At 63.0% G+C, this 57,166-nt stretch carries 54 protein-coding genes (1 of these 54 cut by a window edge); 31 read left to right on the forward strand and 23 right to left on the reverse strand.

Annotated features, from left to right (window positions below):
• Positions 1–34: 34 nt before the first annotated feature.
• Complete coding sequence (locus M0D65_RS06290) at positions 35–1,273, reverse strand: MFS transporter (RefSeq protein ID WP_266251906.1); 1,239 nt, start codon at positions 1,271–1,273, stop codon at positions 35–37.
• Between the two features lie 114 nt (positions 1,274–1,387).
• Positions 1,388–2,818: a PLP-dependent aminotransferase family protein gene (locus M0D65_RS06295; protein WP_266251907.1), complete on the reverse strand. Its 1,431-nt coding sequence runs from the start codon at positions 2,816–2,818 to the stop codon at positions 1,388–1,390.
• A 208-nt stretch (positions 2,819–3,026) separates the two neighbouring features.
• Here M0D65_RS06295 and M0D65_RS06300 point away from each other — a divergent pair, with 208 nt between their 5' ends.
• The 6 genes from M0D65_RS06300 (at position 3,027) to M0D65_RS06325 (ending at position 8,447) form a co-directional block, all read left to right on the forward strand.
• Positions 3,027–4,175: a mandelate racemase/muconate lactonizing enzyme family protein gene (locus M0D65_RS06300; protein ID WP_266251908.1), complete on the forward strand. Its 1,149-nt coding sequence runs from the start codon at positions 3,027–3,029 to the stop codon at positions 4,173–4,175.
• 57 nt (positions 4,176–4,232) lie between these two features.
• A complete protein-coding gene (locus M0D65_RS06305; protein ID WP_091011275.1) occupies positions 4,233–5,273 on the forward strand; it encodes an ABC transporter substrate-binding protein in 1,041 nt (346 codons plus the stop codon).
• Between the two features lie 34 nt (positions 5,274–5,307).
• A complete protein-coding gene (locus tag M0D65_RS06310; protein ID WP_266251909.1) occupies positions 5,308–6,315 on the forward strand; it encodes a proline/glycine betaine ABC transporter permease in 1,008 nt (335 codons plus the stop codon).
• 13 nt (positions 6,316–6,328) lie between these two features.
• The gene (locus M0D65_RS06315; protein ID WP_266251910.1) at positions 6,329–7,150 is read left to right on the forward strand and encodes a glycine betaine/L-proline ABC transporter ATP-binding protein; all 822 of its coding nucleotides are present in this window, start codon (positions 6,329–6,331) and stop codon (positions 7,148–7,150) included.
• A gap of 177 nt (positions 7,151–7,327) precedes the next feature.
• Positions 7,328–8,032, forward strand: a complete 705-nt coding sequence (locus M0D65_RS06320) for a pseudouridine synthase (RefSeq protein WP_266251911.1) — start codon at positions 7,328–7,330, stop codon at positions 8,030–8,032.
• A gap of 226 nt (positions 8,033–8,258) precedes the next feature.
• On the forward strand, positions 8,259–8,447 hold the full coding sequence (locus M0D65_RS06325) for a hypothetical protein (protein ID WP_091011272.1): 189 nt from the start codon (positions 8,259–8,261) through the stop codon (positions 8,445–8,447).
• A gap of 73 nt (positions 8,448–8,520) precedes the next feature.
• Here M0D65_RS06325 and M0D65_RS06330 read toward each other — a convergent pair whose 3' ends face one another.
• Positions 8,521–9,543, reverse strand: coding sequence for an NAD-dependent epimerase/dehydratase family protein (locus tag M0D65_RS06330; protein WP_266251912.1), 1,023 nt, complete (start codon positions 9,541–9,543; stop codon positions 8,521–8,523).
• Positions 9,544–9,621: 78 nt separating this feature from the next.
• Here M0D65_RS06330 and M0D65_RS06335 point away from each other — a divergent pair, with 78 nt between their 5' ends.
• From M0D65_RS06335 to M0D65_RS06345, 3 genes are all read left to right on the forward strand, one after another.
• A complete protein-coding gene (locus M0D65_RS06335) occupies positions 9,622–10,653 on the forward strand; it encodes a CDP-6-deoxy-delta-3,4-glucoseen reductase (RefSeq protein WP_266251913.1) in 1,032 nt (343 codons plus the stop codon).
• Positions 10,654–10,917: 264 nt separating this feature from the next.
• Complete coding sequence (locus tag M0D65_RS06340) at positions 10,918–12,102, forward strand: acetylornithine transaminase (RefSeq protein WP_266251914.1); 1,185 nt, start codon at positions 10,918–10,920, stop codon at positions 12,100–12,102.
• Positions 12,103–12,121: 19 nt separating this feature from the next.
• Complete coding sequence (locus M0D65_RS06345) at positions 12,122–12,583, forward strand: GNAT family acetyltransferase (RefSeq protein WP_266251915.1); 462 nt, start codon at positions 12,122–12,124, stop codon at positions 12,581–12,583.
• 94 nt (positions 12,584–12,677) lie between these two features.
• On the opposite strand, the gene M0D65_RS06350 is transcribed toward M0D65_RS06345, so the two are convergent.
• From M0D65_RS06350 to M0D65_RS06380, 7 genes are all read right to left on the reverse strand, one after another.
• A complete protein-coding gene (locus M0D65_RS06350) occupies positions 12,678–13,394 on the reverse strand; it encodes an ABC transporter ATP-binding protein (protein WP_096717790.1) in 717 nt (238 codons plus the stop codon).
• On the reverse strand, positions 13,394–14,167 hold the full coding sequence (locus tag M0D65_RS06355; protein ID WP_091011266.1) for an ABC transporter ATP-binding protein: 774 nt from the start codon (positions 14,165–14,167) through the stop codon (positions 13,394–13,396). Before M0D65_RS06355 ends, M0D65_RS06350 begins: the two co-directional genes overlap by 1 nt.
• A 16-nt stretch (positions 14,168–14,183) precedes the next feature.
• Positions 14,184–15,353 carry an ABC transporter ATP-binding protein gene (locus tag M0D65_RS06360; RefSeq protein WP_266251916.1) on the reverse strand — a complete coding sequence of 390 codons (1,170 nt, stop codon included), beginning with the start codon at positions 15,351–15,353 and terminating at the stop codon, positions 14,184–14,186.
• A 26-nt stretch (positions 15,354–15,379) separates the two neighbouring features.
• Positions 15,380–16,330: a branched-chain amino acid ABC transporter permease gene (locus M0D65_RS06365; protein WP_266251917.1), complete on the reverse strand. Its 951-nt coding sequence runs from the start codon at positions 16,328–16,330 to the stop codon at positions 15,380–15,382.
• A gap of 227 nt (positions 16,331–16,557) precedes the next feature.
• Complete coding sequence (locus M0D65_RS06370; protein WP_091011263.1) at positions 16,558–17,127, reverse strand: hypothetical protein; 570 nt, start codon at positions 17,125–17,127, stop codon at positions 16,558–16,560.
• A gap of 555 nt (positions 17,128–17,682) precedes the next feature.
• A complete protein-coding gene (gene ispH / locus M0D65_RS06375; protein WP_091011262.1) occupies positions 17,683–18,642 on the reverse strand; it encodes a 4-hydroxy-3-methylbut-2-enyl diphosphate reductase in 960 nt (319 codons plus the stop codon).
• Positions 18,643–18,644: 2 nt separating this feature from the next.
• Positions 18,645–19,100, reverse strand: coding sequence for a peptidylprolyl isomerase (locus tag M0D65_RS06380; RefSeq protein ID WP_091011261.1), 456 nt, complete (start codon positions 19,098–19,100; stop codon positions 18,645–18,647).
• A gap of 161 nt (positions 19,101–19,261) precedes the next feature.
• Between M0D65_RS06380 and radC the strand changes: the two genes are divergently transcribed.
• From radC to nadB, 4 genes are all read left to right on the forward strand, one after another.
• The gene (radC, locus tag M0D65_RS06385) at positions 19,262–19,996 is read left to right on the forward strand and encodes a DNA repair protein RadC (RefSeq protein ID WP_266251918.1); all 735 of its coding nucleotides are present in this window, start codon (positions 19,262–19,264) and stop codon (positions 19,994–19,996) included.
• Positions 19,997–20,210: 214 nt separating this feature from the next.
• A complete protein-coding gene (rpmB, locus tag M0D65_RS06390; protein WP_091011259.1) occupies positions 20,211–20,444 on the forward strand; it encodes a 50S ribosomal protein L28 in 234 nt (77 codons plus the stop codon).
• A 10-nt stretch (positions 20,445–20,454) separates the two neighbouring features.
• On the forward strand, positions 20,455–20,622 hold the full coding sequence (gene rpmG, locus M0D65_RS06395; protein WP_091011258.1) for a 50S ribosomal protein L33: 168 nt from the start codon (positions 20,455–20,457) through the stop codon (positions 20,620–20,622).
• A 220-nt stretch (positions 20,623–20,842) separates the two neighbouring features.
• Positions 20,843–22,441 (forward strand): L-aspartate oxidase, encoded by a 1,599-nt coding sequence (gene nadB / locus M0D65_RS06400; RefSeq protein WP_091011257.1) that lies wholly within the window; start codon positions 20,843–20,845, stop codon positions 22,439–22,441.
• Positions 22,442–22,460: 19 nt separating this feature from the next.
• On the opposite strand, the gene nadA is transcribed toward nadB, so the two are convergent.
• From nadA to purN, 5 genes are all read right to left on the reverse strand, one after another.
• Positions 22,461–23,597: a quinolinate synthase NadA gene (nadA, locus tag M0D65_RS06405; RefSeq protein WP_091011256.1), complete on the reverse strand. Its 1,137-nt coding sequence runs from the start codon at positions 23,595–23,597 to the stop codon at positions 22,461–22,463.
• A 119-nt stretch (positions 23,598–23,716) separates the two neighbouring features.
• Positions 23,717–24,913 carry an acyl-CoA desaturase gene (locus M0D65_RS06410; RefSeq protein WP_266251919.1) on the reverse strand — a complete coding sequence of 399 codons (1,197 nt, stop codon included), beginning with the start codon at positions 24,911–24,913 and terminating at the stop codon, positions 23,717–23,719.
• Between the two features lie 179 nt (positions 24,914–25,092).
• Positions 25,093–26,451 (reverse strand): mechanosensitive ion channel family protein, encoded by a 1,359-nt coding sequence (locus M0D65_RS06415; RefSeq protein ID WP_266252039.1) that lies wholly within the window; start codon positions 26,449–26,451, stop codon positions 25,093–25,095.
• Between the two features lie 75 nt (positions 26,452–26,526).
• Entirely contained in the window at positions 26,527–27,786 is a 1,260-nt protein-coding gene (locus M0D65_RS06420) for an RsmB/NOP family class I SAM-dependent RNA methyltransferase (protein ID WP_266251920.1), read from the reverse strand.
• Positions 27,783–28,442, reverse strand: coding sequence for a phosphoribosylglycinamide formyltransferase (gene purN / locus M0D65_RS06425; protein WP_266251921.1), 660 nt, complete (start codon positions 28,440–28,442; stop codon positions 27,783–27,785). Before purN ends, M0D65_RS06420 begins: the two co-directional genes overlap by 4 nt.
• Positions 28,443–28,561: 119 nt before the next feature.
• Here purN and M0D65_RS06430 point away from each other — a divergent pair, with 119 nt between their 5' ends.
• The 6 genes from M0D65_RS06430 (at position 28,562) to dut (ending at position 35,860) form a co-directional block, all read left to right on the forward strand.
• A complete protein-coding gene (locus tag M0D65_RS06430; RefSeq protein ID WP_091011251.1) occupies positions 28,562–29,557 on the forward strand; it encodes a bifunctional riboflavin kinase/FAD synthetase in 996 nt (331 codons plus the stop codon).
• 165 nt (positions 29,558–29,722) lie between these two features.
• A complete protein-coding gene (gene ileS, locus M0D65_RS06435; protein WP_266251922.1) occupies positions 29,723–32,560 on the forward strand; it encodes an isoleucine--tRNA ligase in 2,838 nt (945 codons plus the stop codon).
• A complete protein-coding gene (lspA, locus tag M0D65_RS06440; protein ID WP_091011249.1) occupies positions 32,560–33,060 on the forward strand; it encodes a signal peptidase II in 501 nt (166 codons plus the stop codon). The genes ileS and lspA overlap by 1 nt, the downstream gene beginning before the upstream one ends.
• 65 nt (positions 33,061–33,125) lie before the next feature.
• A complete protein-coding gene (gene coaBC / locus M0D65_RS06445; protein ID WP_266251923.1) occupies positions 33,126–34,349 on the forward strand; it encodes a bifunctional phosphopantothenoylcysteine decarboxylase/phosphopantothenate--cysteine ligase CoaBC in 1,224 nt (407 codons plus the stop codon).
• 26 nt (positions 34,350–34,375) lie between these two features.
• Complete coding sequence (locus M0D65_RS06450) at positions 34,376–35,377, forward strand: LLM class flavin-dependent oxidoreductase (RefSeq protein WP_266251924.1); 1,002 nt, start codon at positions 34,376–34,378, stop codon at positions 35,375–35,377.
• Positions 35,378–35,413: 36 nt separating this feature from the next.
• Positions 35,414–35,860 carry a dUTP diphosphatase gene (gene dut, locus M0D65_RS06455; protein WP_266251925.1) on the forward strand — a complete coding sequence of 149 codons (447 nt, stop codon included), beginning with the start codon at positions 35,414–35,416 and terminating at the stop codon, positions 35,858–35,860.
• Between the two features lie 98 nt (positions 35,861–35,958).
• On the opposite strand, the gene clpA is transcribed toward dut, so the two are convergent.
• Positions 35,959–38,256, reverse strand: coding sequence for an ATP-dependent Clp protease ATP-binding subunit ClpA (gene clpA, locus M0D65_RS06460; protein ID WP_091011245.1), 2,298 nt, complete (start codon positions 38,254–38,256; stop codon positions 35,959–35,961).
• Positions 38,253–38,567, reverse strand: a complete 315-nt coding sequence (gene clpS / locus M0D65_RS06465) for an ATP-dependent Clp protease adapter ClpS (RefSeq protein WP_091011244.1) — start codon at positions 38,565–38,567, stop codon at positions 38,253–38,255. Before clpS ends, clpA begins: the two co-directional genes overlap by 4 nt.
• Positions 38,568–39,107: 540 nt before the next feature.
• On the opposite strand from clpS, the gene cspD reads away from it, so the two are divergent.
• Complete coding sequence (cspD, locus tag M0D65_RS06470) at positions 39,108–39,314, forward strand: cold shock domain-containing protein CspD (protein WP_091011243.1); 207 nt, start codon at positions 39,108–39,110, stop codon at positions 39,312–39,314.
• A gap of 87 nt (positions 39,315–39,401) precedes the next feature.
• Here the strand turns inward: cspD and M0D65_RS06475 are convergent, their stop codons facing one another.
• A complete protein-coding gene (locus M0D65_RS06475) occupies positions 39,402–41,054 on the reverse strand; it encodes a multicopper oxidase family protein (protein ID WP_266251926.1) in 1,653 nt (550 codons plus the stop codon).
• Between the two features lie 160 nt (positions 41,055–41,214).
• Entirely contained in the window at positions 41,215–41,565 is a 351-nt protein-coding gene (locus M0D65_RS06480) for a hypothetical protein (protein ID WP_266251927.1), read from the reverse strand.
• 297 nt (positions 41,566–41,862) lie between these two features.
• Between M0D65_RS06480 and M0D65_RS06485 the strand changes: the two genes are divergently transcribed.
• A complete protein-coding gene (locus M0D65_RS06485) occupies positions 41,863–43,509 on the forward strand; it encodes an alkaline phosphatase family protein (protein WP_266251928.1) in 1,647 nt (548 codons plus the stop codon).
• A gap of 112 nt (positions 43,510–43,621) precedes the next feature.
• Here the strand turns inward: M0D65_RS06485 and icd are convergent, their stop codons facing one another.
• Positions 43,622–44,878, reverse strand: coding sequence for an NADP-dependent isocitrate dehydrogenase (icd, locus tag M0D65_RS06490; RefSeq protein WP_091011238.1), 1,257 nt, complete (start codon positions 44,876–44,878; stop codon positions 43,622–43,624).
• 325 nt (positions 44,879–45,203) lie between these two features.
• Between icd and M0D65_RS06495 the strand changes: the two genes are divergently transcribed.
• The 6 genes from M0D65_RS06495 (at position 45,204) to M0D65_RS06520 (ending at position 51,272) form a co-directional block, all read left to right on the forward strand.
• On the forward strand, positions 45,204–45,776 hold the full coding sequence (locus tag M0D65_RS06495) for a pseudouridine synthase (protein WP_266251929.1): 573 nt from the start codon (positions 45,204–45,206) through the stop codon (positions 45,774–45,776).
• Positions 45,777–46,221: 445 nt separating this feature from the next.
• Positions 46,222–46,428, forward strand: a complete 207-nt coding sequence (locus M0D65_RS06500) for a hypothetical protein (RefSeq protein WP_091011237.1) — start codon at positions 46,222–46,224, stop codon at positions 46,426–46,428.
• Positions 46,429–46,573: 145 nt separating this feature from the next.
• A complete protein-coding gene (locus M0D65_RS06505) occupies positions 46,574–47,089 on the forward strand; it encodes a DUF192 domain-containing protein (RefSeq protein WP_266251930.1) in 516 nt (171 codons plus the stop codon).
• A gap of 268 nt (positions 47,090–47,357) precedes the next feature.
• Positions 47,358–49,463: an elongation factor G gene (fusA, locus tag M0D65_RS06510; RefSeq protein ID WP_266251931.1), complete on the forward strand. Its 2,106-nt coding sequence runs from the start codon at positions 47,358–47,360 to the stop codon at positions 49,461–49,463.
• Between the two features lie 213 nt (positions 49,464–49,676).
• On the forward strand, positions 49,677–50,201 hold the full coding sequence (locus tag M0D65_RS06515) for a cupin domain-containing protein (protein ID WP_266251932.1): 525 nt from the start codon (positions 49,677–49,679) through the stop codon (positions 50,199–50,201).
• Between the two features lie 48 nt (positions 50,202–50,249).
• Entirely contained in the window at positions 50,250–51,272 is a 1,023-nt protein-coding gene (locus M0D65_RS06520; RefSeq protein WP_091011234.1) for a HoxN/HupN/NixA family nickel/cobalt transporter, read from the forward strand.
• Here M0D65_RS06520 and M0D65_RS06525 read toward each other — a convergent pair.
• Positions 51,185–51,523: a hypothetical protein gene (locus M0D65_RS06525; RefSeq protein ID WP_266252048.1), complete on the reverse strand. Its 339-nt coding sequence runs from the start codon at positions 51,521–51,523 to the stop codon at positions 51,185–51,187. The two genes, M0D65_RS06520 and M0D65_RS06525, sit on opposite strands and share 88 nt — an antisense overlap.
• Positions 51,524–51,866: 343 nt before the next feature.
• On the opposite strand from M0D65_RS06525, the gene M0D65_RS06530 reads away from it, so the two are divergent.
• Both M0D65_RS06530 and M0D65_RS06535 read left to right on the forward strand, forming a co-directional pair.
• A complete protein-coding gene (locus M0D65_RS06530; protein ID WP_266251933.1) occupies positions 51,867–52,718 on the forward strand; it encodes a hypothetical protein in 852 nt (283 codons plus the stop codon).
• Between the two features lie 294 nt (positions 52,719–53,012).
• The gene (locus tag M0D65_RS06535) at positions 53,013–53,486 is read left to right on the forward strand and encodes a hypothetical protein (RefSeq protein ID WP_266251934.1); all 474 of its coding nucleotides are present in this window, start codon (positions 53,013–53,015) and stop codon (positions 53,484–53,486) included.
• Between the two features lie 19 nt (positions 53,487–53,505).
• Here M0D65_RS06535 and M0D65_RS06540 read toward each other — a convergent pair whose 3' ends face one another.
• Entirely contained in the window at positions 53,506–54,351 is an 846-nt protein-coding gene (locus tag M0D65_RS06540; protein WP_266251935.1) for an aldo/keto reductase, read from the reverse strand.
• Between the two features lie 170 nt (positions 54,352–54,521).
• Between M0D65_RS06540 and M0D65_RS06545 the strand changes: the two genes are divergently transcribed.
• A complete protein-coding gene (locus M0D65_RS06545; protein ID WP_091011230.1) occupies positions 54,522–55,268 on the forward strand; it encodes a GntR family transcriptional regulator in 747 nt (248 codons plus the stop codon).
• A gap of 14 nt (positions 55,269–55,282) precedes the next feature.
• Here the strand turns inward: M0D65_RS06545 and M0D65_RS06550 are convergent, their stop codons facing one another.
• Positions 55,283–56,677, reverse strand: a complete 1,395-nt coding sequence (locus M0D65_RS06550) for a CoA transferase (protein WP_266251936.1) — start codon at positions 56,675–56,677, stop codon at positions 55,283–55,285.
• 143 nt (positions 56,678–56,820) lie between these two features.
• Between M0D65_RS06550 and M0D65_RS06555 the strand changes: the two genes are divergently transcribed.
• On the forward strand, positions 56,821–57,166 hold the start of the coding sequence (locus M0D65_RS06555; RefSeq protein WP_266251937.1) for a citrate synthase family protein. Its footprint extends 893 nt past the window's final position; the window shows 346 of its 1,239 coding nt (coding positions 1–346); it begins with the start codon at positions 56,821–56,823; the stop codon falls past the right edge of the window.

Raw genomic sequence — 57,166 nt, forward strand, 5'->3', positions numbered from 1 at the left:
CGGAGTGAAAACACTGTGCATCGCAGACGGCTTTTCAGCAGGTCACCGCGCTCTGCGCAGGAATGTCCGTGAGCCGCGCAGCCGAAGACACGAAGATGATCAGCGCCTGCACAAGAAACGCGGCGGCCGCGACGACGAGGCACGCGTCCATGCCGTAGTGCCCGCTGATCGTCGCACCGAGCAGCGCGCCCAGCGGCCGTGCACCGTACGTCGCGGTGCTGTTGATCGCCGACACGCGGCCCATCATGGCGGACGGCGTAATCGCCTGACGCAGCGTCGTCGATCCGACGGTCCACAGAATCGGCCCCGCGCCGAGCAGGAAGAAACTCAACGCAGCAAGCCAGAACGAAGGCATCAAAAGCGTCGCAACCATCACCAGCGAGGCGATCAATCCGCACGTCGGTCCGATCGTCAGCACACGACCGAACATGAGACGCCGCGCGATCGCCGGCGCGGCCAGCGCACCGCACACCATGCCGACGCCGTACGCGCCGAGCGTCATGCCGACCGCCGACGCCGATAACCCGAGCCGGTGCACTGCGTACGGCACATAGACCGACTGCAGCGTGAAGAAGCCTAGGTTGAAAAACACTGCGGTGGCGAGCATCGGCCGCAGCAGCGCATCGCCGAGTACAAAGCGCGCACCATCGCGCAGTTCGAGCAGGAAATGCCGCGCTGCCGCGGGCGTTCGCGCGGGCTCGCGCAAGCCGGCCAGCAGGCCGACTGCGAGCATCGACAACGCAGCCGCGCAGCCGTACGCCCAACCCGCGCCGATCCAGCCGACCAGCAACCCGCCCAGCGCCGGCCCCGCGGAATAGGCAACACTGCGCGCCAGCTCGATGCGGCCGTTCGCCGCCGCAAGCGCGGCGCGCGGTACGAGCGAAGGTACGAGAGCCGGCGCTGCAACGCTGTACGCAACCGTACCGGTCGCGCCGAGAAAACCGAGCGCGGCGAGCAGCGGCAACGACAAGGTGTGCATGCCGATCAGCAGCAACACACCCAGCATCGCGAGAGCGCGCACCGCTTCGGCAACCGTCATCAGCGTGCGGCGCGAGCGGCGATCGGCCCATACGCCAAGCGGAATCGACAGCAACAGAAACGGCAGTGTCTGCGCGGTTTGCAGCAAACCCGTTTCACGCGCGGACGCGCCCAGCATGAACACGGCGACGAGCGGCGCGGCGGCGAGACTGATTTGTTCCGCGGACTGTGCAACGAGATTCGACCACGCGAGCCGCTGGAATGCGGCCGGCAGTTGCGGATGCAAGGAAGCCATAGTGATCTCCGGTGACGATGATGCCATCGTCACCGGAGTGCTTATCGGAGGCGCTCCGGTTCTTGCTCTGTTATTCGCGATTATTTGACTACGAGACCGCGGCCGCGCTACGCCTCAGGGCGCGTATGACGACGCTACACCGCTTTCGAGTCCATGTTCGAGCGTCGCGCGCACGATCGACAGCCCGCGCGTCAACGTCTCGCGCGAGCTCGCGCCGGTCATGCAGATGCGCACCGCGTGTGGCGCGGCATTGCGGCCGATCACGAAGCTATCGGCGGTCTTTACGAGCACCCCTTCGTGACGCAGCGCCGCTGCGAATTCAGCCGCGCGCCACGGCTCGGGCAGCGGCAGCCACAGATGCGAACTCGTCGCCGCGTGCCGGTACGCGATGCCCGCGAGCACCTCGCGCGCCACCACGTGTTGCGTCTCGATGTGCGCGCGCTGCAAGCCGTACAGCCGCTCCATCTCGCCGTTCTCGACCCAGCGCGCGACGATCTCCGCCATCAGCGGCGCGGTCATCCAGCAGTCGCTGCGAATCACCGCGGCAATCTTCGAGCACCACGCCTGCGGCGCCTGCAGATAACCGACGCGCAACCCCGGCGCCACGGATTTCGATAACCCCGCAATCAGGAACGCCTGTTCGGGCAACCACACCGACAGCGGATCGGGCGGACTCTCGAGCAGCATCGCCGGCACGATGTCTTCGATCAGCAGCACGGCATGCCGACGCAAGATGTCCGCGACGGCCTCGCGCCGCTCGACGGACATCGTCGCGGTAGTCGGGTTGTGGATGGTCGGCACGCAGAAGATGGCGCGCGGATGCAGCGACTTGCACGCAAGCTCGAGTGCGGCCGGCACGAGCCCCTCGTGATCGATCTCGACGCCGACCAGATGCAACCGCAGTTGCCGCGCGAGCGCGATGATGCCCGGATAGCTGACCACTTCGGCGAGCACCGTATCGCCGGGCCGTGCGACCGCGCGCAGTACCGATGCAAGCGCATGCTGCGCGCCTTGCGTGACGAGTACGCGTGCGGCACTCGCCGGGCTGCCCGAACGTCCAAGCCACGCAGCGCCGGCCTGGCGATGGCGCATCGAGCCGGCTTCGGGTGCGTATTGCAACAGGTCGGCGGCAAGGCGTTCGTCGGCTGCGATTTCGCGCAGCGTCACCGACAACGCCGCCGCTTCTGCCGTGGATTGCGGCACGTTCTGACCGAGATCGATCAGCGCCGGCGCCGCCGGCATGCCGGGGCGCGTCTCGAGCGGCGGTGCACCGCCGCCCGGTACATCGCGTGCGCGCGCCTGCGCCACATAGGTGCCGTCGCCGACGCGCGCATTCGCAAGCCCCTGGCGCTCCAGCTCCGCGTAAGCACGACTGATCGTGCCCGTCGTCACATGCAGTTCGTTCGCAAGCGAGCGATGCGGCGGCAGTTTTTCGCCAGCCGGCAACTGCCCGTTGAGGATCGCCTGCGCAAACGCGCGCGCGATGACCTGGTACTTCGGATCGCTACCCGCCTCGATTCGCGGCAACCACGCATTCGTCGCCATGATGCGACCGTCTCCATTGTCGGGTCAGGGTGTCATTTAAATGATACGCAGACAATCGGGCCTGATTGCACCCGATTGCATGCAGTCATTTACTTTAATTGAAGCGATTGAATTGCATGATTTGACTTCATAGCATGACACCCATCCTGATTCAATCGATTCTGCCGCCACCACAAGAAATAACGCGGCACCCCCGGGAGGAGACCCGATGAGCCACGCAGCAACGGCCTCGACGCGCATCGCTCGCATCGAGATCACGCACCATCAGCTCGATCTCGATCCGCCGTTTCCGGCGTCGTGGGATAGCCAGCCGCGCCGCAAGTTTCCCGCGACGATCGTGCGCGTGCACGACGATGCGGGACATGTCGGCATCGGTTCCGGCGACGCGATGTACGGTTTCGCCGACTACCAGCATCTGTTTATCGGCACCGATTCACTCGATCTCGCGCGGCACAGCGCGGTGCTCGACAACATCGGCTTTCACGCGGGCCGCCCCTGGCCGCTCGATATCGCGCTGTGGGACCTCGCCGGCAAGATTCGCGGCGAGCCATGCTGGAAGATGGCGGGCGGCCGCGGCCAGCGGGTTCGCGCGTATGCGTCGAGCGGTGTGCACCGGCGGCCCGACGAGATGGCCGAGATGGCGCGGCACATCGTGGCGCGCGGTTTCCCCGCCTTGAAAATCCGCTTCGGCAGACCACGCCTCGCGGACGATCTCGACGCGCTCGCCGCCGTACGCGACGCCGTCGGCTCGCAACTCGAATTGATGGTGGATTGCAATCAAGGCTGGCGTATGCCGTGGGACACGGCCGCGCCATGGACCGTCGCCAAAGCGCTCGAAGTCGCGCGCGAACTCGAGAAGCACAACGTCTACTGGATCGAAGAGCCGCTGCACCGCGGCGATTACGACGGCTATGCGCAGCTGCGCCGGATGACGCCGCTGCGCGTCGCGGGCGGCGAGTTGACACGCGAGCGTTACGAGTTCGATCAACTGCTCGCGCGTGAATGCCTCGATGTTTTTCAACCCGACGTCGCCTGCACGCTCGGCATGGAAGGGATGCGACAGCTCGCGCAGGCCGTCGAAGCGCACGGCAAGGTTTTCACGCCGCACACGTGGGGCAACGGCATCGGTCTCGCAGCGAACCTGCATCTGACCGCCGGCGCCGCATCCGCACCGTTCATCGAGTTTCCGTACGACCCGCCGGAGTGGTCGATCGCGCGACGCGATTTCATGTTGCAGCAACCGATCGACATCGACGCGCAAGGCTGGCTCACGCTGTCCGATGCGCCGGGTCTCGGTCTTACGCTCGACGAAGCCGTATTGAATGCCACGCAAAGCGCTCGCAGCACCTACGCGTGACGAGTGATGTGTCACGCAGCCGGCCCAGCCCCCGATATCAACAGGAAGGAGACAGTCATGCAGATCAAACCCTGGATGCGCGCCACCTGCGTCGCATTCGCGGCCGCCGTGTGCTGGCCTGCTGCCGCGCAGGCGGGCAGCTGGTGTTCGGCGGGCAAGACCGTGCGCTTTGCGGGCGTCACGTGGGAGAGCGGTTCGTTTAGCTCCGAAGTGCTGCGCTTCATCGCCGAGAAGGGTTACGGCTGCAAGACCGACACGGTACCGGGCAGCACCGCGGCCACCGAAACCGCGATGTCGCGCAACGATCTGCAGGTCTGGTCCGAGCAATGGACCGGCCGCTCGGAGATCATCGCCAAGGCGGTAAAGGACGGTCAGGTCAAGCTGATCGGCGATACGCTGCCGGGCGGCACCAACGAAGGCTGGTACGTGCCGGAGTACGTCGTAAAGGGCGACGCGAAGCGCAACATCAAACCGCTCGCGCCGAACCTCGTGTCGGTGGCCGATCTGCCGAAATACAAGGACCTCTTCGAAGACGACGAAGAACCTGGCAAGGGCCGCTTCCTGAACTGCCCGGCCGGTTGGGATTGCGAGCGCGTGAACCGGCGCTTGCTGAAGGTGCTCAACCTCGAAGATTCGTATACCGACTTCCGTCCGGGCACGGGCGCTGCGCTCGATGCCGCGATCACCTCGGCCTACGAGCGCGGCAAGCCTATTCTCTTCTACTACTGGCAGCCGGCTGCGTTGATGGCGAAGTACCGCTTCGTCCAGCTGAAGATGCCGCCATTCGACCAGAAATGCTGGGAAACGCTGCGCGCCGATAACAGCGCGTCGCAGTGCGCGTCGTCGTATCTGGTCTCGCATCTGAAGGTCGGTGTGTCGACGCCGTTCTATCAGGCCGAGCCCGATCTGATGGCCGCGTATTCGAAGGTCAGTTTTCCGATGGACTTCCTGAACAAGACCATTCTGGAGATGACCAGCAAGAAGATCGATGGCGAAACGATGGCCAAGCAGTTCCTGCGCGAGCATCCGGAGATGTGGAAGGCCTGGGTGCCGGCCGACGTCGCGCAGAAAATGCAGACCGCGCTTGCGGGTAGCTGAGTAGCGTCAGGTGGAATGACGTGGAGGATTCGTCATGAGTTCGATTTTCCTGCATCTGTCGATCGCCGACTGGGTGAACGACCGCGTGCAAACTTTCGTCGCTGCGTACGGCGACAGCTTCCATACCTTCAGCATCGCGGTGTTGCGCTACGTGCTCGTGCCGCTGGAAGGCGCGCTGCGCGCGCTGCCGCCGTGGCTGATCCTGCTCGCGGTCGGCGTGCTCGCGTGGCATGCGACACGGCGTCTCGGCGCAGCCGCCTTCTTCGTCCTGCTGCTGTACGCGATCGGTTGCTTCGGGCTGTGGGACAAGCTGATGCAGACGCTCGCGCTGATGCTCGTTGCGACGGTGTTGTCGGTGGTGCTCGGTGTGCCGATCGGCATCCTTACGTCGCGCAGTGCGTGGCTGCGCCGCATCCTGCTGCCGGTGCTCGACATCATGCAGACGCTGCCGAGCTTCGTGTATCTGATCCCCGTGCTGATGCTGTTCGGGCTCGGCAAGGTGCCGGCCATTTTCGCGACCATCATCTATGCGCTGCCGCCGCTCATCCGCCTGACCGATCTCGGCATCCGTCACGTCGATAGCGATGTCGTCGAAGCAGCGCGCGCATTCGGCACCACGCGCTGGCAGTTGCTGATCAATGTGCAGTTGCCGCTCGCGCGACCGAGCATCATGGCCGGCATCAACCAGACGACGATGATGGCGCTCTCGATGGTCGTGATCGCTTCGATGATCGGCTCGCGCGGACTCGGCGAGGACGTGCTCGCCGGCATCCAGACACTCGATGTCGGCAAGGGCATGCAGGCCGGTATCGCGATCGTGATTCTGGCGATCGTCATCGACCGGATCAGCCAGGGGTATGGCCAGGACCGTCGTCAGCGACGTCTGCTCGCGTTGCGCCGCCGGGCGCGCACGGCTTCGCGCGTGCCTTATCGTATGAACGGCATGAACGGCACGAATGGCACCGCCAGCGCAACCGCCGACAACGCGCCCGCCACAACCGGTGCGCAAGACGCCAACCTCGAAGCCCGCACGGCGAAGTAATCAGGAGCCTCCGATGGCAGCGATCGAAGTCAGACATGTCTACAAACTCTTCGGCCCCGAAGCGAGCCACGCGCGCGTGCTCGATTTGCTCAAAGGCGGCAACTCGAAAGCCGACGTGCTCGCGCAGACCGGCTGCAACGTCGGTCTGAACGACGTGAGCCTGCATATCGGCTCGGGCGAAATCTACGTGATCATGGGATTGTCGGGCTCGGGCAAGTCGACGCTCGTGCGGCACTTCAACCGGCTGATCGAACCGACCGCGGGCGAGATCGTGATCGACGGATCGGATGTGATCCGGCTCGACGCGCGCGGTCTGCGCGAGTTGCGCCGCTTCAAGGTCAGCATGGTGTTTCAGAATTTCGGGCTGCTGCCGCATCAGAGCGTGCTCGATAACACGGCCTACGCGTTGCGTACGCGCGGCGAGAGCCGGCAGCAGGCGCATGAGAAAGCACGTATGTGGCTCGGCAAGGTCGGGCTCGACGGCTACGCGGATCACTATCCCGACGAGTTGTCGGGCGGCATGCGACAACGCGTGGGACTCGCTCGCGCGCTCGCAGCGGACACCGACGTGCTGCTGATGGACGAAGCGTTCTCCGCGCTCGATCCGCTGATCCGCACCGAGATGCAGGACCAGTTGCTGCAGTTGCAGGCGACGTTGAACAAGACCATCGTCTTCATCACGCACGATCTCGACGAGGCGCTGCGTATCGGCAACCGCATCGCGATCCTGCGCGACGGCACGCTGGTGCAGGAAGGGACGCCGGACGAAATTCTCACCCGGCCCGCCGATGAATACGTGCGACGGTTCGTCGAGCGACGCGCGAGTGTGCAGTAGCAGCGACGCTGTAGCGAGATTGATGTTGAAGGGATGCGTGCGGTCCGTCGCGCGTGGTCGTTCGAAGCGGCCGCCTGGCGTGGTCATTCTGCGCAACGACGGCCGGCGGGTAAAATGCGCTCGCGCGGCGTTGCTACCGCGACAAGCAACGTGCGCCGCTCCCCTTCACCCTCGCCCATGAATCTCGAAAGCATTCTCTTCACCCAGGGTTTCGGTTCCCGACGCCAGTGCCGCGCGACGATCGCGGAAGGCCGCGTCGAGATCGACGGCGCGGTATGCGATGAGCCCAACGCAGAATTCCCGACCGAGGCGCTCACGTTTTACGTCGACGGCACACCGTGGGCCTATCACGAGCGCGCGTACCTGCTGCTCAACAAGCCGGCCGGCTACGAGTGCTCACGCGAACCGCAACATCACCTGAGCGTATTCAGCCTGCTGCCTGCACCGTTCGCGGCGCGCGGCGTGCAATGCGTCGGCCGGCTCGACCAGGACACGACCGGCCTGCTGCTGCTCTCCGACGACGGCCAGTTCGTGCACGCGCTGACAGCACCGCGCCGCAAGGTGCCGAAGACGTATGTCGCGACCACTCGCCATCCGCTCGACGATACGCAGCTCGCGGCGTTGCGCGACGGCGTGCTGCTGCACGGCGAAGCGCAGCCAGTAGTCGCCGTCGATGCCCGCGCGCGCAGTGCCAACGTGCTCGAACTAACGGTGCTCGAAGGCAAGTATCACCAGGTCAAACGGATGGTGGCCGCGGCGGGCAATCGGGTGGAGACGCTGCATCGCGAGCGGATTGGCGGACTGACTCTGCCGGAGACGCTCGCCGAAGGAAAATGGCAGTGGCTCGACGCCACCGATCTCGCCTCCCTGCAAGGCCGCTGACCGGCTAACCACCCGCCCGCCTGGTAATCTTCCTTCAGGAAGATTACCAGGCGGGTAAACCGGTAGCGTCGCCCTCATTGCCCCGCAAACCCCCGCCAGAGCGTGAATGGCTGCGCGTCGACCCGATTCGCACCGGCTTTTTGCGTTGCGCCGCAGCATGCCCTTCCTGACAGCCCGCCCTATACTCGATTAAACAACCATTACAAAGGATTCAGGGAGAAGCGCCATGGTCATCAATGAAACTTTTGGGGTTACCTACGTGATGATTGCGGTCACGTGTTTAGGCGCGGTTCTGGTCGGCGGATTGCTGACCGCGATGCATCTGAGGCATCAATATCATCCGAATCTGATCGGTGCGCTGATCGGCGCGCTACTGTGCTTCCTGGTACTCGAAGCACTGCCGGCGCTGACCTGACGCTCACGCCGTCGACAACCATCGACGCGCCGTGACAGATTGCCGACAGGCGTGGACCGGGGTCCACGCCGTTTCAGTTTGTCTCGTGAGTTGTGCGCAGGAAATCGTCGACGCTCGGGTAGCACAGACGTACTTTTAGCTCGCGCTTCAGTCGCGCATTGTCGAGTCGGCGCGATTCGCGCATGAACGACAGCAGCATCGGATCGAGTTGCTGTTCCGCGACCTCGCGCGTCACGCGCGGCGCGCGCTCAAGGCCGTACGCATCCGCGACGCGGTCGAAGTATTCCCCCATCTTCATTTCGCTGTCGTCCGACGCGTGGATCACGCGAGCCGGCCGGCCATGCGTCGTCATCCGTACGAGAATCGCCGCGAGATCGTCGGCGTGGATGTGGCTCGTGTACACGTCGTGTGCGTCGACGAGCGCGGGGGTGCGCTTCTCGAGCCGTGCCAGCGGCAGGCGGTTCGCCGCATAGATGCCGGGAATGCGCGCAATCGATGCGCTGACCGTGCCGCGCGCGGTCGCGCGCCGCAACTGCTGCTCGGCGGAAACACGGCGCTTCGCTCGCGCGTTCGCCGGCCGGGGCGTGCGTGTCTCGTCGATCAGCGCCCCGCCGCAATCGCCATATACGCCGGTCGTGCTCGCGTAGACGATCTTCGGCACGGCCCGCGAGCGGCCAGTTCGCGCAACCCCGTCGGGTACAATAGCGCCTGTTTCGCGTTCCACCGCCAAACCACGGCGCAGACGGCGCAAGCGCGCCACAGGTACGGTTGCATTGCGTGTCGGGCCGCCCCGGCGAGCGCTCAACGCGGCAAGCAGCGCGCGCGTGCGGCGATCGTCGTCGCCGGTTTTCTGCGGCGGCGCCAGATGCAGCACGGTCGGCGCCAGTCCCGCGAGCCGCCTGAGGCTGCGGCGCACGTCGAGGTCCCCGACCAGTGGCGTCGCGCCGGCGGCGCGTAGCTCGGCGCAACGGGCCGGCTGGCTCGTCAATGCTACGACGTGCAGGTGCGGCAGCAGATGTCCGATGCAGCGCATGCCGACGTCGCCGCAGCCCACAATCAGTACGCGCGGGCGGCGCAGATTTCGTGTCGCTTTCATGGTGGACGCATTGTAGCCGCGATGTAGCTGCTAGAAGCGGCTCGCACCGATTACCGACTCTTCGATTTCGATCACTTTATGGCATTTAACGTAACGCTCCGGCAAAGCGGCCGGCAGTTTCAGGTAGAACCCGACGAACCCGTCCTCACCGCGGCCCTGCGCCAGGGCATCGGCCTGCCGTACGGTTGCAAGAACGGCGCATGCGGCTCGTGCAAGGGCACGGTGCTGAGCGGCCAGGTCGAACAGCGCGTGCATTCGTCGTCGGCACTATCGAACGACGAAAAAACCCGCGGCATGGCGCTCTTTTGCTGCGCCACGCCGCAGAGCGATCTCGAGATCGATATCCGCGAAGTAGCAGGCGTCGGCGACGTGCAGGTGAAGAAGCTGCCGTGCCGCGTGAACGCGATCGAGCGCAAGGCCGACGACGTCGTCGTGCTGAAGCTGCAGTTGCCGGCCAACGAACGCCTGCAGTATCTCGCGGGCCAGTACCTCGAATTCATCCTGAAGGACGGCAAGCGCCGCAGTTATTCGATGGCGACGGCACCGCACGAGGAAGGCCCGATCGAACTGCACATTCGCCACATGCCCGGCGGCGCGTTCACCGATCACGTGTTCAACACGATGAAAGAGCGCGACATCCTGCGTTTTGAAGCACCGCTCGGCACGTTCTTCCTGCGCGAAGACTCGGAGCGACCGATCGTGCTGCTCGGCTCGGGTACCGGCTTTGCGCCGCTAAAGGCGATCATCGAACATGCGGCGTTCCAGAATATCGAACGCCCGATGACGCTCTACTGGGGCGCGCGTCGCAAGAAAGACCTGTACCTGCTGGAACTCGCCGAACAATGGGCGAAGGACCTGCCGAACTTCCGCTTCGTGCCGGTTCTGTCCGAACCCGACGCGAGCGATGCGTGGACCGGCCGCGTTGGCTTCGTTCATCGGGCCGTCATCGAAGATCTGCCAGACTTGTCCGCTTATCAGGTGTATGCGTGCGGCGCACCGGTCATGGTCGAGTCGGCACAGCGCGATTTCACCCAGCATCACGGGCTGCCGGAAGGCGAGTTCTACGCGGATTCGTTCACCAGTGCCGCCGATCTGGCGAACCCGGTCTGACGACGATCAACGGCAGATAAGCGGCAAAACGGGCGAAATTGATGGTTTACACGAACGCGCGCGGTGTCGTATTCTTTCGCCCATGAACCGCATCCAGTCCGAACTTCGACGTCGCCGCTCGCCGCTCCCTTAGGGGCGCCGCTGGCTTCGTCACGGATTCGCGCCGTCAGGCGCATGTTGTTCGAATCATGAAAGCCACGGCCTGCCGTGGCTTTTTTGTTTTTCCGGTCCTTCTTCTATCCGCTTCGCCTGGAGCCTGCTGCCATGAATTTCAATGAGTATCCCATCGAGTCGTTGATGTACATCACGAACCGGCCCGAGATCGTGTTCACGCACGGCAAGGGCTCGTGGATCTACGACAACGAAGGCAAGCGTTATCTCGACTTCATCCAGGGCTGGGCCGTGAACAGCCTCGGTCACTGCAACGACGGCATGATCGAGGCGCTCGAAAAACAGGCGCGTCTGCTGATCAACCCGTCGCCGGCGTTCTACAACGAACCGATGGCGCAGCTGGCCAGCCTGCTCACGCAGCACAGCTGCTTCGACAAGGTGTTCTTCGCGAACAGCGGCGCGGAAGCGAACGAAGGTGCGATCAAGCTCGCGCGCAAGTGGGGCAAGAAATTCCGCGACGGCGCGTACGAGATCATCACGTTCGATCACAGCTTCCACGGCCGCACGCTCGCGACCATGTCGGCAAGCGGCAAACCGGGCTGGGACACGATCTACGCGCCGCAGGTGCCGGGCTTTCCGAAGGCCGATCTGAACGACATTGCATCGGTGGAAAAGCTCATTACCGGCAAGACCGTTGCGGTGATGCTCGAACCGATCCAGGGCGAAGGCGGCGTGATTCCGGCTACGCGCGAATTCATGCAGCAGCTGCGCGACCTGACGAAGCGGCACGGCATCCTGCTGATCGTCGATGAAGTGCAAAGCGGCTGCGGCCGTGCGGGTACGCTGTTCGCGTACGAGCTGTCGGGGGTCGAGCCGGACATCATGACGCTTGGCAAGGGCATCGGCGGCGGTGTGCCGCTCGCGGCACTGCTCGCGAAGAAGGAAGTGGAGGTGTTCGAAGCCGGCGACCAGGGCGGCACCTACAACGGTAATCCGTTGATGACCGCCGTCGGTTACTCGGTGATTTCGCAGCTCACCGCGCCCGGTTTTCTCGAAGGCGTGCGCGAGCGTAGCGAGTATCTGCGCACGAAGCTGCTCGAGCTGTCGGAAGAGCGTGGCTTTGCGGGTGAACGCGGCGAAGGTCTGTTGCGCGCACTGCTGCTCGGCAAGGACATCGGCCCGCAGATCGTCGAGAAGGCTCGTCTGATGCAACCGGACGGTCTGCTGCTGAATGCCGCGCGCCCCAACCTGCTGCGCTTCATGCCCGCACTGAACGTCACGCACGACGAGATCGACCAGATGCTGGCGATGCTGCGCACGGTGCTCGACTCGCTATAAGCAACGGGAGGCCACACCGATGACATCCGCTACGCTCTCGATCCGTTGCTTCGATGCGCGCGACACCGACACGGTCATTGCGCTGTGGCAGGACGTGTTCCCCGAATACCGGAACCCGGACAAGCCGCAGCGCGACCCGCGCCTGTCGATCGCGAACAAGCTCGCCACGCAACCCGAGCTGTTCTTCGTTGCCGAACGTGCGGGACACCTGGTCGGCACCGTGATGTGCGGCTATGACGGCCACCGCGGCTGGATTTACTCGCTCGCAGTCGACCCGACGCATCGCAGGCTAGGTATCGGCACACAGCTCGTCGAGCACGCGGAAGCTGCACTCACCGCGCGCGGTTGTCCGAAGGTGAACCTGCAGGTGCTGTCGACGCGTAGCGATGTGCAGGCGTTCTACGAAGCGCTCGGTTATCGCGCCGACGAAGTGATCAGCATGGGCAAACGTCTCGGCGCTGCAGCAGCGGTTGCTGGCTGAGGTCTTTTTTAGCCTGGACCGGTGGGTGGTGCAAAGAAAAAGCCGCATGCCTCTTTGAACTGAGGCATGCGGCTTTTTTGTGCTTCTACAACGCTTATTCACCCAGATAAGCAGCCCGCACCTTCGGATCATCAAGCATCTGCTTCGCGTCGCCGGACATCGTGACGAGGCCCGAGTCCATCACGTAAGCGCGATTCGCAGCCTGCAACGCGAGCCGCGCATTCTGCTCGACCAGCAGCACCGTAATGCCTTCCTTCGAGATCTCGCGCACCACTTCGAATATCTTCTCGACCATGATCGGCGACAGGCCCATCGACGGTTCGTCGAGCAACAGCAGCTTCGGCTTGCTGATGATCGCGCGCGCCATCGCCAGCATCTGCTGTTCGCCGCCCGACAACGTGCCCGCGTATTGCGAAGCGCGTTCCTTCAGACGCGGAAAGAAGCCGAACATACGCTCGACGTCCTTCTTGATGCCGTCCGTGTCGCTGCGCAGATATGCACCCATCTGCATGTTCTCGATGATCGACATACGCGCGAAGATGCCGCGGCCTTCCGGCACCATCGCGAGTCCGCGACGCAGCAGTTCATGCGCGGGTACACCGCGGATCGATGCGCCCATGTACTCGATGTCGCCGGCCGAGTAAGGCTTGAGCCCGGTGATCGCCTTCATCGTCGTCGTCTTGCCCGCGCCGTTCGCGCCGATCAGCGTAACGAGTTCGCCCTGCGCGACTTCGAGGTCCACGCCCTTCACTGCCTGGATGCCGCCGTAGTTGACCTGCAGGCCCTTGATTTTCAACATTGCCGTAGCCATCAGTGAACTCCCGCGCCCAGATATGCCTCGATCACCTTCGGGTCTTTCTGCACGTCCTGCGGCAGTCCCTGAGCGATCACCTTGCCGTAATCGAGCACTGTCATCTGATTGCACAGGCCCATCACCAGTTTGACGTCGTGCTCGATCAGCAGGATCGTCTTGCCGTCCGAGCGGATCTTGTCGAGTAGCTTGGTCAGCTCGACCTTCTCCGTCGCGTTCATACCGGCAGCCGGCTCGTCGAGGGCAAGCAGCTTCGGATCGGTGGCAAGTGCGCGCGCGATCTCAAGACGCCGCTGGTGCCCATACGACAGATTGCGCGACGTGTAGTCCGCGTACTGCGCGATGCCGACGTAGTCGAGCAGCTCGATCGCACGCTCCTTGATCTCGCGCTCTTCCTTGCGCTCCGACGGCGTCTGGAACACCGCGCCGATCAGACCGTGGCGCGTGCGCACGTGGCGCCCCACCATCACGTTTTCCAGCGCGGTCATGCCGCCGAACAGACGGATGTTCTGGAACGTCCGCGCAATGCCGGCCTTCGCGACCTGATACACCGCGGTCGGCGTGTAGTTCGTGCCGTCGAGCTTGAACTCGCCGGAATCGGGCGTGTATAGACCCGTGATCACGTTGAAGAACGTCGTCTTGCCCGCGCCGTTCGGTCCGATCAGGCCGTAGATCTGCCCTGCCTTGATCTCGATGCCGACGTCGGACAGAGCCTGCAGGCCGCCGAAGCGCTTGTTGACGCCCTTGACGGACAGTCGAATGTCATTGCTCATGCGTTTTCTCCTGTCCTTACGCGCGCACCGGCTTCTTGCCGCTGCGCTTCGCAAATTTCGCGATCTTGTCTTCGTGCTTCGGCGACGGCCACAGGCCTTCGGACCGGTACAGCATGATCAGCACCATCGCGAGACCGTACAGCAGCTGACGGATCACTTCGGTATCCACGATCTGGTGACCGAAGATCCAGTTTTGCAGCGGACCCATCGTCGAGCGCAGGAATTCGGGGAACACGGAGAGCAGCACCGCGCCGAGAATCACACCGGGGATGTGGCCCATGCCGCCCAGCACCACGCACGCGAGCACCACGACCGATTCCCAGAACGTGAACGATTCCGGCGACACGAAGCCCTGGAAGCCTGCGAACATCGCACCCGACAGACCGCCGAACGACGCGCCCATCGCGAAGGCCAGCAGCTTGACGTTACGGGTGTTGATGCCCATCGCCTTGGCGGCGACTTCGTCTTCGCGGATCGCGGCCCATGCACGGCCGATGCGCGAGTGCTGCAGACGCGTACAGACCCAGATCACCAGCAGCGCGCACAGCACGAACAGGTAGTAATACATGTACACGGTCGTGAACTGGAAGCCGAACAGCGTGTGAGTCTGCGACAGGTTGAAGCCCGCGACGCGGATCGGATCGATACCGGTGATCCCCTGCGGCCCGTTGGTGATGTTCACCGGACGGTCGAGGTTGTTCATGAAGATCCGGACGATTTCCCCGAAGCCCAGGGTCACGATGGCCAGGTAGTCGCCGCGCAGACGCAGCGTCGGCGCACCGAGCAGGATGCCGAACAGCGCGGCAAGCCCCATGGCGACCGGCACGATGATCCAGATCGGCGCATGCAGGCCGCCAGGGAACACCGCGGCGATCCACGCGAACTGCGTGGTCAGGTGGGGCGACGACAGCAGTGCCGCGACGTACGCGCCGATTGCATAGAACGCGATATAGCCCAGGTCGAGCAGGCCGGCGAAGCCGACCACGACGTTGAGGCCGAGCGCGAGCATCACGTACAGCATCGCGAAATCGAGCACGCGGACCCAGTAGTTGCCGCCTACGACACCGATCAGCATCGGTGCGGCAAGCACCAGCACGGCGGTAACGACACCGACGATCAGCGTTTTAGTCGCGTTCTTCTCGGGGACGAGCGTCGTGGACGGCTCGATCGGTTGAATTGAGGTCATGTCTGTTTGCTCCTTATGGCCCGGGATCAGGCGCGATCCGCAACACGTTCGCCCAGCAGCCCCGACGGACGGAACACGAGCACGATGATCAGCACGACAAACGCAAACACGTCCTGATAGTTACTGCCGAACACGCCGCCTGTGAGATTGCCGATATAGCCCGCACCCAACTGCTCGATCAGGCCGAGCAGTACCCCGCCCACCATTGCGCCACCCAGGTTGCCGATCCCGCCGAGCACCGCCGCCGTAAAGGCCTTCAGACCAGGGATGAAGCCCATATAGAAGTGCGCATTGCCGTACTCGGACGCGATCATCACGCCGGCCAGCGCAGCGAGCGCCGAGCCGATCATGAAGGTGGCCGAGATCACGAAGTTCGGGTTCACGCCCATCAGGCTCGCGACGCCGGGGTTCTCGGCGATCGCGCGCATCGCACGGCCGAGCTTCGTCTTGTGGACCAGCAGCAGCAGGCCGCCCATCACGAGGAACGCCACCACGATGATCACGATTTCGGTCATCGAGATCACCGCGCCAGGCGTCGAGTCGGTGGCCTTGATCACGTTGATCGGATCGGTCGGCAGCAGTTGCGGGAACGGCAGCGGGTTACGCGACCAGATCATCATCGCGAGCGTTTGCAGCAGGATCGACACGCCGATCGCGGTGATCAGCGGGGCGAGACGCGGTGCCTTGCGCAACGGCCGGTAGGCGACCCGCTCGATCGTATAACCGACCAGCGAGCACACTACGGCCGCAATGATCAGCGCGATGATGAGCGTCGGCACATTGCCGAGCCCGGGGAAATGGTTGTGCAGGACCCCGATCGCGGACAGCGCAACCATCGCGCCGACCATCAACACATCGCCGTGTGCGAAGTTGATGATGCCGAGAATCCCGTAAACCATCGTATAGCCGAGTGCAATGATGGCGTAGACGCTACCAAGCACCAGACCGTTGAGGATCTGCTGGACGAAGATATCCATTTAAAGCTCCTTAGCGCGTGCGACTGGATTCACGTTCTTCATCGGCCGGTGGGCGGCGATGGGTCGGAGAATCGCAACGGCACTGCGGGTACTGATATTAAGAACCGGTCAGGGTTATCCGCCTTCGATGTCCCGTTAGACCGTGATACGGTCGTCGGGCTGCCGCAAGCGGATGCAAAAACGGCACCGTCGGATGGTTCGGTGCCGTCACGTTGTACGTCCCGTCGTTACATATTCACGACGTCGAGGACCGCACGATTGCCGTCCCTGAAGTCGTAAAACGTAATGGCGCCTTCTTGCAAATCGCCCTTGCCACTGGATGCGATCTCGCCGATCACCGGGTGGTATCCGGTGGGCGGCATCGCACCCCTCAGCAGGAGCGGCTCGGCCGAACTGGCGTTACCCGCCAGTTTGCCCACCTTGTCGGTACACACACCGTCGCCGCCAAGGATTTTTGCCCTGCTGCCAGGCACTGCCCGCTTCGCAGACAGTTCGCCCGTTGCGTTCACACCGCCGGACATGATGGCGTCCGGCCGAACACGTTTGATCTTCGTGAGGATGCCGCAGGCCGTGGCGTTCGCCACCTGCGTGCCGGTTTCCGGGCTGGTTGCGGCGGCGCGGGCGTCGAACTGCAGCTCGATCCGATGGCCGTCGATGGTCAAACCCTGTGTGTTGATGTCCTCTACAGCCAACCGCGCCCCATTTTCGTTGTCGTTGCACTCACTCTTCCTGCTGCTCGCGGTCACCATCGCAACCGCGGCCGCATCGGGCACCGCGTCAGCAAACTTGGCTTGCATTAAACAGGTCTCCCGCGCCTTGCAAAATCCGCTGTCCCAAGGCCCACAGGGCTTCAGAAACGCGCGCATTGTAACTCCAATTATGCGGCGGCCAATATATTGAACCGGCAGGGTTTTCCTGCATTGCAACCTGATTTCAGGACCAATAATCGGCGCGTGGCGCAACCGGGTTGCACATCTTTGAAGCGCATCAGTTGCACCACATCGAACCCGACCTGCACCAAGTGTTGTGCGCGACCCTTTCGGGAGCCCGTTTTCATCGGGTTCGGCGAGATTCGCAGGTCAGCCGATTGCACGGCGCCAGTCTGAAGCGTCAAAAATCCGCCGAATAGACCGAATAGGCCGGAAATAGGGAATGACCGTGAAATCTGTGCCAAAAATAATCGTCGGGAGACGAAAAATCGGTCGATTTCAGATGGGCCGAACCGGTCTTTCGCCTGATGCGCCCCCTAAATTTTCGGACCGTATTGGGCCAGTCAGGGACACGCCCGAAACGCAGACGGCAATAAAAAACGCGCCGAAGCGCGCTTTTTTTCATCTAGGGGTGTTGCTGGATCAGGCGGGCAATCCAAGCCCGCGCGGCAGCGGAAACGCGATGTTTTCCTCGATGCCTTCGAGCGCACGCACGTTGCGCACGCCGAGTTCGTGCAGCCGGGCGATCACCGCCTGCGCCAGCACTTCCGGGGCCGACGCGCCCGCTGTGACACCGATGCGCCGCTTGCCGACAATCCACTGCGGATCGATCTGATCCGGCGAGTCCACCATATAGGCAGGGATGCCGCGCTTCTCGGCCACTTCGCGCAGCCGGTTCGAATTCGAGCTGTTCGGGCTACCGACCACGATCACCACATCGCATTGCGGCGCCATGAACTTCACGGCGTCCTGGCGGTTCTGCGTCGCGTAGCAGATGTCCTGCTTCTTCGGTTCACGGATCGCCGGGAATTTGGCCTTCAGCGCGGCGATGATCTCGGCGGCGTCGTCGACGGACAGCGTGGTCTGCGTGACGAACGCAATCCGTTCCGGGTCCGCGAGCACGAGCGCCTGCACGTCCTCGATATCTTCGACGAGATGCATGCCCTCGCCCGTCTGCCCCATTGTGCCTTCCACTTCGGGGTGCCCCTTGTGGCCGATCATGACGATATCGAAGCCGTCCTGGCGCATCTTCGCGACTTCGATATGCACCTTGGTCACGAGCGGGCAGGTCGCGTCGTACACGCGCAGACCGCGCGATTCGGCTTCCGTGCGCACCGCTTTCGACACGCCGTGCGCGCTGAAAATAACCGTATTACCGGCCGGCACTTCCTCGAGCTGCTCGATGAAGATCGCGCCTTTCTTGCGCAGGTCTTCGACGACGTAAGCGTTATGCACGATCTCGTGACGCACATAGATCGGTGAGCCGTGCAGCTTGATCGCGCGCTCGACGATCTCGATGGCCCGGTCGACGCCGGCGCAAAATCCCCGCGGCTGGGCCAGCAGGATTTCAGTTTCGGCGAGGGTCGTGTCCGTGGTGCTCATGTTTACAGAATCCCGATGATTTTCACTTCGAACGCCAGCGCCTGGCCGGCAAGCGGGTGATTGAAATCGAACAGGGCGGACGTTTCGCCGACTTCCTTCAGCACGCCCGCGTAGCGTCCGCCGCCCGGTGCGTTGAATTCGACGAGATCGCCCGGAGAAAAATCCTCACCGATCATGCTGTTTTCGCGCAAGGTGGCCAGCGACACCCGCTGGATCAGTTCCGGATTGCGCGGGCCGAACGCCGCCCCTGGCGTTAGCTGAAAGGTGGAGTGGTGACCGACCTTCAACCCCAGCAGAATGTCTTCGAGCGGCGGCGCCAGTTGGCCGGCGCCCAGCAGCAGCGTAGCGGGCTTCTCGGTGAAGGTGTTGATGACATCGGCGCCATCGGCGAGCGAAAGCCGGTAGTGAAGCGTGACGTGCGAACCGGGTTTCACTTCGGAAATATCGATGATGCTCATGCGGTACTCATTCAGTCTTCAGTCGGGACGCGCCGGAGGCGCATTCACCCATTCACAGCACAGGGCGCGTATGCGCGACGCCTTGCGCAAAGGCTCCATTGTAAGCCACATATCCCGCCGCGGCTGCGCGCGGCACAGGACCGCCCTTCTGGAGACCTAGCATGGACGTCACCCCCATCGCCTTGCCCGGCACCCTGGGCGAAGCCCCATCCGCTGCGGTTTTGCGCCCCGTCCGGCAGCGCCAGCGGGACATGCCGCGCGAACGCCTGCTCGATTCGGGACCTGGCACGCTCAGCGATATCGAGCTGATCGCGCTCGTGCTCGGCTCCGGACTGCCGGGCCAGAACGTCTTCGAGCTCGCACGGTCGTTGTTGGTGCGCTTCGGCTCCCTTCGGGCGATGCTCGACGCGACACCCGCCGATTTCAGCGGAATTCGCGGTATCGGCCCCGCCAAAACGGCCCAACTGCTCGCCATTCTGGAGATAGCGCGGCGCGCGCTCGCGGAAAAAATCCGCGAACGCTCGGTCATCGATTCACCGGAAGCGGTAGAAGACTACCTGCGGCTGCTGATCGGCACCCGGCCCTATGAGGTCTTCGTCAGCCTGTTTCTCGATGCGCGGCACCGTCTGATCCGCTCGGAGGAAAGCTCGCGCGGCTCGCTGACCCGGATGGCGGTCTATCCGCGGGAAATCGTCCGGCGCACGCTCGCGCTGAATGCGGCCAGCCTGATCGTGGCGCATAATCACCCCTCCGGTGCCGTCAAACCGAGCGCCAGCGACCGCCGGCTGACACGCATGCTGCGCGACACGCTAACGCTGATCGACGTGCAACTGATCGATCACCTGATCGTTGGTGCGCAGGAAACGTTCTCGTTCGCCCGTGCCGGCCTGTTGTGACGGCAGCCCGAACGCGCATCGGGCCTGCTCCTCGATCCGCAAATAAGGTTTGATTTTTCGGCTTTTTTCCTGCTAAAATCGCGGTTTGCTTCTTTCCAACCCTGTTCTGAAGCCGCCAATGGCCTTTCTGGAAGCCGCGACCACCCGGTCCTTCCGCTTTCAGGAAACTTTCCGGCGTTCGAACTCAGAATTTAAGCGTATTAGGAGTGCTCTCATGGCACGCGTATGCCAAGTAACTGGGAAAGCGCCGATGAGCGGCAACAACGTTTCCCACGCGAACAACCGAACCAAGCGTCGTTTTCTCCCGAATCTGCAAAACCGCCGTTTCTGGGTCGAAAGCGAAAACCGCTGGGTGCGTCTGCGCGTTTCGAACGCCGGTCTGCGCCTGATCGACAAGAACGGTATCGACACCGTGCTCGCAGATTTGCGCGCACGCGGTGAAGCCTAAGGAGTAAATCATGGCAAAAGGCGCACGCGACAAGATCAAGCTGGAATCGACCGCAGGTACGGGTCACTTCTACACCACGACGAAAAACAAACGCAACATGCCGGAAAAGATGACGATCTCGAAGTTCGATCCCGTCGTCCGCAAGCACGTTGAGTACAAAGAAACCAAGATCAAGTAATCTGGTTTCCGAGCTTGTCAAAAAAACCCCGCCTCTGCGGGGTTTTTGTTTTTCTCCCCTCCTGTTCGCTCCAGCGCGCCTCTTCCTGTCGCCGCATTTCATGCCCATCGGCTGACTAGCCAGCTTTTCCTTGCGGGCTGCGGCGCGTATCCTCTCTCGTTTGGCCGGAAGCGCCTGAAGGCGCGCCGCAACAGCAAAGCAAGACATGGAGAGGCAGCGAATGAATTTCGATGTGGCAATTGTCGGCAGCGGTCTGGCAGGTCTGAGCGTCGCGCTGAATCTGGCGGAAACGCGACGTGTCGCAATCGTGGCCAAACGCTCGATGACCGAGGGCGCGAGCGACTGGGCCCAGGGCGGCATCGCCGCCGTGCTCGATTCCGCGGATAGCGTCGAGAATCATGTGCGCGACACGCTGGTCGCCGGCGGCGGGCTGTGCGACGAAGCTGCAACGCGCTTCATCGTCGAAAACGGTCGAGCCGCCATCGAATGGCTGATCGATCAGGGCGTCCCCTTCACGAAAGACGATGCCGCCGAACTCGGCTTTCACCTGACGCGCGAAGGTGGCCACAGTCATCGCCGGATCATCCACGCCGCCGATGCGACCGGTCATGCAGTCGTCGCCACGCTCAGCGAACGCGTGCGCCAGCATCCGAACATCACACTACTCGAAGACCATTACGCCATCGATCTCATCACCTCGGACCGGCTCGGCTTGCCGGGGCGACGCTGCCACGGCCTGTATGCGCTCGATCTAGCCAGCGGCCGCACGGTCACCATCGAAGCGCCGCACACCGTGCTCGCTACCGGCGGCGCAGGCAAGGTCTATCTCTATACGACCAACCCCGACACAGCGACCGGCGATGGCATCGCGATGGCCTGGCGTGCCGGCTGCCGGGTGTCGAACATGGAGTTCATCCAGTTTCATCCGACCTGCCTGTTTCACCCGTACGCCAAGTCGTTCCTCATTTCCGAAGCGGTGCGCGGCGAAGGCGGCATCCTGAAACTGCCCGACGGCACGCGCTTCATGGCGAATCACGACGAGCGCGCCGAACTCGCGCCACGCGACATCGTTGCGCGCGCGATCGATTTCGAAATCAAGAAACGCGGCATCGACTGTGTGTATCTCGACATCAGTCATCAGCCGGCAGCGTTCTTGCAGGAGCACTTCCCGACTATCCTCGCGCGTTGTCGCGAGTTCGGCATCGATATCACCCAGCAGCCAATCCCCGTCGTGCCGGCCGCGCACTACACGTGCGGCGGCGTCGTCACGGACCTCGCGGGCCGCACCGATCTGGCGGGCCTGTACGCGGTCGGCGAGACATCATGCACGGGCCTGCATGGTGCGAACCGGCTGGCAAGCAACTCGCTGCTCGAATGTCTCGTGATCGGGCGATCGACGGCGACATCGATCGAAAAGGAAGGTTTTAGCGCTGCAGTACACGCACCGCTGCCGGACTGGGACGAAAGCCGCGTGTCCGATCCAGACGAGGAAGTGGTGGTCGCGCACAACTGGGACGAACTGCGTCGGCTGATGTGGAATTACGTCGGCATCGTGCGTACCGACAAACGGCTCGCGCGTGCGAAGCATCGGCTTGCGCTACTGCGCGACGAGATCCACGAGTACTACGCGAACTTCCGCGTGAGCCGGGATCTGCTCGAGCTGCGCAATCTGGTCGACGTCGCGTCGCTGATTGTGGACAGTGCGCGCTCGCGTCGTGAAAGCCGCGGCCTTCACTACAGCCGTGACTGGCCCGCCACATTGCCGAAGGCGCTGCCGACGGTGTTGTCGCCGGAGCGGGTGCGCAACCGCAACGTGTGACCGGGCGCCCGCAACGACACTACGCCGGGCCGACGTTCGAAAACAACGCCGCGTCCCGCGCCAGATCGCCGCTGGTCTGCACACGCTTCTTGTGGCGCGCCGCAAAGTCGAGCATCCGGTCGATCGGCTGCTTCGCCCGCTCACCAATGGCCGCATCGACGAAGATTTCGTTCTGACCGTGCTCCAGCACGTTGGCGAGATTCGTAAGACCGTTCATCGCCATCCACGGACAATGCGCGCAACTCTTGCAGCTCGCGCTGTTGCCGGCGGTCGGCGCCTCGATAAAGATCTTGCCAGGTGCCGCGAGCCGCATCTTGTGCAGGATGCCGAGATCGGTCGCTACGATGAAGTGCGTTGCATCGAGCCGCTGCGCCGCATCGATCAACTGCGTCGTCGAGCCGACGACATCGGCAAGCGCCACGACGCTCTCCGGCGACTCCGGATGCACGAGCACTTTCGCCTGTGGATATTCGGCGCGCAGCAGATCGAGTTCGATCCCCTTGAACTCATCGTGCACGAGACACGAGCCTTGCCACAGCAGCATGTCCGCACCGGTCTTCTTCTGAATATAGCCACCGAGATGCCGGTCCGGTGCCCACAAGATTTTCTCGCCGCGCGCATGCAGGTCGGCCACGATCTCGAGCCCGATCGACGACGTCACCATCCAGTCCGCGCGCGCCTTCACCGCTGCGCTCGTGTTTGCGTAGACGACCACCGTGCGGTCCGGATGCGCATCGCAGAACGCAGAGAATTCGTCAGCGGGACAGCCGAGGTCGAGCGAGCAGGTTGCATCGAGATCGGGCATCAGAATGCGCTTGCCGGGACTCAGGATTTTCGCCGTCTCGCCCATGAAACGCACACCGGCAACTACCAGGGTCTGCGCCTCGTGATCGCGACCGAAACGCGCCATCTCAAGCGAGTCCGCAACGCAGCCGCCGGTCTCATCGGCGAGTTCCTGCAGTTCCGCGTCCACGTAGTAATGCGCGACGAGCACCGCCTTTTCGCGCGCAAGCAACGCGCGAATGCGCGCCTTCAGCGCAACCCGCTCCTCCGCCGACGGCGTCTCGGGCACCTTTGCCCACGCCTGACCGACACCGCATATCAGCCCCTGGGGCTGTGGCCGGTCGTATTCGACGCTCCTGATCGCCTGATTCATGGTGGCTCCTGTCCGACTGATCTGCGGCACGCCGCGAGATGTTCCGGACGCGCCCCAAAAAGAAAAACCCCGCCAACGCGGGGTTTTATGACGTGCCGAAATTCTAAAGGATTTCGTACTCAGGCGTAGCGGCGCAAACGCATGGCGAATTCCTGCAGAGCCTTGATGCCGCTCTGTTCAGCACGGTGGCACCAGTCCTGCAACTGCGTCAGCAACTGGTCGCGCGACGCATTTGAACGCTCCCACATCGACGCCAGTTCGTTGCGCAGTTCGATATACGTGCGCAGCTTCTGGCTGTTCGCGAAGATCTGCGGCAACTGACGCTTTTGCGGTTCGTCGAGACCCGACTCTTCCTTGTGGAACCAGCTGCGCGCATTGCGCATGACCTGGTACTTTTCGCGGGCGCCCACTTCCTTCAGATGCGCGAGTTCCTGACGATACGCGCGCTTCACAGCCTTGCCGTAGCTGGCCATGACTTCGTAGCGGTTTGCGAGCACGGCTTGCAGCGTGTCCTGATCGAGAACCAGCTTGCCCGTCGACAGACGCGGCGTCGGTGCAATCTTCTTCACCTTGGCCAGACGGAACGCCGAGAGAATGCGGATGTACATCCAGCCGATATCGAACTCGAACCACTTGTTCGACATCTTGGCCGACGTCGCATACGTGTGGTGATTGTTGTGCAGCTCTTCGCCGCCGATCAGGATGCCCCACGGGAAGATGTTCGTGCTTGCATCTGCCGAGTTGAAGTTGCGGTAGCCCCAGAAGTGCGCGAGACCGTTGACCACGCCTGCGGCCCAGAACGGAATCCAGATCATCTGGATAGCCCACACGCTCAAACCGACGATACCGAACAGCGCAACGTCGATCACCATCATCAGGCTGATACCGAGGATCGGGTACTTCGAGTAGACGTTGCGTTCCATCCAGTCATTCGGCGTGCCGTGGCTGAACTTGCGCATCGTTTCTTCGTTCTTTGCTTCCGCGCGATACAGTTCGGCGCCTTCGAGCAGCACCTTCCAGAAACCGCGCGTCTGCGGGCTATGCGGATCTTCTTCGGTCTCGCACTTCGCGTGGTGCTTGCGGTGAATCGCGGCCCACTGACCGGTCAGCATGCCCGTGGTCATCCACAGCCAGAGGCGGAAGAAATGACTGGCGGCCGGGTGCAGATCGAGCGCGCGATGCGCCTGGCAGCGGTGCAGATACACCGTCACGCCGATGATCGTCACGTGCGTCATTGCCAGTGCGGACAATATGATCTGCCACCACGAAAGACGCAGCAGGCCGTTGCCAAGGAAATCAAGCGAGGAATTCAACAAGGTCGTTTACCTGTGGAACAGAAAACATCCGCGCAGTGGCGGATGTCAAGAAAGTGAAAGCATACGTCCAGATTGGACGGTAGTTTACTAGAACCGTTCCAAGTGTATGTAACAAATGGATATTTTTTTACCCTGGCGAGAATTCGCGGGGCTTCGACGCAGTGTTTTGAATGCCGTTTTTAGCGCGCGACCGGCTCTGGCGGGGCGTCTGGCGGGGGTGCAGACTCGTTCGCGGCATGCCCGGTCATTGTTACCGCCTGTGGCAGGATGTCGCTGGCGCTGCCCACAATTCGGACTTCACGTTGCGCGTACGGAATCGAAATGCCGTGTTCGACAAAAAGCCGCCAGATATTCCGGTTCACCGCCGAGCGGACCGACGCGGTACCAGTCGCCGCGTCTTCGATCCAGAAACCCAGTTCGAGATTGATACCGTCGGGGCCGAAGCTGGCGAGGTAAGGCGTCGGTACCGGGTCCTGCAGCACACGGCTCACCCCCAGGGTCGCCTCGACCAGTAGGGCCATCGCCTGCTCGACATCCGATGTGTAGGCGACCTGGACCGCCGCCTTCGCATAGCCGCGCGTCAGATACGACGACTGGTTCTGCACGACGTCGGTGATCAGCTTTTCGTTCGGAATCAGCGTCTCGTTGCCGTCGAGCCCGCGCACCACGGTATAGCGAGTACGGATCTGCGTGACCATGCCCTGCAGTCCGCTCACGTTGATCGTGTCGCCGATGCGCAGCGACCGGTCGATCAGGATGATGAAACCCGACACGTAGTTGCTCGCGATCTTCTGCAAGCCGAAACCGAGCCCAACGCCAAGCGCACCGCCGAACACCCCCAGCACCGTGATGTCGATGCCAACCAGCGACAGGCTGATCAACACAGCCGCCAGCATGAAGAGCGCCCGGCCGACCCGCGCCAGCACCACCTTCAGGTTCGCATCGAGCGAACGGGAGCGGATCAGCCGCTCTTCGAACGTTGCGCCGAGCCACATCGCGACGATCATCGTCACGCACACCCAGAGCACGCCGTTTAGCAGCGACAGCAGCGTCAGGTGAGTATTCGCGATGCGAAACTTCACGCTCCCCATCCACGCGAGCACATCGTCCTGAATGCCCATCACGGTGAACACCATGCCGGCCCACACCACCAGAGACACGAGCTTCTCGACGAGCGAAAGCCATGCATGCGTCTCGCCGTGCGCGCCGAACACGCGCCGCGCGATGAAGAACACGAGATAGATCAGGCCGATGCCGAATAGCGGCACGAGCGCGAGATCGAGTAGCGACGTGTCCATGAACTGCTCGGCAATCGCCTGCGCGATCAGCACGAACACACCGCCCAGCAGCGGGAAAAACGCCTTGTTCAGACTTTCTGCGCCGAAGCGCAGCGTCTGGTAGCGCGTCTGGCGCCGCAGGTCCAGCAAGCGCCGCAACCACCGTGCAAGCAGCCACGCGAGCGCCAGCGTGCCGAGCAGCACGCCCGCCTGCCACACGATTCCCGGCTGACCGAAATCGCGCGTGAGGCCGCCGAGCATATGGGACAGGATGCGATCGGACAGGGTCGTCAAAGGTGTCTCGCGTGAAGTCGAAGGTTGCGCGCCGCAGCCAGCCTAGGCACGGCGTTCCAGCACGGCCGCGAAGAAGCCGTCGGTTGCATGGCGGTGCGGCCACAGCGAGAGATAGTCACCCGTATCGACGTCGATGCGCTGCTCGGCGAGTACGTCGCGCGCCGGCACCAGCACGAATTCTGCGTGGTCAGCGAGAAACTGCGTCACGATCGCCTCGTTCTCCGCTTCGAGAATGCTGCACGTCGCATAGATGAGCCGGCCGCCCTTCTTCACGAGGCGCGACGCGCTCGCCAGAATCGATGCCTGCTTGGGCGCGAGTTCGGTGATCGACGCCGGCGTCTGACGCCACTTCAGGTCCGGATTGCGACGCAGCGTGCCGAGCCCGCTGCACGGCGCGTCGACCAGCACGCGATCGATCTTGCCCGCAAGGCGCTTGATCTTCGCGTCGTGCTCGCTGTCGATCAGCACCGGGTTCACGTTCGACAGCCCGCTGCGTGCGAGCCGCGGCTTGAGCTTCGCGAGCCGCCGATCGGAAATGTCGAAGGCATAGAGGCGACCGGTCGAACGCATCATCGCGCCGAGCGCGAGCGTCTTGCCGCCCGCGCCCGCGCAAAAGTCGACGATCATCTCGCCGCGCTTGGGCGCCACCAGCGAACACAGCAACTGGCTGCCTTCGTCCTGCACTTCGACCCAGCCGTTCTGGAATGCATCGAGCTTCGTGAGCGGCGGCTTGCCGACCACGCGCACACCGAACGGCGCAAACGGTGTCGCTCCCGCTTCGATGCCGGCCTTACCGAGCGCGCTCAACACCTCGTCGCGACTCGCCTTTTGCGGGTTTGCGCGCAGATCGAGCGGCGCCGGGTAGTTGAGCGCCGCAGCGAGCTGGGCCAGTTCCTCGGGCGGAAAGCGTGTGTTGAGCGCGTCGCAGATCCAGTCGGGCAGGTTCATGCGGATGCGCAGCGGCAGGCTCTCCGGATCGATCTTCGCCACGTGTTCGAGCCACGTGCTTTCGGAATCGGACACGAACGGCTTGAGCGCACTGCGGCCCGCCGTCTGCATCAGGCCGAGCAGCGCAAGCCGCCGGGCGGGGCTGCCGGTGCCGCTCTCGGCCAGATGCGCGAACTCCATCCGGCGACGCAGCACGGCGAACACGGCCTCGGCAATCACACCGCGCTCGCCATGCCCGAGCTTCGGGTGAGCACGGAAAAAGCGGCTGGTAGTAGCGTCGGCCGGGCCCGCGAACTTCAGGACCTCGGCCAGCAGCGTTTCGGTTTGTCCAATCAGGAATCCATGTAGTCTCATGCGCCCTCTCCGGCGTAGCTTGTCGTTTCAGCAAAGAGCCACTGCGGCTCGGGCGGTGTTACGGCGACGTGCAGTCCGTCGGGCGCAAGACGCCCTTCGACGAACCAGCGCACCGCGCGTGGGTAAAGGATATGTTCGGCGGCCAGCACGCGGGCGGCGAGCGTCGCGGCGTCGTCGCCGGCGAGTACCGGCACGGCCGCCTGGGCGACGATCGGCCCGTGATCGAGCTGCGACGTGACAAAATGCACCGATGCGCCGTGCAGACGGACGCCGGCGTCGAGCGCCTGCTGATGGGTTTTCAGACCGGGAAAGCTCGGCAGCAACGAAGGATGGATGTTCAGCATGCGCCCCGCGTAGCGGTCGACGAAGCCGGCGGTCAGCACCCGCATGAAGCCGGCGAGCAGGACCAGGTCGGGCGCAAAGCTGTCGATCTGCGCGGCCAGCGCGGCGTCGAAGGCCTCGCGGTCAGGGTACTGGCGGTGGTCGACGACCGCCGTGGCAATGCCTTGCGACGCGGCGAACCCAAGGCCCGCGGCGTCAGGACGGCTGGCAATCACGGCGGCGACCTGCGCCGGCCAGCGCTCACGCGCGCAGGCGCGGACGACCGCTTCCATGTTGCTGCCCCGCCCCGAAATCAGGATGACGAGTTTTTTCATTGGCGGATTTTATCATTCGGGGACCCCCGAAACCGCGCTGCGCCGCCGTGGCCGGCTCCGAGCGTTTATAATCATTCGTTTTGCGGCATTCCGGCCGCCTCATATAACACCCCGCTATCGTGAGAGTTTTCCGCGGTCTTCCCAATGCCGAAAGCCGTGCGCCGTGCGCATTGACGATCGGCAACTTCGACGGTGTCCACCGCGGCCATCAGGCTCTGCTCGCGCACGTGCGCGCCGCCGCCGATGCGCGCGGGCTGCCCGTCTGCGTGATGACCTTCGAGCCGCACCCGCGCGAATTCTTCAACCCGGCCGGGGCGCCGCCGCGCATCGCGATGCTGCGCGACAAGCTCGAAGCGTTGCGCATGAACGGCGTCGACCGTGTGGTGGTCGAGCATTTCAACCAGACTTTCGCGAGCCAGTCGCCGGATGCGTTCGTTGAACGGATCATCGTGAACGGGCTGCACGCGCGCTGGGTGATGATCGGCGACGACTTCCGCTACGGCGCCCGGCGTGCCGGCGATTTCGCTTCGCTGAAGGCGGCCGGCAACCATCACGGTTTCGAAGTCGAGCAGATGGCGACCGTTGCCGATCCGTCCGGCGCGCGCATTTCGAGTTCCGGTGTGCGCGCGGCGCTCATCGCCGGCGATCTCGATGCGGCGCGTGGCGCGCTCGGTCGCGACTATCTGATTAGCGGTCACGTCGTACACGGCATGAAGCTCGGCCGCGATCTCGGTTTCCCCACACTAAACCTGCCGATCGCCCACAAGCGGCCGGCGCTCGCGGGCATTTTCGTGGTCCGCGTGCATGGCATCGGGGATCAGCCGTTGCCGGGCGTCGCAAGCCTCGGCCTGCGGCCGACCGTCGACGACTCCGGCCGTGTGCTGCTCGAAGTGCATCTGCTCGACTGGCACGGCGACGCATACGGCAAGCTCGTGCGCGTCGAATTCCTGAAGAAGCTGCGCGACGAAGAGAAGTACGTCGATCTCGAAACGCTGACCGCTGCGATCGCCCGCGACGTCGCCCATGCACGCGAGTGGTTCGCCGCCGCCGGTGGCGCTGCACCGGGCCGCAGCGCAACGGGCTTCGCCACCTCGGCGACCGATCGAATTAGCTAGCCTTATGCGGTATCGTGCCGGCACGCTGCCTGCACAGTACCGATCGCCGCGTTCCGGCAGGCCTGCCGCGCACCGCGCGGAACCGCCCACCGGACGCTCCCCGCACAGCTCGCGCCGTAGCGCGGACCGCATACACCCAGACACTGTATCTAACGCGACTTCATCATGAGCAACAAGAAAGCCGATTCGAAACCGCAGAGCCGCTACCCGGTCAACCTGCTCGACACGCCGTTCCCGATGCGCGGCGACCTGCCGAAGCGCGAACCTCAATGGGTCAAGGACTGGCAGGAACACAAGATCTACGAAAAGATCCGCGCCGCCAGCAAGGGCCGCAAGAAGTTCATCCTGCACGATGGCCCGCCGTATGCGAACGCCAACATTCACCTCGGCCACGCGGTGAACAAGATCCTTAAGGACATGATCGTCAAGGCGCGCAATCTCGCCGGCTTCGACGCGGTCTATGTACCCGGTTGGGATTGCCACGGCATGCCGATCGAAATCCAGATCGAAAAGCAGTTTGGCAAGTCGTTGCCGGCCGCCGAAGTCATGCAGAAGGCACGCGCCTACGCGACCGAGCAGATCGAGATCCAGAAAGCCGGCTTCCGGCGGCTCGGCGTGCTCGGCGAATGGGACAACCCGTACAAGACGATGAACTTCGTGAACGAGGCCGGTGAGCTTCGTGCGCTCGCGAAGATCATGGAAAAGGGTTATGTGTTCCGCGGCCTGAAGCCGGTGAACTGGTGCTTCGATTGCGGCTCCGCGTTAGCTGAAGCGGAAGTCGAGTACGCGGACAAGACCGATCCGACGATCGACGTACTGTTCCCGTTCGCCGATCCGGAAAAAACCGCTCAGGCTTTCGGCCTCGCCGCGCTGCCGCGCAACGAAGGCGGCATCGTGATCTGGACGACGACGCCTTGGACGATCCCCGCGAACCAGGCGCTCAACGTGCATCCGGAAGTCGTGTACGCGCTCGTCGATACGTCGCGCGGCCTGCTGATCCTCGCGCAGGAACGCGTCGAAGCGTGCATGAAGGACTTCAGTCTGGAGGGCACGGTGCTCGCCACGACCGTCGGTGCGAAGCTCGCGAACCTGCGCTTCCATCATCCGCTCGCGTCCGCGCATCCGGGCTACAAGCGCACGTCGCCGGTGTATCTCGGCGACTACGTCACCACCGATACCGGCACCGGCATCGTCCATTCGTCGCCGGCCTATGGTGTGGAAGACTTCGTGTCGTGCAAGGCGCACGGCATGGCCGACTCCGACATCATCAACCCGGTGATGGGCGATGGCCGCTATATCGAATCGCTCGCGCTGTTCGGCGGTCTGTCGATCTGGGCGGCCAATCCAAAGGTGGTCGAAGCGTTGCGCGACGCAGGCACGCTGTTGCGCAGCGAGAAGTACACGCACAGCTATATGCATTGCTGGCGCCACAAGACGCCGATCATCTATCGCGCGACATCGCAGTGGTTCGCCGGTATGGACGTCGTGCCGAAGGACAGCGAGAAAACGCTGCGCGAAACCGCGCTCGAAGGGATCGAGGCGACCGCGTTCTATCCGTCGTGGGGCAAGCAGCGCCTGTTCTCGATGATCGCGAATCGTCCCGACTGGACGCTGTCGCGCCAGCGTCAATGGGGCGTGCCGATGGCGTTCTTCGTGCACAAGGAAACCGGCGAGCTGCATCCGCGCACGATCGAGCTGCTCGAGCAGGTCGCGCAACGCGTCGAAAAGGCCGGCATCGAAGCATGGCAAACGCTCGACCCGCGCGAACTGATCGGTGACGACGCGAATCTCTACGAGAAGAACCGCGACACGCTCGACGTCTGGTTCGATTCCGGCACGACACACTGGCACGTGCTGCGCGGCTCGCACAAGGAAGAGCTGCAGTTCCCCGCCGATATCTACGTCGAAGGTTCCGACCAGCACCGCGGCTGGTTCCATTCGTCGTTGCTCACGGCGTCGATGATCGATGGACGGCCGCCGTATAACGCACTGCTCACGCACGGCTTCACCGTCGACGGCGAAGGCCGCAAGATGAGCAAGTCGCTCGGTAACGGCATCGACCCGGCGGAAGTCTCGAACCGGCTGGGCGCGGAAATCATCCGTCTGTGGATCGCCTCGACGGATTATTCGGGCGAACTGTCGATCTCCGAAGAAATTCTCAAGCGCGTGACGGAAAGCTATCGCCGGATCCGCAACACGCTGCGCTTCCTGCTCGCGAATCTGTCCGACTTCAATTTTGCAGAGCATGCACGCCCGGTAGAAGACTGGCTCGAGATCGATCGCTATGCGGTGGCGTTGTCGGCTGCGTTGCAAACGGATGTGCTCGCGCATTACGACCGGTACGAGTTCCACCCGGTCGTCGCGAAGCTGCAGACGTTCTGCTCGGAAGATCTCGGAGGCTTCTACCTCGACGTGCTGAAGGACCGGCTCTATACGACGGCGCCTGATTCCGCCGCACGTCGCGCTGCGCAGACCGCGCTATATCACATCGCGCATAGCCTGCTGCGCGTCATGGCGCCGTTCATGTCGTTCACCGCGGAAGAAGCGTGGAAGGTGTTCCAGCCGGACAGCGAGACGATCTTCACCGAGACGTATCACGCGTTCCCAGATGTACCCGAGGCAGCCGCGCTGCTCGACAAATGGACACTGCTGCGCGCGGTACGCAGCGACGTGACGAAAGCACTCGAAGAAGCGCGTGTCGCGAACCTGATCGGTTCGTCGCTGCAAGCCGAAGTGGAAATTCGCGCGAGCGGTGCGCGTCACGATGCACTCGCCAGCCTCGGCGCCGACCTGAAGTTCGTGCTGATCACTTCGGCGGCAACGGTCGTGCGGGTGGACAGCGAAGCGGATGAAAGCGTCGAAGTGATCGCCTCGAAATACCTGAAGTGCGAGCGTTGCTGGCACTACCGTGCGGACGTCGGCGAGAACGCCGAACACCCGACGCTGTGCGGACGCTGTATCAGCAACCTGTTCGGCAGCGGCGAAACGAGGAGCGCGGCATAATGCCCAAAACCCTGTCGAAATCGAGCGGCGGAACGCTCGCACCATGGCTCGGCGTTGCATTGATCGTGATTCTGTTCGACCAGTTGTCGAAGATCGCCGTATCGAAGGTATTTGCGTACGCTCAACCGTATGAACTGACGCCGTTCTTCAACCTGTTTCTGGTATTCAACCGTGGTGCCGCGTTTAGTTTTCTCGCCACGGCAGGCGGCTGGCAACGCTGGGGGTTCACAGCGCTCGGTGTCGTCGCGGCACTTGTCATCGGCTATCTACTGAAGCGGCATGGCGCGCAGCGGCTCTTTTGCACGGCGCTGGCGCTGATACTCGGCGGTGCGCTCGGCAATGTGATCGACCGGCTGATGTATGGCCACGTGATCGATTTCCTCGATTTTCACGTGCGCGCATGGCACTGGCCGGCGTTCAATCTCGCCGACAGCGCGATCACGATCGGCGCTGCTCTGCTCGTGTTCGACGAATTGCGGCGCGTGCGCGGTTCGCGCTGATGCCGTAGCGGTTCGCAGACCGGTGCAGCACGCGCCGGTCGCCCATGTTTTGTCGGAGGCTTGCGTTGGCCACTGTCGCACCCGGAGAACTCGCAGGTAAACATCTCGTCCTCGGTCTGACGGGGGGGATCGCTTGCTACAAGATCGCTGAACTCACGCGCCTGCTCATCAAGGCCGGCGCGACCGTGCAGGTCGTGATGACCGACGCGGCCACGCAGTTCATCACGCCCGTCACCATGCAGGCACTGTCGGGCCGCCCCGTCTACACGAGCCAGTGGGACGCGCGCATCGCGAACAACATGCCGCACATCGATTTGTCGCGCGAAGCGGACGCCATCGTGATCGCGCCGGCATCGACGGATTTTCTCGCGCGTCTTGTGCACGGCATGGCCGACGACCTGCTGTCCACGCTGTGCGTCGCGCGCGATTGCCCGCTGCTCGTCGTTCCCGCCATGAACCGGCAGATGTGGCAAAACCCGGCCACGCAACGCAACGTCGCGCAACTGCGCGCGGACGGCGTCGAAGTGCTCGGGCCGGATTCTGGTCCGCAAGCCTGCGGCGAAGTCGGCGACGGCCGGATGCTCGAACCCGAAGCCACGTACGAAGCGATCGCTTCGTTCTTCCATCCGAAAGTCCTCGCGGGTCGCCGCTTGCTGCTCACCGCGGGTCCGACCTTCGAGCCGCTCGATCCGGTACGCGGCATCACGAATCGTTCGAGCGGCAAGATGGGCTTCTCGCTCGCGCGTGCCGCGCAGCAGGCAGGTGCCGAGGTTCATCTGATCGCGGGGCCGGTTGCGCTCGACACACCGTGGGGCGTCTATCGCGAAGACGTGCAGACCGCGCAGCAGATGCACGACGCCGTGATGCGCGCGGTGGCCGACTGCGACGTGTTCATCGGTGTGGCTGCAGTGGCCGACTGGCGCGTCGATCACGCAAGCCCGCAGAAGATCAAGAAGACCGCCGACAAACCGATGCCGACGTTCACGTTCGTCGAAAATCCGGACATCCTAGCGGCGGTCGCGAAGCTTGCTCATCCACCGTTCTGTGTCGGCTTCGCCGCGGAAAGCGGCGATCTCGAGTTGCACGGCGAAGAGAAGCGCGTGCGCAAGAACGTGCCGCTGCTGATCGGCAACCTGGGTCCGCTGACCTTCGGCCTCGACGACAACGAAGTGGTCCTGTTCGAAGCATCCGGTGCGACGAAACTGCCGCGCGCGGACAAACGCACGCTGGCAGGTACGCTGATCGCGGAGATCGCGAAGCGTCTACCCGATACAAGCCTGATCCGCTGAACTGAAATCCCCGGAGCGGTACAGTCATGACGCTACTTTCCGTGCTCGATCAAACGCCCGTGATCGACGGGCACTCGGTGGCCGATGCGATCGCGGCGACCGTCGAACTCGCGCAGCTCGCCGACGACCTCGGCTACACGCGCTACTGGTGCGCCGAGCATCACGGTCTGCGCGGCGTATCGAATCCCTGTCCTGAAGTGATGCTCGCGCGGCTCGGTAGCGTGACGAAGCGCATCCGGATCGGCTCCGGTGGGGTGATGCTGCCGTACTACAGCCCGTTCAAGCTCGCCGAACAGTTCATGATGCTCGAAGCACTGTTCCCGAACCGCGTCGATCTCGGCGTCGGGCGCGCACCGGGCGGCGATATGAAGACTGCTCAAGCGGTCGCGGCCGGCGCGTACAACCGCGGCGACATCTTTCCGCAACAGGTCGCCGAGCTGGTCGGTCTGATGAACGGCACACTGCCCTCCGACCATATCGCCCACGGCGTGCTGCTGCAGCCGCAAGTCGACACGCGCCCGCAGCTATGGATGCTCGGTTCGAGCGAATTCGGCGGGTTGCTTGCAGCGCAGCTCGGTATCCGCTTTGCGTTCGCGCATTTCATCAACGCGCATTTCGGGTATCAGGTCGCGGAGGCGTATCGCGAGCGCTTCGTAGCTGGCAACGAAACGCGGCCGTACCTCGCGGCCGCGGTGTTCGTCATCTGCGCGGACACCGAACAGGAAGCCGCCGACCTCGAAAAAGCCGTCGACCTGCGCCGCGTGCAGATGGCCTACGGTCTCAACGCGCCGATCCCGTCGATCGAACAGGGACTCGCGCAGGAATACGGCGAACGCGAACAACTGGTGATCGCGCGCGAGAAACCGCGCAGCGTGATCGGCACACCCGAGACGGTGACCGAACGCCTGCTCTCGATCAAAGACCATTTCCAGGCCGACGAACTGATCGTGCTGACCGTCGCGGGCAGTTATCGCGCGCGGCTGCGCTCCTATGAACTGCTTGCCGACGCGTTCCAGCTGAAACGCTAACGCCCCCTCTTCTTTCCTGACCTCCTCCGAAACCGCATGAAACTCGACCTGAAGATTCTCAATCCGAAGATGCGCGACCAGTTGCCCCGTTACGCGACCACGGGCAGCGCTGGGCTTGACCTGCGCGCGTGCCTCGACGAACCGCTGATACTCGAACCCGGGCAAACCGCGCTCGTGCCGACGGGTCTCGCGATCCACGTGGGCGACCCCGGCTACGCCGCATTGATCCTGCCGCGCTCCGGGCTCGGTCACAAGCACGGCATCGTGCTTGGCAATCTCGTCGGTTTGATCGACTCGGATTACCAGGGCGAACTGATGATCTCGACATGGAATCGCGGGCAGACCACCTTCACGCTGAATCCGCTGGAACGGCTCGCGCAACTCGTGATCGTGCCGGTCGTGCAGGCGCAGTTCAATATCGTCGATGACTTCGAGCAGAGCGAGCGTGGTGTGGGTGGTTTTGGTAGCACCGGGAAGCACTGAGGTTCGCTTCACGCGCGCGGTGGCAAGCCGGGCAATAAAAAACGGCGTGGGTTTTTAAGCCCACGCCGTTCTTGTTTCAGCCTGCTCCAGCTTCGGAATCACTCGACCTCGACGGCCTCGGGATTCGGATTACGCGGCTCCGACTGCTCGTCGAACGTCAGTTGCACCTTGTCGTTCTCGTCTACGTCGACCGTTACGCGGCCGCCGGTGACGAGCTTGCCGAACAACAGTTCGTCGGCAAGCGCGCGACGAATCGTGTCCTGGATCAGGCGCTGCATCGGCCGTGCGCCCATCAGCGGATCGAAGCCGTGCTTGGCAAGATGCGCACGCAGCGCGTCGGTGAAGAGCGCGTCGACCTTCTTCTCGTGCAGTTGATCTTCGAGCTGCATCAGGAACTTGTCGACCACGCGCATGATGATTTCTTCATCGAGCGAGCGGAAGCTGATCGTCGCGTCCAGACGGTTGCGGAACTCCGGCGTGAACATGCGCTTGATATCGACCATTTCGTCGCCGGTTTCACGCTTGGTCGTGAAACCGATCGTCGACTTCTGCATCGATTCGGCGCCCGCGTTCGTCGTCATGATGATGATGACGTTGCGGAAATCCGCCTTGCGACCGTTGTTGTCTGTCAGCGTGCCGTGGTCCATCACCTGCAGCAGCACGTTGTAGATGTCCGGATGCGCCTTTTCGATTTCGTCGAGCAGCAGCACGCAATGCGGCTTCTTCGTGACGGCTTCGGTCAGCAAACCGCCCTGGTCGAAACCGACATAGCCCGGCGGCGCGCCGATCAGGCGACTCACCGCATGACGCTCCATGTATTCCGACATGTCGAAGCGCAGCAGCTCGATGCCGAGCGTGAACGCGAGTTGCCGCGCCACTTCGGTCTTGCCGACACCCGTCGGGCCGGAGAACAGGAACGCACCGATCGGCTTGTCCGTCTTGCCGAGGCCCGCGCGCGCCATCTTGATCGCGGCCGACAGTGCATCGATAGCCGGGTCTTGCCCGAACACGACGCTCTTCAGGTCGCGATCGAGCGTTTGCAGCTTGCTGCGATCGTCCTGCGATACGCTTTGCGGTGGCACACGCGCGATCTTCGAAATGATCTCTTCGATCTCGCCCTTGCCGATCGTCTTCTTCTGCTTCGACTTCGGCAGGATGCGTTGCGCTGCACCGGCTTCGTCGATCACGTCGATCGCCTTGTCGGGCAGATGACGGTCGGTGATAAAACGCGCCGACAGTTCAGCCGCCGCCGACAGCGCACCCGACGAATACTTCACGCCGTGATGCTCTTCGAAACGCGACTTCAGGCCGCGCAGGATCGCCACCGTCTGTTCGACGGTCGGCTCGGTCACGTCGACTTTCTGGAAGCGGCGTGACAGTGCAGCGTCCTTTTCGAAGATGCCGCGGTATTCGGTGAACGTCGTTGCGCCGATGCACTTCAGCACACCCGACGACAACGCCGGCTTCAACAGATTCGATGCGTCGAGCGTACCGCCCGATGCGGCACCTGCGCCGATCAGCGTATGAATTTCATCGATGAACAGAATGGCGTGCGGGCGCTCCTTCAATTCCTTGAGCACCGTTTTCAGGCGCTGTTCGAAATCGCCGCGATACTTCGTACCGGCGAGCAACGCGCCCATGTCGAGCGAATACACCTGGGCATCCGCGAGGATGTCGGGCACTTCGCCACGCGTGATGCGATACGCAAGCCCTTCCGCGATCGCCGTCTTGCCGACACCGGCCTCACCGACCAGCAGCGGGTTGTTCTTGCGCCGGCGGCACAGCACCTGCACGACGCGCTCGACTTCGGCTTCGCGACCGATCAGCGGATCAATGCGGCCGTCCTTCGCCATCTGGTTCAGATTCGCCGTGAATTGCGCGAGCGGCGTTTCCTTCTGCGCGCCGGCTTCATCAGATTCGGCGTTCGCGTCGCTCGCCTTCGCGGGGTCGGTGCTACTTGTCTTCGCGATGCCATGCGAAATGAAGTTCACGACATCGAGCCGCGTGACGCCCTGCTGTTGCAGGTAGTACACCGCGTGCGAATCCTTTTCTCCGAAGATCGCCACCAGCACGTTCGCGCCGGTCACTTCCTTCTTGCCATTCGAGGTGGACTGCACATGCATGATCGCGCGCTGAATCACGCGCTGGAAACCGAGCGTGGGTTGCGTGTCGACGTCATCCGTGCCTGGCACGGTTGGCGTGTTGTCATGAATGAAGTTGCGCAGGTTCTGCCGCAGATCCTCGATGTTGGCCGCGCATGCGCGCAACACCTCTGCGGCCGTCGGATTGTCCAACAGGGCCAGTAAAAGATGTTCGACCGTTATGAACTCGTGCCGCGCCTGGCGTGCTTCCATGAACGCCATGTGCAGGCTGACTTCCAGTTCCTGGGCAATCATGCTTCCTCCATCACACACTGCAGCGGATGCCCGGCCTGCCGTGCGTGGGTAACGACTTGCTCGACTTTGGTCGACGCGATGTCCCGCGTATAGACCCCACAGACTCCCCTACCTTCGCGATGCACCTTCAACATAATCTGCGTTGCGGTCTCACGATCTTTACTGAAATACTCCTGCACGATCATCACGACAAATTCCATCGGCGTGAAGTCGTCATTCAGCAGCACCACCTTATACATGGATGGCGGTTTCAGCTTTTGTTCCTGCCGCTCCAGTACGGTGCCGTCCTGCTTGTCCGGAATAATCGCCATACACCCATTCTAAACATCTCGGACAGGCCCGCAATCCTGCCAAAACCCCGACCGCCCGGCCGGTGACCATTCCGCCTCGGCCCTGCAGCCGAGTGTGTCGGCGCGAGCGCTCCGCGATGAGCCGAATGCGGTGCCGGCCCTCCCGAAAGTCGATCTTGCATCAATCAAAACTACCTTTGGATCGAGTATCGCATAACCCGCCGGGACCCGTTGGCCGCACCACACTCGCCACGACCCGCAGAACTCCATGTGAGTCGATTATGCGACTTTTCAAGACACCACGCTCGCGTGAACACATATAAAGAAAAGCCGGAAAAACCCTGAAAATGGGATTCCCGCAACGGCCCGGCGCCTGTCTCAAAATTTTCTTGACACTCGAATTAAGAGCCTCAACAATCAAGCTGGCACTTTTTTCAACCAGCCATTAATTCCGAAAAAAATGCCGAAGGTGAGCTTGTGAGGAGGGGACGGCTGCAGCCGCGGTCGTTAAGCTTTTCGAGCGTGCTCGTGGTAGGAACATGAGTTACAGGGGAAGTAGGTATGTCAACTGGTACGGTCAAATGGTTCAATGACGCGAAAGGTTTCGGATTCATTACGCCCGACGAAGGCGGTGAGGATCTGTTTGCACACTTTTCGGCCATCCAGATGAATGGGTTCAAGACCCTCAAGGAAGGTCAGAAGGTGAGCTTTGAGGTCGTGCAAGGCCCCAAAGGCAAGCAGGCATCGAACATCCAGGCTGCCGCCTGAGTCTGTTCGATTCCCGTACCCTCGGAAACCCGGCCTCGTGCCGGGTTTCTTCGTTTTGGGGTCCTGCGGGAGCGGTCAATGCGCCGCTCAAACGACGCGCAGCGTGCCCATCATGCCCAGATCCTCATGCTCGAGGATGTGGCAATGGAACATGCGCTCGCCCGCCATGTGCTGCACGGTCGCGATGCGCACTGTTTCTTCGGGCTGCACGTTCACGGTGTCGCGCCATGCCCGATAAGGCTCCGGCGTCGTCACGCCGCCGCTTTGCCGTTCGATTATCTGAAACTGCGTGCCGTGCAAATGGAACGGATGATCCATGTCGGTGCGGTTTTCGATCGACCAGATTTCCACTTCGTCGCGACGGCTCGTCAGCGTGACGCGCGCCGGGTCGAAGGTCGATCCATTGATCATGAACGTCATTCCCGCCGGCATGCCGTGCGCGGACGCGCCCGGGCGGTGCATCGCGGACATATCCATCTTTTCGGAAAAGACGACCGATTTTCGTACCGTCGATGCGACGAGTGGTGCGATCGCGGCGAGCTTCGCCGGTAGCGCACGCGGCGCCGGCGCATCTTTCTCCGACGGCTCGAAACTGACGTCGGCCAGCGCGCGGGCGGGATCGGCGGGCAGACTATCGCCCTCCGACATCGACATCTTGCGGCGGTCGTATACCGCGGCGCTCAGCACGGCCTGCCGCGAGCCCGCACCCGCCCGCACGATCAGTTCCGCGCGTTCGCCAGGTGCGAGCAACAGCTCGGTCAACCCGTCGCGCGGCGCTTCCAGCAAGCCGCCGTCGGTGCCGACCTGAACGAACGACACGTCGCCCAGCGACAGTTTCAGGTACCGCGCATTGCAGCCGTTCCAGACGCGCCAGCGTTCGTCGTTGGTCACGACGATGCGCGGACGGCGCGCGCCGTTCACCAGCACGAACTGCCCTTCGCGGCCGTTCATCCAGTCCATCATGTCGTTGGGCGGGATCGAGCCGTCGCTCGCGAGCCGCAGATCCGAGAAGAACAGATGACGCTCCGGCCACGCCGCGAGCGGATCGGCGGGTGCACGCACGACGATCGGGCCGGCCAGCCCGCGAAACACCTGCTCCGCCGACATCATGTGCGGATGCGGGTGATACCAGTACGTGCCTGCGCTGCCTGCCGGCAGCGTGAAACGATAGACGCGGGTCGCGCCCGGCGCGACGGGATCGGCGGGATTGCCGTCCTGATCGGGCGGCACCGGCAGACCGTGCCAGTGGATCGTCGACGGTTGGGCGAGCCGGTTGACGAAGCGGATCTCGACCGTGTCGCCTTCGCGTACGTCGATCAGCGGGCCGACCACCGGGCCCTGCGATGCGTTGGCCGCCGGTAGCACGCCGCCGCTCATCGCGTCGTACTGCCAGAAAGTGGTCAGCTTGCCGGCCAGCATCTCGCGCTGCACCGGGTGCGCCACCAGAGTCGCGCGAAACACGCCGGGCTCGCGGCTCTCGTTGGCGAGCGCGCGCAATGCGGCGAGCGGGCGGCCGGCTGGCAGTGCGTCGGTGGGAGCGAGTGTCGTGGTTGCATGTGTCGCTGCGCCTGGATGTGGCGACATGCCGGGCATGCTCCCCATCCCTTCCATGCCCTTCATATCCTGCATGCCGGACATATCGTGCATGTCATGCGCGGCGTTCTGCGCGAACGCACCGCGCGCCACCAGCGACGCCACGGCCGCGCTCAACGTGCGAACCAGAAATTCTCTGCGGATCATCGATCGATTCCTCGTTACTTGCGCGCGACGGCAGCGTGTTCAGCGGCTTCGCGCGCATTCGTTTTCAGGGTCGGCGGCATGAGTGCCTGCCTGACCAGTGTGTTCGATGGAGACATTGTGCCGCTCGCTCCGCATAAAAACCGGGCGTCGCGACCAGCGATCAGGCGATCGGCGGCCGCAGCAGCGGCGCGTAGGAGACGCCGACGCGATGAGGATCGGCAAGCGGAAGCGGCAACGTAGCGGTGGGCGTCCACGGCTCGAAACGCAGCGCTGCGAAGAGTGCGCCGCAGTGCGCGCCGCACATCGTCGTGCAGCATTGTCCATGACCGTGTGTGCAATGCATGCCGGCACAGTGCGCCGCTTCGCCGGCTACGACCTGCGAATGCTCGATACCGGCGATGCGATGGACGACGACATGATCGTCTCCAGCGATCGACATGTGTGCCGACGCACCCTGCATGAACAGCAGGACGGCGCACAGCACGATGAGGACACGCGACGACAAAGACATGCGAGGACGCAGACAAAGGTGTGCGGGAATCATACCGCACCGCGTCTCGACGCATTGCCCACGCATGCTTTCATCCAGCACGGATGTAGAACAAGAAACACTCTCAACATGTGCGTGACCCCGAACGCAATCAGTACCCCGATACAAAATCTCACACTTTCTTTCGCGCCATATTCCATCTGCCTTTCCATCGACCCGATAGAGAAACGAAAGCCCCGCTTCATCAAACGTTTGCATTGCGCATGCAGATTGCGACCCCGGGTATGAGCAGTCCAATGCAGAACGACGAGGTCAACGATGAAAAAAATCAGGTGGTGGTCTGGAGTCAGTGCAGTTGTCGGGGCGAGCGCCCTGACGTTCGTCAGTGTGGCCGCAACAGCGCAGGATCACGGTCGCGGTAGCGACGTGAAGCATGTATTGCTGATCAGCGTGGACGGTCTTCACGAGCAGGATGTCGCGCGTTGTGTCGCAGCGAATACCTGTCCGAATCTCGCGTTGCTCGCCAAAGCGGGGGTGACGTACACCAATGCGTACACACCGGGTCTGTCGGATTCGTTCCCCGGTCTTGCCGCGCTGCTAACGGGCGGTTCGCCGAAGAGCGCCGGGCTGTTCTACGACGTCACGTATGACCGTACGTTTTACGCGCCTTCGGATACAGCGTGCTCGGGCAAGCAGGGCTGGAATGTCGTGTTCGATGAAACAGCAGGTATCGATGCAGAGAACGGCGGTCCGCTGATCCACCTCGACGGTGGCGGCGCTTTCAATCCCCAGGCCATCCCGCATGCGTTGATCAACGGTCGCTGTACGCCGGTTTATCCGCACAACTACGTGAAGACGAACACGGTGTTCGAAGTCGTCAAGGAGCACATTCACGGGTCGCGCACGGCGTGGGCCGACAAGCACGCGTGGGGTTACGACTGGGTGAACGGCCCGTCGGGTCGCGGCGTCGACGATCTCGCGCGCACCGAGATCAACTCGATCGATCCGGCTACGAACACGAACTACCTCGACAGCTATACGCACACCGAGAAGTTCGATAACTATCACGTGCAAGTGCTGATCAACGAGATCGACGGCAAGGATTCGACTGGCGCAAGTAACGCGACCATTCCGACCTTGTTCGGCACGAACTTCCAGACGCTGAGCGTCGCGGAGAAAGCGACGGTGGCCTCGGGCGGCGGGTACCTCGATGCGGACTTCACACCGGGCGTCGAAGTGGCCGGCGCGATTGGTTATGTCGACGAAGCGCTTGGCCGGGTCGTGTCGGAACTCAAACAGCGCAACCTGTACAACTCGACGGTCGTTATCGTGACGGCGAAGCATGGCCAGTCGCCGACCGATCATACGAAGCTCGTGAAGAACGGCGACACGCTGACGAAGCTGCTCGAGGCGAACAACTATCTCGATCCGAACGGCAACTTCGGCCAGAACAACACGAAGACCGGCAATCTGAACGACGGCTCGGGTCTCGTCGACACCGGCTTCGTGCAGACCGATGACGTCGGACTCATCTGGTTGCGCGATCAGAGCCAGTTGAATGCGGTTGTCACGTCGCTGAAGGCCAACCTCGCATGCAATGCGCCTGGCATCTGTGCAGATGGCCCGCAGGCTTACATCCTGACTGGCGCGCGTCTGTCGAAGTGGTTCGGCGATCCCGCACAAGGCCGTACGCCCGACATCATCGTGCAGCCGAATCCCGGCGTCATCTATACGTCGAGCAAGGCGAAGGATGAAGAGCACGGCGGCAACGCACCGGACGACAGCCACCTCGCGCTCGTCGTATCGTTCGCGCGCTTCCACGGCGGTCGCACCGAGAAGGCCCGGGTTCAGACTACCCAGGTTGCGCCGACTATCGTGCAGTTGCTCGGTCTCGAACCGACTCTGCTGAATGCGGTTGTAGCGGAAGGTACGCAGGTCTTGCCGGGGCTTGGCGTCGGGCATTGAGAGAGCGGGACGGCGTGAAACTAGTCGTCCCCGAATCAAAAAATGAAAAACCCCGACAGCACATTGTGCTTGCCGGGGTTCGCCGGATCGCTCCGGATCAAGCTAACCGCGCTTACATGTTCTCGATCAACACCTGACCAAAGCCCGAGCACGACACCTGCGTCGCGCCTTCCATCAGACGCGCGAAGTCATACGTGACACGCTTTTGCAGAATCGACTTTTCCATCGACTTGATGATGACGTCTGCCGCTTCGGTCCAGCCGAGGTGACGCAGCATCATTTCCGCCGACAGAATTTCCGAACCCGGGTTCACATAGTCCTTGCCCGCGTACTTCGGCGCCGTGCCGTGCGTCGCTTCGAACATCGCCACCGAATCCGACAGGTTCGCACCCGGCGCAATACCGATACCGCCAACCTGCGCAGCCAGTGCGTCCGAGATGTAGTCGCCGTTCAGGTTCAGCGTAGCGATCACGTCGTATTCGGCCGGACGCAGCAGGATCTGCTGCAGGAACGCGTCGGCGATCACATCCTTCACGACGATATCGCTGCCCGTCTTCGGGTTCTTGATCTTCATCCACGGGCCGCCGTCGATCAGCTCCGCACCGAATTCCTTCTGCGCGAGCTCATAGCCGTAGTCACGGAATGCACCTTCCGTGAACTTCATGATGTTGCCCTTGTGGACCAGCGTCACCGAACGGCGATCGTTGTCGATCGCGTACTGCAGCGCCTTGCGCACGAGGCGCTCGGTACCTTCGCGCGACACCGGCTTCACGCCGATCGCCGACGTTTCCGGGAAGCGGATCTTCTTCACGCCCATTTCTTCGCGGAAGAACTTGATGACCTTCTTCGCCTGTTCCGACTCGGCCTGCCATTCGATACCGGCGTAGATGTCTTCCGAGTTCTCGCGGAAGATCACCATGTTGGTCTTTTCCGGCTCACGCACCGGGGACGGCACACCCTTGAAGTACTGCACCGGGCGCAGGCAGACATACAGGTCGAGTTCCTGGCGCAGCGCCACGTTCAGCGAACGGATGCCGCCGCCAACCGGGGTCGTCAACGGACCCTTGATCGACACCACATATTCCTTCACCACGTCGAGCGTTTCTTCCGGCAGCCACACGTCCGGGCCGTACACCTTGGTCGCTTTCTCGCCGGCGAAGACTTCCATCCAGTGGATCTTCTTCTTGCCTGCGTAGGCTTTTTCGACCGCCGCGTCGACAACCTTGATCATCACCGGCGTGATGTCCTGGCCGGTACCGTCACCTTCGATGAACGGAATGATCGGCTGGTCGGAAACGTTGAGCGAGTAATCCGCGTTGACAGTGATCTTGTCACCGCCGGTCGGAACCTTGATGTGCTGATACGGCATGATCGACTCCAGTGATGGCTGTGCTGATGAAAGCTCTGTGGGGAAATGCAGACGATGGACTGCGGAACCGGGCGCTTCTCGCTGCGCGCAATGCCGGGCGCCAACAAGCGGCCAGGCCGCTATTCTAGCCCACAGGTGCGCATGCGCGCCCGCTGCAGACCATGACAATTCCCGCACGCGATGCCGCGCACGCAACACCGATTCGTCTAGGTCTTATATAAGACAAAAGACCTACCGTTTCGTATTATGCATTAATATCCCGCCATTTGCCACAGAACCCGCGCTGCGCGGGCGTCCTGCGGCACCCGATCTGCCGGACTCACGCATGCGCCTTATCGCTCTCAACAAGCCCTTTGGGACGATCTGCCAGTTTTCCCCGCACGAAACGCGGGCGTCGCTGGCGGACTGGATCACGCTGCCCGGCGTTTATCCGGCCGGCAGGCTCGACTCGGACAGCGAAGGTCTGCTGCTGCTCACCGACGACGGCGCGTTGCAGGCGCGCATCGCCGAGCCTCGGCACAAGCTGGTCAAGCGTTACTGGGCACAGGTGGAAGGCGCAGCGGATGCGGCGGCACTGGCAGCGCTCGCAAGCGGCGTCGATCTCGGCGATTACGTGACACGCCCCTGCCAGGCACAGCTCATCGAGCCGCCGGCCACATTGTGGACACGCACGCCGCCGATCCGCTATCGCGCGGCCATCCCGACCAGCTGGATCGAACTGTCGATCACCGAAGGCAAGAACCGCCAGGTACGCCGGATGACCGCCGCGGTCGGCTTCCCTACCCTGCGACTCGTGCGCGTCGGCATCGGCGCACTCGATATTTTTTCGCTCGGTCTGCAGCCCGGCGAAAGTATCGACCTGCCGACGCGTGCGCCGTGGGACGGCATTACGCGATAAAGCCCGCGGGCACCTTGCGAACGCTCGCAAAGGCATCGAGCGATTTGCCAACGCGCGCTAACTCGCGCGCTAACTCGTTGTGCCAGCACGCATTTCTGTTTTTCCACGACAACCTGGCCCGCGCGTACTGCCCTATACACAAGCGCACGAATCCACCGCGAATAAGCAATCCCGAAATTGCACGAAAGTTTTTCGTCAACCGCGTAGAGAACTCACGCGTTATTCGACGCAGATGCCGTCCGAAGCTATCCGGCATTCAGCCTTAAGGGCCTTTGCACGCGCCGCTCCAACGGTGGGTGCAGGTGGTTCGAGCGCTCGCAGTGCCCTTCGACGAAATTCTTCGATGGGTCTGTCAACCGAAAGGTGGATGGCACGTTTACCGGCATGACTCCAAGAACCGGGTCATCTGGTCAATTAACCGCAACTCATGCTGAGGATTTACAAAATGAACAAACTGATCGCTGCTCTGGTCGCTGGCCTGTTCGCAACGGCTGCTTTCGCACAAGCTTCGGCTCCGGTCGCTCCGGCTGCTGCTCCGGCTGAAGCTGCTTCGGCACCGGCAAAGAAGGCTGTTAAGAAGCACGCAGCCAAGAAGCACCACGCCAAGAAGGCAGCTTCGGAAGCCGAAGCTCCGGCAGCAGCTTCGAACTAAGCTGGTTGTAAAAACGCAGTCAAGAACTAGCAGTATTGCCGTTCTTACGGCGTTGAAAGGCAGATTGCTGAAAGGCGATCTGCCTTTTTGTTTTTGCCGCGCTCGCGTAACATGCGCGGGTTATTTTCCAGCAAGGAGTGTTGCCGTGCGATTTCCCCTGCGTCTGTCGATTGCGCGTCTTGCGATTGCGATCGCGCTGCCTCTCGCTGCCTTGTCGTCGGTCTGGTTCGCCGTTCCCGCTGCGAATAGCGCGCATGCGCAGCAGATGCCCGCGGGCGCCAAACAGCCCGGCGATTTTCCGCGCGCGAAGCTCACGGCCGGCATGTTCGTGATCGACGCCGCGGTGGCAGCCAATGACGCGGACCGCGAACAAGGCTTGATGTACCGGTCGCAGCTCGCGCCGAATGAAGGCATGCTGTTCGTCTTCAACGAGAACGCGGTGCACTGCTTCTGGATGAAGAACACGTTGATCCCGCTGTCGATCGCCTTCATGCGCGCCGACGGCACCGTCACCGACATCGACGAGATGCAGGCCGAAACAACCGACAACCATTGCCCGCGAAACAACGGGGTGTATGCGCTTGAAATGAGCAAGGGCTGGTTTGCATCGAAAGGCATCACGCCCGGCACGAAGATTCAGGGGCTGCCCGCTCCGCAATGAGGTCCGGGCGAGTTGCTCGCCCCGCCTTCGTTGAGAAATGGCCAAGCCGGCGCGCCACGAGGCGCGCCGGCTTTTTACATGGCATGTCGGCAGTCACGCCTCGATCCTGACGGCAACGCCAGGCCGCCACTGGGAAGATTCCTGCAAAAGCCTGACACAGGCGCTATGCTTGTAGTCTTTACACCGTAGTAGCACCGCAATCGCCCGGGTAGCGTAAGCTGCCCTCGACGCCTTTTTCACCGGCGCGCCCCAATCCAAGGAGATTCACGTGCCCCGCAAGACTCCCATCGAGCGTTACCGGAATATCGGTATCAGCGCTCACATCGATGCCGGCAAAACCACCACCACCGAACGCATCCTGTTCTACACCGGCGTGACTCACAAGATCGGCGAGGTTCACGACGGTGCGGCGACGATGGACTGGATGGAGCAGGAGCAGGAGCGCGGCATCACGATTACGTCGGCTGCCACGACTGCATTCTGGAAAGGCATGGCCGGCAACTATCCCGAACACCGCATCAACATCATCGACACCCCGGGCCACGTCGACTTCACGATTGAAGTGGAACGCTCGATGCGCGTGCTCGACGGTGCGTGCATGGTCTACGACTCGGTCGGCGGTGTGCAGCCGCAGTCCGAAACCGTGTGGCGTCAGGCGAACAAGTACAAGGTGCCGCGCATCGCGTTCGTCAACAAGATGGACCGCGTCGGCGCCGATTTCTTCCGCGTGCAGCGGCAGATCACCGAGCGCCTGAAGGGCACCGCCGTACCGATCCAGATTCCGGTCGGCGCGGAAGATCACTTCCAGGGCGTGGTCGACCTCGTGAAGATGAAGGCAATCGTCTGGGACGAAGAGAACCAGGGCATCAAGTTCGAGTATCTCGACATCCCGGCCGAACTCGTCGACACCGCCAACGAATGGCGTGAAAAGATGGTCGAGGCCGCTGCCGAAGCCAACGAGGAACTGCTCGACAAATACCTGCACGGCCATACGCTGACCGAAGAAGAAATCAAGTTCGGTCTGCGTACCCGCACCATCAAGAACGAGATCGTGCCGATGCTGTGCGGCAGCGCGTTCAAGAACAAGGGCGTGCAGGCGATGCTCGACGCGGTGATTGACTATCTGCCGTCGCCGGTCGACGTGCCCGCCATCATGGGTCACGACGAGGACGACAACGAAGCGGAACGTCATCCGAAAGACGACGAGCCGTTCTCCGCGCTCGCGTTCAAGATCATGACGGACCCGTTCGTCGGCCAGCTGATTTTCTTCCGCGTGTACTCAGGTGTCGTGAATTCGGGCGACACCGTCTACAACGCGATCAAGGAAAAGAAGGAACGCCTCGGCCGGATCCTGCAGATGCACGCGAACGAGCGCAAGGAAATCAAGGAAGTGTATGCGGGCGACATCGCCGCCGCCGTGGGCCTGAAAGACGCCACGACCGGCGACACGTTGTGCGATCCGAACCACGTCATCATCCTCGAAAGGATGATCTTCCCCGAGCCGGTCATTTCGCAGGCGGTCGAGCCGAAGACCAAGGTCGACCAGGAAAAGATGGGCATCGCGCTGAACCGTCTGGCTCAGGAAGACCCGTCGTTCCGCGTCGCAACGGATGAAGAGTCTGGCCAGACCATCATCTCCGGGATGGGCGAGCTGCACCTGGAAATTCTCGTCGACCGGATGAAGCGCGAGTTCGGCGTTGAAGCCACCGTCGGCAAACCGCAGGTCGCTTACCGCGAAACGATCCGCACCTCGGTCGAAGACGTCGAAGGCAAGTTCGTCAAGCAGTCGGGCGGACGCGGTCAGTACGGCCACGTGGTGCTCAAGCTCGAACCGCAGAAGCCAGGCGGCGGCTACGAATTCGTCGATGCGATCAAGGGCGGTGTCGTGCCGCGCGAGTATATTCCGGCCGTCGACAAGGGGATCCAGGAGACGCTGAAGTCCGGCGTGCTCGCGGGCTATCCGGTCGTCGACGTGAAGGCGACGCTGACCTTCGGTTCGTACCACGACGTCGACTCGAACGAAAACGCGTTTCGCATGGCTGGTTCGATGGCATTCAAGGAAGGCATGCGCCGCGCGAAGCCGGTGCTGCTCGAACCGATGATGGCCGTCGAAGTGGAAACTCCGGAAGACTTCATGGGCAACGTGATGGGCGACCTGTCGGGACGGCGCGGTATCGTCCAGGGCATGGAAGACATCGCGGGCGGCGGCGGCAAGCTCGTGCGCGCCGAAGTGCCGCTCGCGGAAATGTTCGGCTACTCGACGTCGCTGCGCTCGCTCACGCAAGGGCGCGCCACCTACACGATGGAGTTCAAGCACTACGCGGAAACGCCGACTAACGTGGCGGAAGCGATCGTCAACACGAAGCAGCGGTAAGTCACTTATCGCTGTTAGTTGGGAAGGAGCCCGTTCTGGATGAATGGGCTTTTTCTTTTTGGGCCTCCGGTTCGCGGGTACGCTCCGATCGCATCAACACAGCGGGCGCGACAGGCGCAGCAGGAAACATCGGTTACTCAATTTTGGCCGGGCAGAATACGGCGTGAATCACGGCGGTCCACGTGACGCCGGACAGACGATGGAGAGATGCAGATGACCCACCACCACGATGACCACCATAGCCACGACAGCCACGACGATCACGCCGCAGCGACGCCGAACTGGCGCGACAACGGCGTCAAGGTCATTCGCGGCGATCAGCTCGACACGAATACCGCGCAGACGCCGGGCATGAACCGGGCGGCCGCGATCAACGCCGCTCGCGTCGGTGCCCAAAAAATCTGGGCCGGCACAGTGACGATTCATCCGAATGCGAAGACCGGTGCGCATCATCACGGCGCGCTCGAGAGTGTGATCTATGTCGTGCGCGGCCATGCGCGGATGCGCTGGGGCGAACAGCTCGAGTTCACCGCCGAAGCCGGGCCCGGCGACTTCATCTTCGTGCCGCCGTTCGTGCCGCATCAGGAGATCAACGCGAGTACCGACGATCCGCTCGAATGCGTGCTCGTGCGCAGCGATAACGAAGCGGTTGTCGTCAATCTGAACATCGACGCGGTCGAAACGCCGCAGACCGTGCACTGGGTCGACCCGATCCACAAGCACCCGCACGAACACTGAGCCGCACCGCTTCGACCGGCTTCCCTTCATCTTCATCGCTCAACTGTCATGACGCCGACCGCCAGCCTGCGCCCTCGCCTCTTCATGCTCTACGCGGCGCTGATCGCCGCCAATCTGGCTGCCTGGGCATGGGCGCTGATCGCGTTTCGCCATTACCCGCTGCTGCTCGGCACGGCGCTGCTCGCCTACGGCTTCGGCCTGCGTCATGCAGTCGACGCGGATCACATCGCGGCCATCGACGCCGTCACGCGCAAACTGATGCAAACCGGCAAGCGACCGCTCGGCGTGGGCCTCGCTTTTTCCCTCGGTCATTCGACGATCGTTGTCGCCGCAACCGTCGGCATCGCGCTCACCGCACTAAAATTGCACAGCAGCTTCGATACGTTCAAGGAGATCGGCGGGACGATCGGCACGCTCGTGTCGGCTTCGTTTCTGCTGGTGCTCGCCGGCGTGAACCTCGTGATCCTGCGCGACGTGTGGCGTCGCTACCGCAACGTGCAAAACGGCAGCGAGTCCGTTGACGAACATGCGTCGAATGTCGCAGCGCCCGCAGGTCTGCTGTCGCGCGCGCTACGTCCGCTGTTCCGCCTCGTCACGAAAAGCTGGCACATGTACCCGGTCGGCGTGCTGTTCGGCCTCGGCTTCGACACGGCAACGGAAATCGGTTTGCTCGCCATCGCCGCCGCCGAAGCCGGCAAGGGCATGCCGCTTTACTCGATCCTCGTGTTCCCCGCGCTCTTCACCGCGGGCATGACGCTCGTCGACTCCACCGACAACGTCCTGATGGTTCACGCGTACGGCTGGGCGATGGACGACCCGAAGCGCAAGCTCTACTACAACGCGAGCATCACGTTCGTGTCGGCGCTGGTGGCGATCGTGATCGGCGGCATCGAGGCGCTGGGGCTGCTGTCCGACAAGCTCGGTTTCAGCGGCGGCATGTGGGACGCGATCGGCGCGGCCAACGACCAGTTCGGTCCGCTCGGCTACGGCATCGTCGCGCTCTTCACCGCGTGCTGGATCGGTTCGATACTGTTCCACCGGTGGCGCAAACCGGCGATGCCTGGGCGCTGATCCGCGCGAGTGTTGCCGCGCAGCCGTCGGGCTGTGTGTTCCATACGCGTTGTCCCCGCAAGCTCGGCGAGATCTGCGAGCAACACGACCCACCCTTCCTCGATGCCGGTGCAGACCACCGCATCCGCTGTCATATCCCGCTCGCCGACCTTCGCGCCCTGCAGGGCGACACGCACCACCACGCCTGAGCAGATGCAGCGCGCCTCAACAGGATGGCTCGCCGCGCGTTTCAGGTTCGAAACATTTTCCACTGATTTATCGCTGCCACCGCCACGGTGACTTCGCCGCTGCCATGCACGGCGCGGCTTCCCGGCCAATGGCATGGTTATCGCTAAGTAACCCGCAGGCATCCGGTTCACGCAGGACGGACATCACGACGGCGAGCAAGCTGCCATCCACCGCCCGCGCGAACCTCGCGCTATGAACGATCGCGCCATCGGGCGTATCCGTTCGTGCGCACGTTGCGGTATGCACACTGGAGCCTGGCCACGGATAAACCGCGCAGCGTTGCTGCGCGCTGTCCGGCCTGCTTCGCGTGCACAACAGGATGGAGATGACGTCGACGAGGAACGCCATCTCGCAGGGAGAGCAGTGATGAAAACTACAACGTTAAATCAGTATTACTACGTGATGCTGCGGGGTACGGCGCTTCTGGCTGCCGGCACAGGAATGTTGCTGACGGTACACGGTGCGCACGGAACGCCTGCCGACGAAGTACTGCCCAAGTGGATCGTCTCAGCCGATGCACCGCTACCCGCGAGCGGCGCAGCGCCGGTCGCGCTGCTCGCGCAGGACAGCTCGTCCGCGACTGGAGCGGCTGCCGTCGGTGCCTCGAGCGCCGCGGACGATGCCTCGCTTGTCTTCCTCGTGAGGACCTGTACCGGCGATGCCGGTCATTGCATGCCGAATCATGGCGGAGGCTCGGGCAACTCGGGCGGCTCTGCGAGTTCCGGCGGCAGTGGCAGCGGTAGCGGCGGCAGTGGTTCAGGTGGCAAGGGCAGCGGCAGTGGCGGTAGTGGTGGTGGTAGCAGCAACAGCGGTGGTGGTGGCAACAGCGGTGGCGGTGGTAGCAGTGGTGGTGGTGGCGGCGGTAGCAGTGGTGGTGGCGGTAGCAGTGGCGGCGGTGGTAGCAGCGGTGGTGGCGGTAGTAGTGGCGGCGGTGGTAGCAGCGGTGGTGGCGGTAGCAGTGGCGGTGGTGGCAGCAGCGGTGGCGGCGGCACTGGCGGGTGCGGTTGCGGCAGCGGCGGTCAAGGCGGCCCTGGCGGTCCCAGCGGCGGTCCCAGCGGCGGTCCTGCCGGCGGTTTCGGCGGGGGCTTCGGTGGCGGCTTCGGTAGTGGAATGGGTGGCGGCTTCGGCGCAGGTTCGGGCAAAGGTGGCTTCGGCGGAGGCTTCGGCAGCGGATCTGGCGCGGGAGGCGGCGGCAAAGGTGGTGGCAACGGACATTAGATCCGTGCGACGGCGCCCCCGCGCCACGCCCCACGACGCAGCCCCTCGACAGGCTGCATCCCCCCGGCCAGCATCGGCGGCGACGTCTCGATCCCCCGGTCGAGCGTCGCCGCCGGGAGCCGGGACATGCAGGATGCTCTCAGGCAACGGTCGGCGCGCGCACCGCCGACCGCTTTCGCTTTTTGCAGCCCCTGAAACTCCAGTCGCAGCAACCGCAGACCAGAAACGCACCAGGAACCAAACAGTCCGGAGTGCCTCATAGCAGATTCAACGATCGATATGAGGGCAACACGTATGAATCGAAACGTCCCCCACGCTTCATCGCGCGCGGCTGCTGCACTGTTGATCGCTGCGGCGATTGGCTTCGTTCCTGCGCTGGTCCGCGCGCAAACACCCGCGCCGGCCGCACCCGCCGCTACCGGCAATGAACAGGAACAAGCCGCACCACCCGTCGATCCCAGCTTTTCCGCGTGGTCACTCGCACAGCAGTGCCGCGACAAGGACAACAATGCACATGCCCAATGCATTGGTGCGATCCGCGGCGTCATCCACGGTTATCAATATGGTGTGCTGTTCCTCGGCGAGCGCGCGGCGTTGCCGGCCAACGAAACGCAGCGCGTGTCGCTGTGTCTGCGCGGTGTGCCGGTGTCGTCGATCATCGATGAATTCGTCGCCGATGCGGCCCAGGTCAGCGACGATTCGCTGAAACGCACGCCCGCCGAAGTCGCCGTGCTCGGCTCGGTCCATCTGCACCACGCCTGCAATTGATGCGGCGTCCCGCTCGCGCTCACAGCATTTCGAGTGGTCGTTTGCTGCGCGGTGGCCTGAAGTGCGCATCGATCTGCGCGCACTCTGTTTCGCTCAGGTGAAGGTCGAGCGCGCGGCGATTGTCGCGCACATGCTCGATTCGTCCAGACTTCGGAATCGCGAAGACACCCGGTTGCCGCAGCGTCCACGCGAGCGCCACCTGAAACACCGACACGCCACGGGCTTCGGCAATATCGTCGAGTGGTGAGCGTTTCGGCAGGCGCGCGTGATCGATGGGACTGTAGGCCATCGCCGGCATGTTCCGATCCGCGAGCCACGGCAGCAGATCGAACTCCGGTCCACGACGGGCGACGTTATAAAGAATCTGGTTCGTCGCGCAGTGCTCGCCGCCGGCCGCGCCGACCAGCTCTTCCATATCGTCGGTATCGAAGTTGCTCACACCCCAGTGACGAATCTTGCCGGCCCGACGCAATGCCTCGAATCCGGCGACGGTCTCCTCGAGTGGAACCGAGCCGCGCCAGTGCAGCAGATACAAGTCGAGCCGATCGGTTTTCAGGCGTTTCAGGCTCTGCTCGCATGCAGCCTGCACTCCGCGGCGACTGCCGTTGTGCGGATAGACCTTGCTGACGAGAAACACGTCGTCGCGCAAACCATCGAGCGCCTCGCCGAGCAGCGATTCGGTTGCACCGTCGCCGTACATTTCGGCGGTATCGATCAGCGTCATCCCGACTTCGATACCGGTACGCAGCGCAGCGATTTCGGCCGCGCGTTGCGCCTGCCGCTCGCCCATCTCCCACGTACCCTGCCCGAGCTTCGGAATACGCTCACCGTTGGGCAATGCAACGCTGGGGAAACCGGTCGTCATGATGTCTCCGTTGAAATGCGCAAGGCCCCTGCTACGACGGACCGCCGTCGATGCGAACCGGCTCAGTGTAGCCACTCGTCGAAGGTGCGGGCAGCGGCCAGGCAAAAGGCCGCTATAACGCGACGCGCCGATGTCATAGAATTGTCGCTTGCCCTTCTTGCGTCCGTCCCATGACCTCAGCCTCGGAAGACCGCTGGCGCGACCTGCGCCCGGACCCGGAAAACGACACACCGCTTTACCTGCAGCTCGCCCGCAAGCTCGGCAACGCGATTCACGAAAACCGCTGGAATGCCGGCGAGGCGCTGCCGTCGGAACGCGTCCTGTCCGATGCGCTCGGCGTATCGCGCATTACATCCCGCAAGGCGATCGCGCTACTCGTCGAGCAGGGTTTGATCCGCCGCACCCAGGGCGCGGGCAGTTTCATCACGCCGCGCTACGAAGATCCGCTGTCGCGTCTGTCGAGCTTCAGCGAAATGCTGCGTCGACGCGGTTTCACACCGAGTTCGCAATGGTTGTCGCGCGACATCCTGCCGGCCAATCGCGATGAAGTGATCCAGCTGGGCCTGTCGCCGGCGGCGGCCGTGACGCGGCTGCGCCGTCTGCGGCTCGCGGACGGCATCGTGATGGCCGTCGAGAATTCGACCTTCCCTGCCTCGGTGATTCCCGATCCGCAAGCGATCGGCGACTCGCTGTACAGCTATCTGGAGCATCGCGGGCTGTCGATCGTGCGTGCGTTGCAGCACTTTCGTGCAGTCAACGCGAGCGAAGAGATCGCGCGGCAAATGAGCATCGCCACGAACGAGGCGCTGCTGCTGATCACCCGCGTCGGCTATACGGCCGATCAGCGGGCGATTGAATTGACCGATACGTATTGTCGCAACGACTACTACGACTTTGTCGCGGAGTTGCGGAAGTAGGCGTTACATCTCGCTTAGTCTTCCCAGCACGCCGCGTCATGTCCGATCGGCACGGGCGGTCGCGCAAAAAACGGCGGCGTCTCCGACAGGTGTTCTGCGGGCAACGTGCCACGCACGCGACCGAACGGCGAATCGACAGTCTCCAGACAGTCGGCGACGTCTTCCAGCGTGACGTCGGGCGTACGCCAGCCCTCTTCGATCTGCCCGAGCGACTGCAGCCAGCGGCCGGTCTGCGCCAGCGACACCCGCACATGCCAGCTACCGCCCTCGGTCGCGCGCCGCGCAAGCGCCGTCATCGCGCCGAACGCCGCCAGATAGCCGGTCGCATGATCGAGCGCCTGACACGGCAGATGCTTCGGCGCTTCGCTCTGCGCAGCGCGACTCTCCGTCCACGCGATACCGCTCGCGGATTGCACGAGACTGTCGAAACCGCGACGCGTCGCCCACGGCCCCGCGTGGCTATACGCGGACACCGAGACGTAGACGATTCCCGGCCGCATCTGCGCCAGCGCATCGGGGCCGAAGCCGCGCGCCGCCAGCGCGCCAGGACGATAAGCCTGCAGGAACACATCGGCGCCAGTAGCCAGCTCGCGTAACTGGGCACGCGCAGCGTCGTCGCGCAGATCGAGTGCAGCAGAGCGTTTGCCACGCCCCGTGTCGATCACGAGCGGCGCAATGTTCGGCAGATGCGGACCATTGATCAACAGCACCTGCGCACCATGCTGCGCGAGCGCGCGACCCGCCGTCGGCCCCGCGATGATGCGCGACAGATCTAGTACCCGCACGCCGGCGAGCGGCCGGTCGAAGCCACCCCGGCCCGGCGCTTCGGGCGGCGCATCGCCGATTCGCTCGATCTCGAAGAGCGGCAGATCGGCAACGGCCTTCGCCTGTTCGAGCGCGGCCCATTCGCGCGGCGAGCGGATCAGCGCCGCGCACAAACCCGCATCGGCGAGCGTCTGATCGAGCGCCGCGCCGTCCCAGCCGCGGATCGCCTCGGCCACCGCCGCAGGCTCATTCGCACAACCGAGCACGCTCAACACGCCGTGCAGATGATGCGGAAAATTCGTATGCAGTTGCACCCAGCGGTCGTCGCGCGTTGCGTAGAAACCCATGATGGGATCGCGCAGCGCGGGCGGCGGCCCATCGTTCACACGGAGGTAGCGCTCGCTGCGAAACGCGGCCAGTGCACGACGCACATCGACGTCGACACGCTGCCGGCAACCGGTGCGCAAACGGAAGCATTCGGCAGCGGCGAGCCCGGTCGCAGCAATTGTCGACGCCGCCAGCGTGCCGACGCGATACACGGACGGCAACGCGGGATCGGCACCTGAGATGGAAACGGCGGAGAGCGCAGCCGGATCGCAGCCGGCGATGCTCCAGAGATGATCGAGTGCAAGAGAGGGAGTCATGTTGATCGACATTGCCCGACAGGAAGAATGGCTTCGAGTCTAGAATCGCACCTCATCGCAATCAATCTTGATTAATATAATCAACATAGATCGATTTCTACGGTTTTCCGCCGCTCTTATACACATACCCGCCATACCCGCCCATGCCCGATCAACTCACCGCCACCGAAGCCGCCGAAACACTCGGCATCAGCGTCGCTACGCTCTATGCCTATGTGAGCCGCGGCATGCTGCGCTCGACGCCGGATGTCGAAGGGCAACGCCATCTGTATGACGCCGCCGATGTGCGCCGTCTTGCGCGTCGCAAGGCGGATGGCAAGCGGGCAGGCAAGGTTGCGCAAAAGGTATTGGACTGGGGCGTGCCGGTGCTGGAATCGTCGATCACGCTGATTGCAGATGGCCAGCTTTTCTATCGCGGCCGCGATGCAATCGATCTCGCGCGCAAGGCAAGCCTCGAAGAGGTTGCCGCGCTGCTGTGGGAATGTACGC

The organism is Paraburkholderia sp. CHISQ3, assembly GCF_030464945.1.
GTDB classification, from domain to species: domain Bacteria; phylum Pseudomonadota; class Gammaproteobacteria; order Burkholderiales; family Burkholderiaceae; genus Paraburkholderia; species Paraburkholderia megapolitana.

Coding starts and splice junctions, on each gene's coding strand:
- M0D65_RS06290 (WP_266251906.1), bottom strand. CDS start 1,273: ATGGCTTCCTTGCATCCGCAACTGCCGGCCGCATTCCAGCGGCTCGCG.
- M0D65_RS06450 (WP_266251924.1), top strand. CDS start 34,376: ATGACGCTACTTTCCGTGCTCGATCAAACGCCCGTGATCGACGGGCAC.
- M0D65_RS06370 (WP_091011263.1), bottom strand. CDS start 17,127: ATGCAAGCCAAGTTTGCTGACGCGGTGCCCGATGCGGCCGCGGTTGCG.
- cspD (WP_091011243.1), top strand. CDS start 39,108: ATGTCAACTGGTACGGTCAAATGGTTCAATGACGCGAAAGGTTTCGGA.
- clpA (WP_091011245.1), bottom strand. CDS start 38,256: ATGATTGCCCAGGAACTGGAAGTCAGCCTGCACATGGCGTTCATGGAA.
- clpS (WP_091011244.1), bottom strand. CDS start 38,567: ATGGCGATTATTCCGGACAAGCAGGACGGCACCGTACTGGAGCGGCAG.
- M0D65_RS06480 (WP_266251927.1), bottom strand. CDS start 41,565: ATGTCTTTGTCGTCGCGTGTCCTCATCGTGCTGTGCGCCGTCCTGCTG.
- purN (WP_266251921.1), bottom strand. CDS start 28,442: ATGAAAAAACTCGTCATCCTGATTTCGGGGCGGGGCAGCAACATGGAA.
- M0D65_RS06545 (WP_091011230.1), top strand. CDS start 54,522: ATGACCTCAGCCTCGGAAGACCGCTGGCGCGACCTGCGCCCGGACCCG.
- M0D65_RS06540 (WP_266251935.1), bottom strand. CDS start 54,351: ATGACGACCGGTTTCCCCAGCGTTGCATTGCCCAACGGTGAGCGTATT.
- M0D65_RS06475 (WP_266251926.1), bottom strand. CDS start 41,054: ATGATCCGCAGAGAATTTCTGGTTCGCACGTTGAGCGCGGCCGTGGCG.
- M0D65_RS06350 (WP_096717790.1), bottom strand. CDS start 13,394: ATGGCTACGGCAATGTTGAAAATCAAGGGCCTGCAGGTCAACTACGGC.
- ispH (WP_091011262.1), bottom strand. CDS start 18,642: ATGAGCACCACGGACACGACCCTCGCCGAAACTGAAATCCTGCTGGCC.
- rpmG (WP_091011258.1), top strand. CDS start 20,455: ATGGCAAAAGGCGCACGCGACAAGATCAAGCTGGAATCGACCGCAGGT.
- ileS (WP_266251922.1), top strand. CDS start 29,723: ATGAGCAACAAGAAAGCCGATTCGAAACCGCAGAGCCGCTACCCGGTC.
- rpmB (WP_091011259.1), top strand. CDS start 20,211: ATGGCACGCGTATGCCAAGTAACTGGGAAAGCGCCGATGAGCGGCAAC.
- nadB (WP_091011257.1), top strand. CDS start 20,843: ATGAATTTCGATGTGGCAATTGTCGGCAGCGGTCTGGCAGGTCTGAGC.
- lspA (WP_091011249.1), top strand. CDS start 32,560: ATGCCCAAAACCCTGTCGAAATCGAGCGGCGGAACGCTCGCACCATGG.
- M0D65_RS06335 (WP_266251913.1), top strand. CDS start 9,622: ATGGCATTTAACGTAACGCTCCGGCAAAGCGGCCGGCAGTTTCAGGTA.
- M0D65_RS06340 (WP_266251914.1), top strand. CDS start 10,918: ATGAATTTCAATGAGTATCCCATCGAGTCGTTGATGTACATCACGAAC.
- M0D65_RS06420 (WP_266251920.1), bottom strand. CDS start 27,786: ATGAGACTACATGGATTCCTGATTGGACAAACCGAAACGCTGCTGGCC.
- M0D65_RS06325 (WP_091011272.1), top strand. CDS start 8,259: ATGGTCATCAATGAAACTTTTGGGGTTACCTACGTGATGATTGCGGTC.
- M0D65_RS06365 (WP_266251917.1), bottom strand. CDS start 16,330: ATGGATATCTTCGTCCAGCAGATCCTCAACGGTCTGGTGCTTGGTAGC.
- M0D65_RS06500 (WP_091011237.1), top strand. CDS start 46,222: ATGAACAAACTGATCGCTGCTCTGGTCGCTGGCCTGTTCGCAACGGCT.
- nadA (WP_091011256.1), bottom strand. CDS start 23,597: ATGAATCAGGCGATCAGGAGCGTCGAATACGACCGGCCACAGCCCCAG.
- M0D65_RS06415 (WP_266252039.1), bottom strand. CDS start 26,451: ATGCTCGGCGGCCTCACGCGCGATTTCGGTCAGCCGGGAATCGTGTGG.
- M0D65_RS06485 (WP_266251928.1), top strand. CDS start 41,863: ATGAAAAAAATCAGGTGGTGGTCTGGAGTCAGTGCAGTTGTCGGGGCG.
- M0D65_RS06380 (WP_091011261.1), bottom strand. CDS start 19,100: ATGAGCATCATCGATATTTCCGAAGTGAAACCCGGTTCGCACGTCACG.
- dut (WP_266251925.1), top strand. CDS start 35,414: ATGAAACTCGACCTGAAGATTCTCAATCCGAAGATGCGCGACCAGTTG.
- M0D65_RS06295 (WP_266251907.1), bottom strand. CDS start 2,818: ATGGCGACGAATGCGTGGTTGCCGCGAATCGAGGCGGGTAGCGATCCG.
- M0D65_RS06530 (WP_266251933.1), top strand. CDS start 51,867: ATGAAAACTACAACGTTAAATCAGTATTACTACGTGATGCTGCGGGGT.
- M0D65_RS06305 (WP_091011275.1), top strand. CDS start 4,233: ATGCAGATCAAACCCTGGATGCGCGCCACCTGCGTCGCATTCGCGGCC.
- M0D65_RS06355 (WP_091011266.1), bottom strand. CDS start 14,167: ATGAGCAATGACATTCGACTGTCCGTCAAGGGCGTCAACAAGCGCTTC.
- M0D65_RS06515 (WP_266251932.1), top strand. CDS start 49,677: ATGACCCACCACCACGATGACCACCATAGCCACGACAGCCACGACGAT.
- M0D65_RS06330 (WP_266251912.1), bottom strand. CDS start 9,543: ATGAAAGCGACACGAAATCTGCGCCGCCCGCGCGTACTGATTGTGGGC.
- M0D65_RS06345 (WP_266251915.1), top strand. CDS start 12,122: ATGACATCCGCTACGCTCTCGATCCGTTGCTTCGATGCGCGCGACACC.
- M0D65_RS06550 (WP_266251936.1), bottom strand. CDS start 56,677: ATGACTCCCTCTCTTGCACTCGATCATCTCTGGAGCATCGCCGGCTGC.
- M0D65_RS06535 (WP_266251934.1), top strand. CDS start 53,013: ATGAATCGAAACGTCCCCCACGCTTCATCGCGCGCGGCTGCTGCACTG.
- M0D65_RS06300 (WP_266251908.1), top strand. CDS start 3,027: ATGAGCCACGCAGCAACGGCCTCGACGCGCATCGCTCGCATCGAGATC.
- icd (WP_091011238.1), bottom strand. CDS start 44,878: ATGCCGTATCAGCACATCAAGGTTCCGACCGGCGGTGACAAGATCACT.
- M0D65_RS06310 (WP_266251909.1), top strand. CDS start 5,308: ATGAGTTCGATTTTCCTGCATCTGTCGATCGCCGACTGGGTGAACGAC.
- M0D65_RS06315 (WP_266251910.1), top strand. CDS start 6,329: ATGGCAGCGATCGAAGTCAGACATGTCTACAAACTCTTCGGCCCCGAA.
- M0D65_RS06320 (WP_266251911.1), top strand. CDS start 7,328: ATGAATCTCGAAAGCATTCTCTTCACCCAGGGTTTCGGTTCCCGACGC.
- M0D65_RS06495 (WP_266251929.1), top strand. CDS start 45,204: ATGCGCCTTATCGCTCTCAACAAGCCCTTTGGGACGATCTGCCAGTTT.
- M0D65_RS06360 (WP_266251916.1), bottom strand. CDS start 15,353: ATGACCTCAATTCAACCGATCGAGCCGTCCACGACGCTCGTCCCCGAG.
- M0D65_RS06520 (WP_091011234.1), top strand. CDS start 50,250: ATGACGCCGACCGCCAGCCTGCGCCCTCGCCTCTTCATGCTCTACGCG.
- radC (WP_266251918.1), top strand. CDS start 19,262: ATGGACGTCACCCCCATCGCCTTGCCCGGCACCCTGGGCGAAGCCCCA.